Raw genomic sequence first — 55618 nt, forward strand, 5'->3', positions numbered from 1 at the left:
CTCGACCAGGTCCGCCGTGCCCGGGTCCCGCAGGACGCCGTCCTGGGGGAAGGCGACCACCGAGACGTCGACCCGCCCGCGGAACTCCTCCCGCGCCGCCATCACGGCCTGCACCCCCACCAGGCCGGCCGCCGTGTCGACGTCGGCGAAGGCCTGGACGTGCAGGACGCCGAAGCGCTGCCCGTCGGCGAGCACGGAGCGGATCGCGGGCAGGAGCGTCTCGACGCGGTAGTGCTGCTTGACCGCCCGGGCCAGGTCGATGCCCCGGGCGGAGTCCGCCATGCCGTCGGCCGTGTAGGCCTCCAGCGCGGCGTCGCCGATCAGCGGGAGGGTGTGGACCTTGTCGAGGTGCAGGTGCGCGTCGACGAAGGGCTCGGTGACCAGTCCGCCGTCGGCAGGCACGACCTGGGCGCCGGGCGCCCGCGTCAGCTGCCCGGACGACGCCAGCGCCGTGACGACGCCGCCGTCGCAGTGCACGTCGACGACGGCGCCGCTGCGCAGGCGGGCGTCGGTGACGAGGAGCTGTCCTCCGGGAGTCAGTGCGCTGCTCACGACCGGACTCAAGCAGACTCTCGTACCAGACGGGCGGCTCCGCGCATCCACGCGGCCCGAGCGGGTACCGCCGCCGAGGAACGTCGTGCTGACCGATCGGAAGGACTTCCCGTGGCGGGTGGACTCGTAGCCCTGTTCGACGACGTGGCGGTGCTGGCACGCGCCGCCGCAGCGTCGGTCGACGACATCGGGGCCGCAGCCGGCCGAGCCAGCGTGAAGGCGGCCGGCGTCGTCGTCGACGACACGGCCGTCACGCCGCAGTACGTGCACGGCCTGGCCGCGGAGCGCGAGCTGCCGATCATCCGCAAGATCGCGATGGGATCACTGCGGAACAAGCTGCTCATCATCCTGCCCGCGATCCTGCTGCTGAGTCAGTTCCTGCCCTTCCTCCTGACCCCGATCCTCATGATCGGCGGCGCCTACCTCTGCTACGAGGGCGCGGAGAAGATCTGGCACCGGATGACCGGGCACGACGACGCCCACGCCGCGGTCGAGGCCGTGCCGGACGAGAAGACCATCGTGTCCGGGGCGGTCCGCACCGACTTCATCCTGTCCGCCGAGATCATGGTCATCTCGCTCAACGAGGTCGCCTCCGAGGCGTTCGTGTCCCGGGCCGTGATCCTGGCGGTCGTCGCGGTCGGCATCACGGTGCTGGTGTACGGCGTCGTCGGCCTCATCGTGAAGATGGACGACGTCGGGCTGTCCCTGTCCCAGCGCTCGGGCAAGGGCGTCGCCCGGTTCGGCCACGGGCTGGTGAAGGCCATGCCGCGGTTGCTCAGTGCCCTCACCGTGATCGGCACCGTCGCGATGCTGTGGGTCGGTGGTCACATCCTGCTGGTCGGCACCGACGAACTGGGCCTGCACTTCCTGTACGAGACCGTGCACCACCTCAAGGAGGCGGCGCACGACGCCACCGGAGCCCTCGGCGGGGTCGTGGGCTGGCTGGTCAACACTCTCGGCAGCGCGCTCCTCGGGCTCGTCGTCGGCGCGTTGATCGTCGTCGTCATGGACCTCACGGTCCACCGGCGCAAGAAGGCCCGGTCCGAGAGCCACTGACCGCAGCGCGGCACGGGAGCGGGCCGATCAGGTCGCCGGGAGCGTGACCCCGAAGCCGTGCACGGCGAGGCGGAGCAGCACCGGCCCCGGGCGGAGCAGGTCGGCGACCCGGTCGGCGCTGGCCGCCTCGAGGTCCGCACGGCCCACGGCGAAGTCGCCCGCACCCCGCAGCCGGGCCCGGTGCAGCGCCTCGGTGTTGGCCCACACCTTGCGCCGCGACTCGCGCAGGAAGAGCCGGCTCGCCCGGTGGTTGAGCGGCGTGAGCGCGCGGTCGAGCGGCGTCCGGCGACCCCCGGCCAGGGCCAGGGCGATGTCCTCCGCGGCGATCCGGGACGCGAGGATGCCGTCGATCCGCTCGTGGTCGCGGTGCCGGAGCGCCAGCCGGCCGGGATCGGTGAAGTCCGCGGGCGGGATCATCGCGATCAGCGAGAGCGGCAGGTCGAAGTTGATGTGGGCGTTCATGCCCAGCAGCACGTGCCCCTCCGGACGCATCCCCGGGTCGGCCCCGAACGCCCGCTGCCACGGCCGCGGAGCCGAGGTGGGCTCGACGCCGTAGGCCTCGAGGGCCCCGAGGTAGCGGCCGGCGAAGTCGACGATCCAGTCGCCGACCCACTCGCGGTCCTCGAAGAGCCCGTCCAGCAGGGCCGTGCGCACCGCGCGGGTCGTCCGCAGGTACGTGCCGAGGAAGAACCGCGCCGGGTCGCGGCAGGACTCCATGTGCTCCAGCAGGCCCTCCATGCGCGTGACGAGCGCGTCCACGCCACCTAGCACGGCCTGCGGGTCCTCCCGGTTCGGACGGCGCTCAGAGGAGCGCGTCCAGCCCGTCGTCCTGAGGGAGGGCCAGCCCGGCCTCGACCGGCGGCCGGTGCGGCTGGTCGAGCCCCCGCATGCGGGCGGCGTGCAGCGCCAGCAGCAGGTTCAGCCGCAGTGTCGGGTCGGTCGTGAACGGGCCGAGCAGCCGCTCGAGCTTGCCGATCCGGTACCGCATGGTGTTGTAGTGGAAGTGCAGGCGGCGCGCGGACTCGGCGACGTTGAGGTTGGTCTCCAGGAGCACCCGGAGCGTGTCGCGGAGGTCCGCGGAGTCGGGGTCGGCGGCGTCGGCGAGCGGGCCGAGCACCTCGTCGACGTAGGTGCGCAGCTCGGTGCTGTCCGGGATGAGGGACAGCAGCCGGAAGACCCCCAGCTGGTCGAAGTGGGTGACCGACGCGGCGCCGTGGATCTCCTGCCCGACCCCGAGGGCGCGCTGCGCCTGCCGGTGCGCCTCCTGCAGCGCCGACAGCGAGTCCGCCGGCCGGCCGATGCCGGTGCCCAGCAGCCGTCCGACCCGCCGCAGGCGCCCGTTCACCCGGCCGGTCACCGCCGCCACGAGCCCGGACAGCTCCTCCATTGTGCGGCCGTCGAGCGGGAGGAGCGTGACGATCTCGGTGGCCAGGCCCGCGACAGCCGCCCCGGCGACCTCCGGCTCGAGCGCCGCCCGCCAGCCGTCGGCCAGCCGGTCCAGGACGTCGAGGGCCTTGGTGGGGTCGGCCTGCGCGTCGGCCACGGTCTCGGTGGCCGTGACGAGGACGGCGACCGGGCCGTCGAGCCGCCAGCCGAAGGACCGCGTGTAGGCCAGCGTCCGCTCGGTGTGGCCGACCGAGCCGCCGACCAGCCGCCGCACCAGGTCTCCCTGGAAGCGCAGCTCGACGGAGTGCACCGCCTGCAGCCGGATGACCGAGAGGGCGGCGATGACCGCGGCCCGCTCCAGCACACCGCCGGCGCCCAGCATCATGACCCCGGTCCGGTGCACGGCGACCAGCCAGCCGTGCCGCTGGTCGCCGGCCATGATCGGCGCGACCGCGTACTCCCCCACCCCGCCGGGCAGCTCGTGGTGCCCGGGGACGAGCAGGATGCCGTCGGCCGGCGAGAGGTCGGCGTCGGCCAGGACGTCGGCCGGCGTCACCACCGTCTGGTCGGCCCGGACACCGGAGAGCCGGCGGGACGGCGTCAGCTCGGCCAGGGCGTCGTCGGCCGCCGCGTCCAGCAGCCACAGCCAGTCGCTGATCTCGGCGACGTCGTCGGCCGGGCCGGCGCTGGTGACGACCTCGCGGTCGGGCCCGAGCCCGAGGACGGCGGTGCCCTCGAGCATCACCGCCAGCCGCTGGGCGACCTGCGCGAGGCCGCCACCGGTGAGCGCCACCTCCATGAACTCGTCGTCCATGCGGGAGGTCAGGGCCAGGGCCTGGCTCTGCTTGCTCACGACGGCGCCGAGGACGGCGGAGACGATCTCGTCCAGCCGGACGCCGGCCGGGAGCGCGAGGACCGGGAGACCGCGCCGGTCGGCCTCGGCGAGCACCTCGCCCGGCACGGGCGCCGGCCCCTCCGACCGGCGGTAGGCCAGCGCGGCCGTGCCCATCGAGTCCAGCCGCTCGACCAGGGCCCGGCAGTTGGCCGGATCGGCCGGCGGCAGCCGGGCCCCGAGGACGACGAGGACGTCGGGGCCGGCGGCCGCGAGCGGGTCCGCGGGGTCGTCGACCACCATGTGGCGGACGACGCGGCCGAGACCCGCGCTGCCGGCCGCCACCGAGGTGCCGGTGAGCCCGGGCAGCTGGAGCGCCTCCTCGACCGTCAGGCCCATGCGTTCCTGCCAGCTGGTCCGGTCGTCCCGGGGCAGTTCGGCGGGCGACTCGGCGACAGCCCAGTTCCGACGGAACGGAAGAGATCCGTTACGGTGAGTTGGGGCCACCAGCGAGGCATCACCCTGGGTCACGACGTATCCCCCTCTAAGTCGTCGTCCAGGTTGCCACAACACGGGATCCTGTCAGGAGTCCCCGGACGCGCCGACCCATTCTTGGCGACTTCCGCCATAAGACGGCGTGCGACGCGCCGCATAGGTTCGAGACCCGGTCCAACCCGCCCGCTCGGATGGTAGGCCGTCGTCGGATCCAGACGACCACCGCCCTCCTCGGCAGACGGACTGGAGCGGGCTCGAACGGGGGGTGCGGCGCCCCCCGTCGGACCTCCGGCGAAAGGCCGCCATGCGCACCATCGACCAGACCCCCGTCCCCAGCCCCCGGACGGCCACCGACGCGCTCCAGGCGCGCGGTCGAGCCGCACGGGCAGGCCTCCCGACGATCCCCCTCCCCCGCGCGTCCGCCCAGGCGACGGCCCGGACCGCACGACCGGCACGGGCGGCCACGGCCGTGCCGGCGTCGGCGAGCACCGGTGTGGCGGAACTCCTCCGCGGCCCCGTGCGCCCGGCGCGCGTGCTCATGAGCGTGCCCGCGGCCGTCTACCTCCACGTCCCCAACGAACGCGGCGGCGACGTCGTCGGCGTGCTCACCAGCGATGCCGCACGGCTGCCCCTGGGGTGCGTGCTCTTCCGGCCCAGCAACGGGCGGCCCCTGGTCGCCCTGCCCGCCGGGGCGCCGGCCGAGGTCGGGGGCGGCCGGATCGTCGTCGGCGACCTGGCCGTGAGCGCAGCAGCCTGGTGGAACCCGCGGCCGAAGCTGCCCAGCCTCCGGCCGGCGCTGCTGCCCGAGGGCGTCCGCCAGCTGCGGAACACCCTGTACGGCGAGGGCATGCCGCACAGCGCCTTCACGCTCCCCGGGCTGCCCACCGGTCCCGGTGGTCCGCTCGCCGCCCTCCGGGGTGCCGTGCGCCGCGCCGACCTCGACGCCGCCCTGCGGACCGCCACCCGGCTCGTCGGCCTCGGCCCCGGTCTCACCCCCGCCGGTGACGACGTCATGGCCGGCACCATCGCCGGGCTCGTCCTGCTGGGTCACCCCTCGGCGGAGCGTTTCGCGGCCGGCGTCTACTCGCTGGCCGCCGGTCGCACCACCGAGCTGTCCCGGGCGCTGCTGCGGCACGCGGCGTGCGGCCGGGTCAGTGCCGAGTACGCGGCGGTGCTGCACGGCCTGGTCGGCGAGCGTCCCCTCGGCCCGGCGGTGGCCGGGCTGCTCGCCACCGGCGCCACCAGCGGCCGGGCGATGGCCCTGGGCCTGTGCACCGCGATCGACCTGGTCGACCGCACCACGCGCCCGCGCTGAACTCACGCGACCGAGCCCCTGTCCGCCGATGGCGGCCGGGGGCTCCGTCGCGTCCGGGTCAGGCCGGCGGCAGGAGCGGGCCGAGCGCGTCCCACTGGGAGATGCGGCACCCGTCGACGCGGGACAGCTCGACGTCCACCGGATCGCCGCCCCACAGCCCGGCCACGTGCGCGGACTGCGGTCCGCCGTACTGCTCGGTGCACACCACGTCGGCCGGGAGCGACGCGAACGGGTCGTCCAGGCCGGCGAGGTGGGCACAGGCCGCCTCGGCGTCCGGATGACTGCCGCTCACCGTTCCGGCGCAGGTCAACGACCAGCTCTCCAGCGATGAGCCGTCTCCTGCGTCGTACTCGACGACCAGGTCGTTCTCCGCCTGCGAGGTGCCGCCGCCCGCCGCGGGGTCCGAGGTGCCACTCCCGTCGCCGCCCGCACCGTCGGCCCCCGGGGACGAGCCGGCGCAGGCGCCGAGCACGGCGGTCAGCAGAAGGACCGCGATGCCCCCCACCACTCGCACGCTCGCGGCGGGGCCCTGCATCGTGGCCGACGGTCGGCGGGACGTGCGCACGGTACTCAGATGCGGGACGCGTGGATGCTGGTGACCAGGATCGCCCGGGCGCCGAGCTCCCACAGCTCGTCCATCACGCGGTTGGTGTCGGTCTGCCGCACCATCGCCCGCACCGCCGACCACCCGGGGGTCTGCAACGGGCTGACGGTCGGCCCCTCGAGACCCGGCGTCACCGCCGTGGCCTGCTCGAGCAGGTCGTTCGGGCAGTCGTAGTCCAGCAGCACGTACTGGCGGGCGACCATCACGCCCTGGAGCCGCCGCCGCAGCTGAGCGACGGCGGGGATCTCCTCGGCGCCCGCCCGGCGCACCAGGATCGCCTCGCTGGTCAGCACCGGCTCGCCGATGATGTGCAGCCCGGCGGCGCGCAGCGTGGTCCCCGTCTCCACGACGTCGCACACCGCGTCGGCGACACCCAGCCGGCAGGCGGTCTCGACGGCGCCGTCGAGCTTGACGACCTCGGCCTTGATGCCGGAGTCCCCGAGGTAGTTCTGCAGCAGCACCGGGTAGGCGGTGGCGATCCGCTTGCCGGCCAGCTGGTCGACCCGCTCGATGCCGGACCCCAGCGGGCTGGCGAAGCGGAAGGACGACCGGCCGAAGCCGAGCGGCATGACCTCCACCGCGGCGTGGCCCTCGCCCGCGCCGGGGGCGGTCTCCAGCAGCATGTCCCGGCCGGTGATCCCGACGTCGAGGGTTCCGGCCGCGACGTAGACGGCGATGTCGCGGGGACGCAGGTAGAAGAACTCGGTGTCGTTGTCCGGGTCGTAGACGGCGAGGTCCTTCGTGCTGCGCCGCTGGCGGTAGCCGCTCTCGGCCAGCATCTCCGCCGCGGGTTCGCTCAGGACGCCCTTGTTGGGGACGGCGATGCGCAGCACGAGCGGAGAACCCTTCAGCAGACGGTCGAGATCAGAGGTGAGCGTAGACGTCGTCCAAGGTCAGGCCCCGGGTCAGCATGAGCACCTGCACCCGATAGAGGAGCTGGCTGATCTCCTCCGCCGTCCGCTCGTTGGTCTCGTGCTCGGCTGCCATCCAGGACTCCGAGGCCTCCTCCACCACCTTCTTGCCGGCCGCGTGCACGCCGTCGCGGACGGCCTGGACCGTCCCCGAGGCGGGGTCGGCGGCGGCCACCTTCGCCGACAGCTCGGCGAACAGCTCGTCGAAGGTCTTCACGCGTAGCCGCCCGGGGTGAAGCCGGTCTTGCGCTGCGGGGATCGCACGTCGCGAAGTGTGAGGGCCGTGGCCAGCGCGGCGATCGCCGCCTCCCAGCCCTTGTCCTCGGCCGAGCCGGGCAGTCCCGCCCGGTCGCGGGCCTGCTCCTCGGTGTCGCAGGTCAGGACGCCGTTGCCGACCGGCCTGCCGGCGTCGAGGGCGACGCGCGTGAGGCCGGCGGTGACCGCGTCGCAGACGTACTCGAAATGCGGGGTGCCGCCGCGGATCACCACGCCGAGGGCGACGACGGCGTCGTGCCGCTCGGCCAGCGCCTGTGCGACGACCGGCAGCTCGACGGCCCCCGGGGCGCGCACCACGGTGGCGTCGGGGATGCCACTGGCCTTCGCCGCCTCGACCGCCCGGGCCAGCAGCTGGTCGGTGATATCGGGGTGCCAGGTGGTCGCGACGATGCCCAGCGTCAGGCCCGCGGCGTCGACCGGCTCGACGACGGGTGCGCCCGTTCCACTCACGACGGCTGCTCGTCGACGCGCAGCGGCACGTGGGGCGGGATGGGGTCGGCGTGCGCCGGCAGCGACGCGTCGTCGGCCGGTCCGGCCTCGGTCTCCGGCTCGATGATGTCGAGCAGGTGGCCCATCCGGTCGCGCTTGGTGCGCAGGTAGCCGAGGTTCTGCTCGGTGACGTGGCTGGGCAGGGGCACCCGGCCGGTCACCCGCAGGCCGTAGCCCTCCAGCCCGGCGCGTTTGGCCGGGTTGTTGGTCAGCAGCCGCATCGTGTGGATGCCGAGGTCGACGAGGATCTGCGCCCCGGTGCCGTAGTCGCGGGCGTCGGCGGGCAGGCCGAGGTCGAGGTTGGCGTCCACGGTGTCCACGCCGAGATCCTGCAGCTGGTAGGCCTGCAGCTTGTGCAGCAGGCCGATCCCCCGGCCCTCGTGACCGCGGATGTAGAGGACGACGCCGCGCCCCTCCTGCGCCACGGCGGCGAGCGCGGCCTGCAACTGGGGGCCGCAGTCGCAGCGCAGCGAGCCGAAGACGTCGCCGGTGAGGCATTCGGAGTGGACGCGCACCAGCACGTCCTCGCCGTCCCCGATGTCGCCGTAGACGAAGGCGACGTGCTCCCGGTTGTCGTAGGAGCTGCGGTAGCCGACGGCCGTGAACGTCCCGGCGGCCAGCGGGACGGTGGCCTCCGCCTCGCGCTCGACCAGCTTGTCGAAGCGCTTGCGGTAGGCGATCAGGTCGGCGATGGAGATCATCACGAGGTCGTGCTCGTCGGCGAAGACCCGCAGCTCCTCGCCGCGCGCCATGCCGGTGGGGTCCTTCTCGCTGACGATCTCGCACAGCGTCCCGGACGGGCGCAGCCCGGCGAGCACGGCCAGGTCCACGGCGGCCTCGGTGTGGCCGGGCCGGCGCAGCACGCCGCCGTCCTTGGCCCGCAGCGGCACGATGTGACCCGGCCGCGCGAGGTCGGCCGAGGTGGTCTCGGCGGCCGCCAGCGTGCGGATCGTCGTCGCGCGATCGAAGGCGGAGATGCCGGTGGTGACGCCCTCGCGGGCGTCGACGGTGACGGTGTACGCCGTCCCGAGGCGGTCCTGGTTCACCCGGAACATCGGGGGCAGGTCGAGGCGCTCGGCGTCGGCCTCGGTCACCGCCACGCAGATGTACCCCGACGTGTAGCGGACCATGAAGGCCACGAGATCGGGCGTGGCCAGCTCGGAGGCGAAGATGAGGTCGCCCTCGTTCTCGCGGTCCTCGTCGTCGATCACGACGACCGGCCGGCCGTCCTTGATCGCGGCGATGGCGGTCTCGATGGAGTCCAGCCGGGCCAACGGGCTCTCGGTCACCGCCGACCTCCCAGCAGACGTTCCACGTACTTGGCGATCACGTCGACCTCCAGGTTGACGGGCTCCCCCGGGGCGCGCACACCGAGCGTGGTCTCGCGGAGGGTGGTCGGGATGAGGCTGACCTCGAACCAGGCGTCGGCGTCGGGGTGGCCGTCGGGCTCGGGAAGGGGGCTGACCGCGCTGACGGTGAGCGAGACGCCGTCGACGGCGATCGAGCCCTTCTCCACCACGTAGCGCGCCAGGTCGGACGGGATCGCGATGCGCACGACCTCCCACATGTCACCGGGCTTGCGGGTGACGACGTGCCCGACGCCGTCGACGTGGCCCTGCATCATGTGGCCGCCCAACCGCGTCTGCGGTGTGACCGCCCGCTCGAGGTTCACCGGCTGCCCGGCGACGGCGCCGCCCAGGCTGCTGCGGCTCAGGGTCTCGGCCATGACGTCGGTGCTCCAGACGCCTCCGGCGCCGTCGGGCTGCACGCCGGTGACGGTCAGGCAGACGCCGTTGACGGCGATGGAGTCACCGAGGGCCACGCCCTCCAGGACCCGCTCGGCCCGGATCCGCAGCACCGCGGAGTCGACGTGGTCCTCCCGGACCTCGACGGTGCCCACCTCTTCGACGATCCCGGTGAACACCTCAACTCCCTCCCTCAGCGTGCTGTCGTCCCCCAGTGTGCCGGGTGGGGCGCAGGCGGAGCTGCACGTCCCCGCCCAGAGGGATGACGTCGATGATCGTCATCGACAGCGCCCCGGCCATCGTCCTGATTCCCAGGTCCCCCACCAGGGAGGGACCGGCCCCCAGGAACGTCGGCGCCAGGTGCACCACCGCCTCGTCGACGAGGCACGCGCGGAGGAAGGCCGCAGCCAGGGTCGGACCGCCCTCGAGCAGCACCCGCCGGACGTCGCGGTCGAAGAGCTCGGCGAGCAGTGCAGCCGGGTCCGACGCGCGGCTGACGAGCGTGGGAGCGGCGTCGTCCAGGACCCGGGCGGTCGCCGGCAGCCGGCCCTGGCGGTCGACCACGACGCGGAGCGGCTGCCGTGCCGCCGGCCGGCCGTCGGCGTCCCGGACGGTGAGCTGCGGGTCGTCGGTCAGCGCGGTGCCGGAGCCGACGACGACTGCGTCACAGGTGGCCCGGAGCCGGTGGACGACGGCCCGCGCCGCCTCGCCGGTGATCCAGCGGCTGCTGCCGTCGGCGGCGGCCACCCGCCCGTCGAGCGTGGCGGCCACCTTCCACACGACGAACGGCCGGTGCTCGCGAACCCCGGTGAGCCACCCCGCCAGCGCGCCGGCCTCCGCCTCGGCCTGCTCCACCCCGAGCTCGACGTCGACACCGGCGGCCCGGAGCCGGTCGGCTCCCCCGACGGCGAGCTCCGTCGGCTCGGGGACGGCGACGACGACGCGCGCGACCCCCGCGGCGAGCAGCGCGTCCGCGCAGGGCCCGGTGCGGCCGGTGTGCGCGCACGGCTCGAGAGTGACCACGGCCGTGCCGCCCCGGGCCCGGTCGCCGGCCTGGGCGAGCGCCGTCACCTCGGCGTGCGGGCCGCCCGGCGGAGCCGTGGCGCCCTCCCCCACCGGTGTGCCGTCGGCATCGAGCACGACCGCGCCCACGGGCGGGTTGGGGCTGGTCGTGCCGAGGACGGCGGTCGCCAGGTCGCGAGCGCGCGCCATGGCCCGGCGCTCGGCGTCGGAGATGCTCATCCCGCCGTCGCCGCAGCGGCGCGGGACCGCAGCGCGGCGATCGCCTTCGCCGGGTCGTCGGCGCCGAACACGGCCGAGCCGGCCACGAAGACGTCGGCACCGGCCCCGGCGGCCCGCTCGATCGTGTCCGCGTTGATGCCGCCGTCGACCTCGACGAACAGCCTGAGATGGCCGGTGTCCACCAGCTCGCGCGCCCTCCGGACCTTCGGCAGCACCTCGGCGATGAACTCCTGGCCGCCGAAGCCGGGCTCGACGGTCATGACCAGCAGGGTGTCGAAGTCCGGCAGCACGTCGAGGTAGTCCTCGAGCGGCGTCCCCGGCTTGAGCGCGAGCCCCGCCAGGGCACCCGCCGCGCGCAGGTCGCGGGCGACGGCACGGGGGTCGTCGCAGGCCTCGGCGTGCACGGTGACGTTGCGCGCGCCCGCCTCGGCGTAGCCGGGCGCCCAGCGCTCCGGGTTCTCGATCATCAGGTGGCAGTCGAGCGGGACGGGGCTGACCGCCTGCACCGCCTTCATGACCGGCAGGCCGAACGTCAGGTTCGGCACGAAGTGCGCGTCCATGACGTCGAAGTGGAGCCAGTCGGCGTCGGCCACCCGGTGCGACTCATCCGCCAGGCGCGCGAAGTCCGCCGACAGGAGGCTCGGCGCGATCATCGGTTCCCGGGGCACGTCCGCCGAGTCTAGGTGCCGGCCGCGGAGCCCCTCCGGCGAGCGTGTGCGCTGGTGGGCAGGTCGGGCCGCCCTCCTGCCCGTCCGCGCACATCGTTCGCTCGTTCAGCGCCCCGGGAGCGCGTTCCACTCCGCCCAGGAGAGGTCGCGGCCGACGTACCGGGGCCGGTCCGTCGGCCAGCCCTCGAGCCAGCGGGGCACGAGCTCGTCCAGCACCCGCTCGATGTCGCTGCCGACGAGGCGGTCGACGACCCACCACGAGACCTCGGCGCCGGCGGCGCCCGTCTTCTCCGGCGGGTCGATGTAGACGCACCCCAGCAGCTCGGCCTCGTCGTCCTCGAACAGGCCGTAGAGGAAGCTCTCGTGGGCCGCGATCTCCCGTTCGTGGTGGGCGAGGTCGTTCCGGTCCTGCTCGGGGGTCATGTGCGCCGGCGGCCAGCCCCAGGCCTGGCCGTAGATCGACCACAGTCGCTCGCGCGAGCCCATGACCGCTGGGAAGTCGATCTCGGTGTCCGCTGCACCCATCGGCCGCAGGTGCTGCCCCGTCGGCAGCTCGACACGGACCGGGTGCTCGAAGTCGTCGGGAAGCCAGGCCACGCGCGGCACCGTAACGCCCCCAGAGGATGCCGTCGCGGGGCGTCCCGGCCTACGGTTCGGCCATGGATCTGTCCGGCGGGGTGGCGGTGCGGCTCGCCGCGCTGTGCCTGGACGAGAGCGGCAGGCTCGCGGGGCGCATGCTCTGCGGGGACGCCGTGCGCGGCGGCCTGCTGCTCGATCTCGCGCTCGCCCAGCGGGTGGAGTCGACCGACGACAGCATCGTCGTCGATCCCACGCCCACCGGCTTCCCCCCGGCTGACCGCCTCCTCGCCGCGATCGCCGTCGAGCCGGAGCGCTCCCTGGACGGCTGGCTCGGCGAACGGCGGCTCAAGCTGCGGGACGTCGCCGACGGGGCTGCGCTGGCCGGCCGCTGGGAACTGCGCGCCGGCCCCCTCGGGCTGGGCCGCCGGTACGCCGACCTGCGGCAGGACGAGACCCGGCGGGACGTCGACCGCCAGGCCTCGGCGCCGGAGCCCGGCTGGTCGCAGGCCGACGCCTGCGTGACCGCGGTGGCGGCCGCCGGCGGACTGCTCGACCGGGAGGGCTGGCACCCGGAGCGGCCCGGCGAGGAGGTCGTCGCCGCCACGGGATCGGTCGCCTGGCTCTGCACCGCCGTCGTCGACCACCTGCTGCTCGCCTTCGAGCGCTACACCCGGCAGGCCGGCGCCCTCGGGCAGGTCGGCCCCTTCTGACCCGCCTCAGCGGGTGCGGCGCAGGAGGGCCATGAACATGGCGTCCGTGCCGTGCCGGTGCGGCCACAGCTGGCCGTAGTCGCCGCGCGCGATGTCGGGCACCTCGGGGAACAGGGGCGCCACCGGCAGCACCTCGACGTCGTCCCGCGCCGCGGCGGCGTCCACCACGGCCACCGTCTCCGCGGTGTGCGGCGAGCAGGTCACGTAGGCCACGACACCGCCCACCCGCACGGACCCGACCGCGCTGTCCAGCAGGGCGGTCTGCAGCGCCACCAGGGGCGCGACGTCGTCCGCCGTCCGCCGCCAGCGCACCTCGGGCCGACGGCGCAGCGCCCCGAGACCGGTGCACGGCGCGTCGAGCAGCACCCGGTCGAACGATCCCGGTGCCCACGGCGGGGCGGTCCCGTCGGCGGCGAGGACCTCGACGTCGTCCTCGCCGGCGAGGGCCTTCCGCACCAGCTCGGCACGGTGCGGTGCGCGGTCCGCCGCCGTCAGCCGCACGCCACCGGGCCGGACGGCGGCCAACAGCCCGGACTTGCCGCCCGGACCGGCGCACATGTCCAGCCACGCGCCGTCCCTCCCCTCCAGGGGCGCGCGGGCGAGGAGCAGGGCGGCGAGCTGGCTGCCCTCGTCCTGCACGGCGGCGGCGCCCGAGCGCACCGACGGCAGCCGGCCGGGGTCACCCCCCGGCAGCCGGACGGCGAACGGCGACCAGGGGCCGGGCTCCCCGCCCGACTCCTCGATCAGCGCCGCACGGTCGACACGACGGGCGACGAGGTGCACCTCGGGCGCGGCGTCGTCGGCGAGCAGCGCGGGCTCGAGCTCGCCGTCTCCGCCGAGGGCGTCCCGCCATGCGTCGACGATCCACCGCGGGTGGTTGGTCGCCAGCGCGAGCCGTTCCTCGCCGTCGCCGCCGAGGGACGCCAGCCACCGGGCGCGGTCGCCGCCGGTGGCGACCTTGCGGAGCACCGCGTTGACGAGCCCGGACGCTCCCGTTCCCACGATGGCGCGGGTGAGGTCGACGGTGGTGTCCACGGCCGCGTGCGAGGGCACCCGGAGGTCGATGAGCTGGTAGGCGCCCAGCCGGAGCAGGTCCAGCACCCGCGGGTCCAGCTCAGCCAGCGGCCGGGACACGAGGCCGGTCAGGATCGCGTCGAGCGTCCCCTGGGCGCGCAGCGTCCCGTAGGCGAGCTGGGTCGCGAACGCGGCGTCGCGCTCCTCGAGCTGCCGCTCGCGCAGCAGCTGCGGGAGGAGCAGGTTCGCGTACGCGGCGCGCGAGGACACACCGTCGAGGACGTCGTAGGCGGTCAGCCGGGCGCCGTCGAGCACCGGACGCCGGGTCGCCGGGTGCCGTCGCCGTCCCGGGCCGGACCTGCCCGGCCGGCGGGGCGGGGGGCTCACGTGCCGACCCGCTCGCCCGGCTGCGGACGGGCGCCGCGGGCCCAGTCGGCGGCCGGGAGCATCCGCTTGCCCGCCGGCTGGACCGCGCCGAGCGCCACCACCCCGTTCCCGGTGCCCACGAGGACGGACCCGGAGTCGACCGCCAGCTCCCCGGGGGCCAGCGGCGACGGACCAGGGCGGGATTCGACAGGGCCGACACGCAGCCGGTCGCCGCGCCACGTCGTCCAGGCACCCGGAGCCGGGGTCACCCCGCGGATCCGCCGGTCGACGACGTGGCCCGGGAGCTGCCAGTCGACGCGGGCGTCGGCGGTCTCGATGCGCGGCGCCAGGCTGATCCCCTCGGCCGGCTGCGGTTCGGCGACCAGGCTGCCGTCGGCGATCCCGTCGAGCGTGGCGACCAGCAGCCCGGCACCGCTCACGGCGAGGCGGCCCAATAGGTCACCGGCGGTGTCCCGCGGGCTGATCACCTCGGTCACCGTGCCGAAGACGGGCCCGGTGTCGAGCCCGGCCTCCAGGCGGAACGTGGATGCGCCGGTGATCTCGTCGCCGGCCATGATCGCGTGCTGCACCGGGGCGGCTCCCCGCCAGGCCGGCAGCAGCGAGAAGTGCAGGTTCACCCACCCGTGCCGCGGCAGGTCGAGCGCGGCCTGCGGCACCAGCGCGCCGTAGGCGACGACGGGCGCGCAGTCCACGTCGAGGGCGGCCAGCTGCTCGAGGAACTCCGGGTCGCGGGGCGACCGCGGCTGCAGCACCGGGAGCCCGGCGGCGTCCGCCCGCTCGGCCACGGGCGACCGGCTGGCCGACCGGCCGCGACCGGAGCGGGCGTCGGGCCGGGTGAGGACGGCGACCACCTCGTGGCGCGAGGCCAGCAGCGCCTCCAGCGCGACGACCGCGGGTGCCGGCGTGCCGGCGAACAGGAGCCTCAGTGCGGGCTCGCCTTCACGACCGGGGCGGGCACCGGCAGGTACTCCGCCATCCCTGCCCACTCGGCCTCCTCCAGCGCGGCCAGGGCGGCGGCGCGCGCGTCGGCGTCCAACCGGTCGACGAACAGGACGCCGTCCAGGTGGTCGGTCTCGTGCTGGATCGCCCGCGCGAGCATCTCGGAGCCTTCGACCCGCACCGGGTCGCCGTGCATGTTCCAACCGCTGGCCACGACGTGCAGGTGGCGGCGGCAGTCCCAGCGGTAGCCGGGGATGGACAGGCAGCCCTCGGGCCCCTCCTCCGTCTCCTCGCCCGCCGGCGCGACGTCGGGGTTGATCAGGTGGCCGACCTCGCCGTCGACGTACCAGGTGAAGACACGCAGGCCGACGCCGATCTGCGGCGCCGCCAGGCCGGCGCCGCCCGCGGCGAACATCGTCTCGGTGAGGTCGCCGACCAGCCGGCGCAGCTCGGCGTCGAAGTCGACGACCGGAGCCGCGGGGGTGCGCAGCACCGGGTCGCCGAACAGCCGGATGGGGGTCACGCTCACCGGTCGATCGTAGAAGGCGCCCGGATCGGGCACCCGGCCCCCGCGTCGGCCCCGCTGCAGGACCCGTCGCGAGCGCGCGAGCGGCGGGAGCAGAGGGGCCCTTCATCAGACGAGGTCGAGCGGGTCGAGCTGCACGCGGACGTGCTCGGCCACCTTCTTGGCGCTGCGCACGCCCTGTACCTCGCCGAGCGCGGATGCCAGCGCGGCCCCCTGCGCCCGGGGCACCCGGACGAGGTAGCGCTCCCGCTCGCCGTCCTGGCCCGGCCGTGGCTGCTCGGGCACCGGGCCGAGCAGGTCGGCCCCGTCGGGCAGCCGCAGGGCGGCCAGGAAGTCCGCGAGGGCCGCGGGCGATCCGGACACCGCGGCGATGCGCGTGGCGGGCGGGAAGCCGAGTTCGCGCCGGTCGGCGAGCTCGCGCTCGGCCAGCCACGCGGGATCCCACCGGACCAGCGCCTGGACGACGGGGTGCGCGGCGTCGGCCGCCACGATCACGGAGCCGCCGGCCGCGGCGGGCCGCACGAGGGCCGCCGCGTTCATCCACCGGCGCAGCGTCTCCTCCCCCGCGCGCAGGTCGGCACGCCCGAGCAGCGCCCATGAGTCGAGGAGCAGCGCCGCCCCGTACCCGCCCTCGGCGACCGGCTCGGCCCCCGGCGTGGCGACGACCAGCGACGGGCCGCCGGGGACCGTGGCCAGCACCCCCGTCGTGCTGCCCGAGGTGCGGACGGTCGCCCCGGGGAAGGCGCGCGCCAGCTCCTCGGCCGTCCGCGACTCCCCGATCACGGCGGCGCGCAGCTTCGTCCCGTGGCAGTGCGGGCAGTCGAAGGTGGCCGCGGGACGCGCGCACCAGCGGCACGCGGGGATGCGCGCACCACCCGGACCGGGGCGCGGCGAGATGCCCAGCGGTCCCGAGCAGTGGGCGCACCGCGCCGGCGCGCGGCAGCGGGCACAGGACAGCGACGGCACGTAGCCGCGCCGGGGCACCTGCACCAGCACCGGCGCGCCACCGGCGAGCGCCTTCCGGGCGGTCTCGTGCGCCAGCGAGGGCAGCCGCGCCGACCGGGCGGCCGGGTCGCGGGCCAGCTCGAAGTCGTCGCCGAGCGCCTGCACCCGGGGCGCGGCCGAGCGGAGCACCGCGCGGTCGGCCACCAGCTCGTGCGCCCAGCCGGACTCGATCAGCAGCGCCGCCTCGGCCGTGCGGGCGGTCCCCGCGACGACGGCGGCGCAGTTGTCCAGCCAGGCGCGCTGGACCAGGACGTCGCGGACGTGCGGATAGGGCGCGTGCTCGTCGGAGTGCAGGTCGTCGCCGTCGTCCCAGACGGCCACCAGGCCGAGGTCGCGCACGGGCGCGAACATCGCCGAGCGGGTGCCCAGCACCACCTGGGCCGCTCCGCGTGAGGCGGCGAGGAACTGCCGGTAGCGCTTCTCGGGCGAGTCGTCGGCGCGCAGCACCGTGTACGAGTGCTCGGGCAGCAGCCGGGCGGCGGCTGCCGCCAGCCGGTCGAGGTCGCGGCCGTCGGGGACGACGACGAGCGATCCGCGGCGCCCGGAGAGGGTCGCGCGGCAGAGCTCGACGAGCCGCGCCGGCCAGTCCTCGCCCGGCAGCGCCGTCCAGACCGCGCGCGCCGGGCGCCCCTCGGCCAGGGCGGTCAGCAGTGCCGGACCGGCGACGTACCGGCCGAAACCGGTGGGGTCCGGCGGGTCGGGCAGCACCTCGGGCGTCGGCGTCGGCCGCTTCTCCGCGGCCGCCCGCCGCGGCGGCAGGGCCAGCCGGAGGACGTCGCCCATCGTTCCCGCGTACCGGTCGGCGACCACCCGGGCCAGCCGGGCCACCTGCGGGGTGAGGACGGGCTCCCCCGACGGGACGTGCGACAGCGGCAGGAGGGTGCCGCCGAAGTCGGTCGCGTCGTCCAGGGAGAGCACGAACCCGTCGAGCAGCTGGCCGCTGAACCGGACCCGGACCCGGCAGCCGGCCTGCACCGTGTCGGCGAACTTCTCCGGGACGGCGTAGTCGAACGGCCGGTCGAGGTGCGCCAGAGGCACATCGACGGCGACCCGGGCCACCCGCGGGCGGCTCGGGTCGCCGGGTGGAGCGGGGGTGGTCAGCGCGTCAGGCGCCGACAGCAGCGCGGAGCGCGTCGACCCGATCCAGGCGCTCCCAGGGCAGCTCGACGTCGGTCCGGCCGAAGTGGCCGTAGGCCGCCGTCGGTGCGTAGATCGGCCGCAGCAGGTCCAGGTCGCGCACGATCGCGCCGGGGCGCAGGTCGAACACGGTGCTGATGGCCTTCTCGAGGACGTCGTCGGCCACGGTGCCGGTGCCGAACGTCTCGACGAACAGGCCGACCGGGTGGGCGGCGCCGATCGCGTAGGCCACCTGCACCTCGCAGCGGCGGGCGAGCCCCGCAGCGACGACGTTCTTCGCCACCCAGCGCATCGCGTAGGCACCCGAGCGGTCGACCTTCGACGGGTCCTTGCCGGAGAACGCGCCGCCACCGTGGCGGGCCATGCCGCCGTAGGTGTCGACGATGATCTTGCGGCCGGTCAGGCCGGCGTCACCCATCGGGCCGCCGATCACGAACTTGCCGGTCGGGTTGACCAGCAGGCGGTAGCCCTCGGTCGGCAGGCCGAGGGCGGCCAGCTCCGGCTCGACGACGAGCTCCTGGATGTCGGGGGCGAGGAGCTGCTCGATCGAGATGTCCTCGGCGTGCTGGGAGGAGACGACCACGGTGTCGACGGCGACCGGCTGGTCGTCCTCGTAGACCACGGTGACCTGGGTCTTGCCGTCGGGCCGCAGGTACGGCACCGATCCGTCCTTGCGGACGGCGGACAGCCGGCGCGCGAGGCGGTGGGCCAGCGCGATCGGCAGCGGCATGAGCTCGGGCGTCTCGTCGGTCGCGTACCCGAACATCAGGCCCTGGTCACCGGCACCCTGGCGGGAGATCTCGTCCTCGTCGGTGTGCGTGCGCGCCTCGAAGGCGGTGTCGACGCCCTGGGCGATGTCGGGCGACTGGGCGCCGATCGACACGCTCACCCCGCACGAGGCGCCGTCGAAGCCCTTGCGCGAGGAGTCGTAGCCGATGCGCAGGACCGTGTCGCGGACGATCGTGGCGATGTCGACGTAGCCGGCTGTCGTGACCTCGCCCGCGATGTGCACCTGGCCGGTGGTGATCATCGTCTCCACGGCGACGCGGCTGCGCGGGTCCTGCGCGAGCATGGCGTCGAGGATCGAGTCGCTGATCTGGTCGGCGATCTTGTCCGGGTGGCCCTCGGTGACCGACTCGGAGGTGAAGAGACGGCGTGGCACTCGGTACTCCCTGGGATAGATCTTCGGTGGAGAGTCGCAGACCGGTGGTGCACGGCCTCGCGTGAACGCTACCGGCTGGGCCGACGGGGCCGCGGTGCCACCCGGTCCGGCGCCCTCACGGGAGCCGGGGGACGACGCTCGTCCAGATGCCCGCGGCGACGGCGTCCTTGCTGCCGTGGGGCACCTCGGTGGCCGGACCGTCGGCGGTGAGGACGACGACGGTGTTCTCCGCCCGGCCGAAGACCTGCCCGCCGGAGACGTCGTTGACGACGAGGACGTCGCATCCCTTGCGCGCGAGCTTCGCCCGCGCGTGGGTGAGCACGTCGGCGTCCTCGTCGCCGGTCTCGGCCGCGAAGCCGACGACCAGCTGACCCGGCGCCCGCTTCGTGACCAGCTCGGCCAGGACGTCGGGATTGCGGACGAGCGGCACCGAGCTGGGCTCCGACGTGGACCCCTTCTTCAGCTTCGACGCGGCCACGCTCTCGGGGCGGAAGTCGGCGACCGCAGCGGCCATGACCACTACGTCGGGAGCCACTCCCCCGCCCGTCCCGGCCTCGGCGACCATCGCGTCGCGCAGCTCCTCCGCCGTCCCGACCGGGAGGACGCGCACCCCGAACGGTGCCGGTGCGTCGACGTTCGCGGCGACCAGGGTGACGTCGGCGCCGCGGGCGGCGGCGACCCGGGCCAGCGCCCAGCCCTGCTTGCCCGAGGAGCGGTTGCCCAGGTAGCGGACCGGGTCCAGCGGCTCGCGGGTGCCACCGGCGCTGATGAGCACCCGGCGGCCGGCGAGGTCGGGCGCGAGGGCGGCGGCACCGGAGGAGAGGACGACCAGCGACAGCGCGGCGATGTCGGCGGGCTCGGGCAGCCGCCCCGGGCCGGAGTCGGGGCCGGTGAGGCGGCCGACGGCCGGCGGGAGGACGACGGCGCCGCGGCGGCGCAGCGTGGCCACGTTCTCCTGCGTCGCGGGGTGCAGCCACATCTCGGTGTGCATCGCGGGCACGAACACGACCGGGCAGGACGCCGTCAGCAGCGTCGCCGTGAGGAGGTCGTCCGCACGGCCCATGGCGGCCCGGGCGAGGAGGTCGGCGGTGGCCGGGGCGACGACGACCAGGTCGGCGGCCTGCCCGATGCGCACGTGCGCGACCTCGGGGACGTCGGACCACACGTCGGTGGTCACCGGGTTGCCGGAGAGCGCCTCGAAGGTGGCCGCGCCGACGAAGTGCAGCGCCCCGGGCGTCGGGACGACGCGGACGTCGTGCCCGGCCTCGGTGAACGCGCGCAGCACGAAGGCGGCCTTGTACGCGGCCACTCCCCCGCTCACGCCCAGCACGATCGACGACACGGTGCTCATCCTCCCAATACGAGAACGCACCCGGCAGCAGCTGCCGGGTGCGTTCTCATCAGTCTGGGTGCCCCCTGCCCGGGGCAGCCGGCTCAGTTCTCGCCGGCGGTGTGGGTCAGCAGGCCCTCGTTGATCTCGCGCAGCGCGATCGAGAGGGGCTTCTCCTGGGGGGCGGTGTCGACCAGCGGGCCGACGTACTCCAGCAGGCCCTCGGAGAGCTGGCTGTAGTAGGCGTTGATCTGGCGGGCGCGCTTGGCGGCGAAGATGACCAGGCCGTACTTGCTGCTGGTGCGCTCGAGCAGCTCGTCGATCGGCGGGTTGGTGATGCCCTCGGGGGCAGGTGCGACTCCGGACACGGGCGGGCGTGCTCCTCATTCGATGGTGGGAGTGAGCGGCCGGCGGCGGCCACCGGCGGTGCTCTCACTCGTGGGCGCGGCTCTCCCGGAACAGACCGGGCGAGGGCGCAGTCAGCAAGCCTACCAACTCATCGGCGGCCCGGGCCACGTCGTCGTTGACCACCACCACGTCGAACTCGCCCGCGGCGTCGAGCTCGGCCTGGGCGAGGGCCAGCCGGCGTTCCTGCACGGCGGGCGGTTCGGAGCCGCGACCGGCCAGCCGGCTCACCAGCGCCCCCCACGACGGAGGCGCGAGGAAGACCAGCTGCGCCTGGGGATCGCGGGTCCGCACCTGGCGCGCGCCCTGCAGCTCGATCTCCAGCAGCGCGGGCTCCCCGGTGGCCAGCCGGGCGCGGAGCGGGCCGAGCGGTGTCCCGTACCGGTTCCCCGCGTACTCGGCCCACTCCAGCAGCCCGTCGTTGGCGACGAGCCGGTCGAACTCGGCGTCGTCCACGAACCAGTAGTGCTCGCCGTCCCGTTCGCCCGGGCGGGGGCGACGAGTGGTCACCGACACCGACACCCACACGCCGGGGTGGCGTCGCCGGACCTCGGCCACGACCGTCCCCTTGCCGACCCCGGAGGGGCCGGAGAGCACGGTGAGCCGAGCCGGTGTTGCTGAGACCACTCGTCGTCCTCGTCCGCTCGATCGTGCCGAGCCGGCTCAGCTGACCTTGTCGCCGCTGAACTCGGCCTCCAGCGCCTTGCGCTGGTTGGCGCCCAGACCGCGCACCCGGCGGGTGGGCGAGATCTCCAGGCGCTCCATGATCTTCGCAGCACGGGCCTTGCCCACGCCGGGGAGGGACTCGAGCACCGCGGAGACGCGCATCTTCCCGATGACCTCGTCGGTCTCGCCCTGCTTGAGGACGTCGCCGACGGTGGCGCCCTTGCTCTTCAGGCGCTCGCGCAGTTCGGCGCGCGCCTTACGTGCAGCCGCGGCCTTCTCGAGGGCAGCGGCCCGTTGTTCCGGGGACAGGTCGGGCAGGGGCATGGCAGACCCAATCGTTCGTTCGCCGGCCGTGATTCGACCGGCGGCGTTGTTCTGGACTTGTCGGGAAGAGCTCACTTCTGAGCCTCACGGCCAACCTAGTTCCCGGCAAATCCGCTGGTCACGCGCCCTCTGCGCGGATTCACGTCGATTGTTCGATCCTGCCCCTCACCGCGCGTTCCCGCTACGCGGTGACGTTCCGTCATCACCCCAGGTCAGCATGCGTGGCGCGCCCGGCCGGGGAACTGAGGGGCGCGCAACCCGGTGGCGGACGTCTTTCACGACACGCCGGAGAGCCGTTGTCAGGGGACGCGCGGGGTGCCCGCCCGGCGTCCGAACAGCCAGCCGGCCAGACCGGCGAGGACCAGCAGGCCGAGCACCAGCAGGCCCGCTCCGAGGAGGTGGGTGCCGGTCCACAGCACCGCTCCGTCGAGGCCGAGCACCAGCTCGCTCCGGTACGCCTCGTCCCCAGCCGGCAGGGGCTGGTAGCTGCCGCTGTAGGCGGTCCAGCCGGCGTCGCCCGGCTGGTCGGCGACCCAGAACACCGTGCTGCCCGCCGCGACGAGCACCCAGCCGAGGGCGCCGACCAGGAGGGGCGCCCGCGTCATCCCGCCAGCTCCGCCGTCCACCGGTCCGCAGCGGCCCGCAGGGCGGCGACGTCGGGACCGGCGGCCAGCACATCCCGGGAGACCGTCGGGACGACGGCACGGTCCGTGCCGAAGAGCCGCCGGAGGTCGGCGACCGAGCCGCCCTGCGCACCGAGACCCGGCGCGAGGATCGGGCCGCCGAGGCCGTCCAGGTCGACGTCCAGGTCGCGCAGCGTCGCCCCGACCACCACCCCGAACGAGCCCGTCGTGGGGCCGAACCGGCTCGCGACGTCGCGGACGGCGGCGAGGTCGGGCAGGGGGTCGCCGATCACCCAGCCGGGGGTGTTCCAGCCCCGCACGGTGTCCACCACGACCTGGGCGACCGACCGCTCTCCCACGAGGGCGTGCTGGAGGGTGCCCGCGTCGGGGTTCGACGTCCGTGCGAGCACGAACAGCCCACCCCCGCAGAGCCGGGCGGTGTCGACGGCCGGCTGCAGCGAGCCCGGCCCGAGGTAGGGGCTCACCGTCATCGCGTCGACGGCGAGCGGGTGCTCGGGCCGGAGGTAGTCGGCGTAGGCGTCCATCGTCGAGCCGATGTCGCCGCGCTTGGCGTCGAGCAGGACCAGCGCACCGGCCGCACGGGCCCCGCCCACGGCGTCCTCGAGGACGGCCAGCCCCCGCGACCCGTGCCGCTCGTAGAACGCCAGCTGCGGCTTGAGGACGGCGACCGATCCGGCGAGTGCGTCGACCACGGCGTCGGTGAACCGGGCGAGACCGTCCGGGTCGTCGGACAGCCCCCACGTCGCCAGCAGCGGCGGGTGCGGGTCGATGCCGACGCACAGCCGGCCGCGGGCGGCGACGGCGTCGGCGAGGCGCTCTCCGAACGGTGTGATCATCGGTGCGCGTACCCCACGGCCTCGGTGAGGGAGGCGAAGCCCCGCTCCCCCAGCGCGAGGGCCAGCTCGCCGTGGATCCGGCCCGGCGCAGAGGGGTCGTTGAAGACCGCCGTCCCCACCGAGACGGCCGACGCGCCGGCCAGGACGAACTGGAGGGCGTCCAGCCCGCTGCGGATGCCACCCATCCCGAGGATGGGGACCTGCGGCAGGGCCTGGTGCGCCTGCCAGACGCAGCGCAGCGCCACCGGGCGGATCGCCGGGCCGGAGAGCCCGCCGGTCACCCCGCCGAGGACCGGCCGCATCGTGCCGGGATCGATGACCAGCCCGAGCAGGGTGTTGATCATCGACAGCCCGTCGGCGCCGGCGTCGGTCACCGCGCGGGCGATGCTCACGATGTCGGTGACGTCGGGGCTGAGCTTGGCGTAGACGGGGTGCGCCGGGTCCGCAGCGGCCCGGACGGCGCTGATGACGTCGGAGGCGGCGGCGGGGTCGCAGGCGAACACCTCGCCCCGGCTCTCCACGTTCGGGCAGCTGATGTTCACCTCGAGGCCGAGGACGCCCGGGACGCCGCGCAGGCGGGTGGCGAGCTCGGCGAAGTCCTCCACGCGGGTACCGGCGATGGAGACGAAGGTCCGGGCTCCCCGCTCGGCCAGCCAGGGCAGGTCCTCGGCCAGCAGCCCGTCGATCCCCGGGCCCTGCAGGCCGATCGAGTTGAGCATGCCGCTCGGCGTCTCGGCCATGCGCGGGGTCGGCCGTCCGGAGCGCGGCCGCAGCTGCACCGACTTGGTGACCACGGCGCCGAGCGCGGTGAGGTCGACGAACGGCTCGAGCTCCTGCCCGAACGCCGAGCAGCCGGAGGCGGTCAGGACCGGGCCGGGGATCTCGACGGACCCGAGCGACGTCCGCATGTCCACGGCGGTGTCGACGGCGGTCATGGCGCCACCACTCCCATCGCATCGGCGCCGACGACGTCCCAGGGCAGCATGCCGACGTCGTCGAAGCGCACCCGGTCGCCGCCGAAGACCGGCCCCTCGGTGCACGACCGGGAGAACCGGGTCCGGCCGTCGGCGCCGACGATCGGCAGCACGCAGGTCATGCAGACCCCGATGGCGCAGGCCATCGACTCCTCCACGGCGACGTAGGACGGGATCCCGCGCGCAGTGGCCGCGTCGGCCACCGCCCGCAGCATCGGCATCGGCCCGCACGCGTAGACCACGGCGGCGTCGGGCAGCAGCTCGTCGACGGCGAGGGTCACCAGCCCGCGGCGGCCGGAGCTGCCGTCGTCCGTCGTGACCTCGACCCGCGTGGCGATGCCGGTGAGCTCTTGGACCGAGCAGAGCCGGTCGGCCCCCGCGGCACCCGCGACGACGTCGACCTCGGAGCCGAGCGCCCGCAACTGCGCGGCGAGGCCGACGAGCGCCGCGGCCCCGTACCCGCCGCCGACGAGCAGCGCGCGGGCGCCGGGCGGGGCCGGGGGGAACGGCCGGCCGAGCGGGCCGACGACGTCCACGCTGTCGCCGGGCCGCCGTTCGGTGAGCCAGGTCGAGCCGGGGCCGGCGGCGGACACGACCACGGTGACCACGCCCTCGTCGGCCGTGCTGATCGCGATCGACCGGCGCAGGAGCAGTGCGGAGGTCCCGCCGCCGATCGCGAACGCCACGAACTGACCCGGTTCGGCCCGTTCCGCGATCTCCGGGGCGGCCAGTGAGAGCTCGACGTAGGCGTCCACCTCGCGGCGGCCGACGACCTCCACCACCCGCTGCACCGGCGGCCGCGCCGCGCGCGGGGCAGGCTCGGTCAGCAGCCCGCTCACGCGTCCCCCCGGGAGGCCGCCAGGGCGGCGTGCACCTCCTGCAGGCTGCGGACGCCGATGTCGCCCCGGCGCAGCGACTCGATGCCCTGGACCGCGGCGGCCATGCCCTGCACGGTGGTGATGCAGGGGATGCCGGCGGCGACGGCGGCCGTGCGGATCTCGTACCCGTCGAGGCGGGGCCCGCTGTTGCCCGGCGATCCGAAGGGCGTGTTGACCACGATGTCGACGTCCCCGGCCAGGATCTTCTCCACCACGTTGCCGGGCCCGTCGCTGAACTTGCCGACCACCTCGCAGTGCACCCCGTTCCGCCGCAGCACCTGGGCGGTGCCCACCGTCGCGAGCACCCGGAAGCCGAGGTCGGCCAGCCGCTTGATGGGGAAGACGGCCGAGCGCTTGTCGCGGTTGGCCAGCGACACGAAGACCGTGCCCTCGGTGGGCAGGGAGCCGTATGCGGCCGCCTGCGACTTGGCGAACGCCCGGCCGAACTCCGAGTCGAGGCCCATGACCTCACCCGTGGACTTCATCTCCGGCGAGAGCACCGTGTCGACGCCGTGGCCCTCCACGGTGCGGAACCGGTGGAAGGGCAGGACCGCCTCCTTCACCGCGATGGGGGCGTTCTCGGGCAGGTCCGTGCCGTCCCCCGTCGCTGGCAGGACGCCGGCCTTCCGCAGGTCGGCGACCGTCTCGCCGACCGCGATCCGGGCCGCGGCCTTGGCCAGTTGGACGGCGGTCGCTTTCGAGACGAACGGCACGGTGCGGCTGGCCCGCGGGTTGGCCTCGATCACGTAGAGGATGTCGTCCTTGATCGCGTACTGGACGTTCATCAGCCCGCGCACGCCGATGCGGGCGGCCAGCTTCTCCGTCGCCGCCCGGATCTTCAGCAGGTCGGCCGAGCCGAGCGTGATCGGCGGGAGGGCGCAGGCCGAGTCGCCGGAGTGGATCCCTGCCTCCTCGATGTGCTCCATGACGCCGCCGAGGTAGAGATCGGTGCCGTCGAAGAGCGCGTCGACGTCGATCTCGACGGCGTCCTCCAGGAACCGGTCGACCAGTACCGGATGGGCGGCGCTCAGTTCGGTCGCCTTGGCGATGTATGCCTCCAGGGTGGCCTCGTCGTAGACGATCTCCATCCCTCGGCCGCCGAGGACGTAGGACGGCCGGGCCAGGACCGGGTAGCCGATCGAGGTCGCGATCTGACGGGCCTCGGCGAACGTCGTCGCCGTGCCGTGCTTCGGCGCCGTCAGCCCTGTGTCGTGCAGGACCCGGGAGAACGCTCCGCGGTGCTCCGCGTCGTCGATGGCCTCGGGCGACGTGCCGAGCACCGGCACCCCTGCGTCCTTGAGCCGCTGCGCCAGGCCCAGCGGCGTCTGGCCGCCGAGGGTGCAGATGACCCCGGCGACCGGTCCGGCGGCACGCTCGGCCTCGACGACCTCCAGGACGTCCTCGAAGGTGAGCGGCTCGAAGTAGAGCCGGTCGGCGGTGTCGTAGTCGGTCGAGACGGTCTCGGGGTTGCAGTTGACCATCACCGCCTCGTAGCCGGCGTCCTGCAGGGCCATGACGGCGTGCACGCAGGAGTAGTCGAACTCGATGCCCTGCCCGATCCGGTTCGGCCCCGAGCCGAGGATCAGCACCGCTTCCTTCTCCCGCGGCTGCACCTCGTTCTCCTCGTCGTACGAGGAGTAGTGGTAGGGCGTGGTCGCGGCGAACTCGGCAGCGCAGGTGTCGACGGTCTTGTAGACCGGCCGGATCCCCAGCCGCCAGCGCAGCGCCCGGACGCCGTCCTCGCCGGCGAGCTCGGGCCGCAGGGCGGCGATCTGGCGGTCGGAGAGGCCGTGCCGCTTGCCACGGCGCAGCAGCTCCGGCGTGAGGGACGGGGCGTCGCGGATCTCGGCACCGACCTCGGCGATCAGCGCGATCTGGTCGACGAACCATGAGTCGAAACCACTTGCCGCCGCGACGTCCTCGACCGTGGCGCCGGCGGCCAGCGCCCGTTCGGCGAGGTAGAGCCGGCCGTCCACCGGGACGCGCAGCGCCTCGAGCAGTTCATCGGCCGAGCGCTCGTCCGCTGCACCGGTCCAGAAGCCGGCGACCTTGGTCTCGGTGGAGCGCATCGCCTTGCCGAGGGCCTCGGCGAAGTTCCTGCCCATCGACATGATCTCCCCGACGCTCTTCATCGTCGTCGTCAGCCGCGGGTCCGCGCCGGGGAACTTCTCGAAGGCGAACCGCGGGATCTTGACGACGACGTAGTCCAGCGTCGGCTCGAAGGCGGCCGGGGTGACGCCGGTGATGTCGTTGGTGATCTCGTCGAGGGTGTAGCCGATGGCCAGCTTCGCGGCGATCTTGGCGATCGGGAAGCCGGTGGCCTTGGACGCCAGCGCTGACGACCGGGAGACCCGCGGGTTCATCTCGATGACGACCAGCCGCCCGGTCTCCGGGTGGACGGCGAACTGGATGTTGCAGCCGCCCGTGTCCACGCCGACCGCCCGCAGCACCGCGATGCCGACGTCACGCATCTGCTGGTACTCGCGGTCGGTGAGGGTCATGGCCGGCGCGACGGTCACCGAGTCGCCGGTGTGCACACCCATCGCGTCGATGTTCTCGATCGAGCAGATGACGACCACGTTGTCACTGCGGTCCCGCATGAGCTCGAGCTCGTACTCCTTCCAGCCGAGGACCGACTCCTCGATCAGGACGGTGTGCACCGGGGAGTCGGCCAGGCCGTGGGCGGCCATGCGACGGAGCATCGGCTCGTCGGTCGCGATGCCCGAGCCGAGCCCGCCCATGGTGAAGCTGGGCCGGATGACGACGGGATAGCCGACCTCCTCGGTGCACACCGTCCTGATCGAGGAGTCGGTCCTCGGCTGGAAGGAGTACGAGCTCGAGCTCATGCGGGACCGCAGTGACAACGTGGTCGTCATCTGCTCGATCGAGAACATCGACGCGATGGGTGTGCACACCGGCGACTCGGTGACCGTCGCGCCGGCCATGACCCTCACCGACCGCGAGTACCAGCAGATGCGTGACGTCGGCATCGCGGTGCTGCGGGCGGTCGGCGTGGACACGGGCGGCTGCAACATCCAGTTCGCCGTCCACCCGGAGACCGGGCGGCTGGTCGTCATCGAGATGAACCCGCGGGTCTCCCGGTCGTCAGCGCTGGCGTCCAAGGCCACCGGCTTCCCGATCGCCAAGATCGCCGCGAAGCTGGCCATCGGCTACACCCTCGACGAGATCACCAACGACATCACCGGCGTCACCCCGGCCGCCTTCGAGCCGACGCTGGACTACGTCGTCGTCAAGATCCCGCGGTTCGCCTTCGAGAAGTTCCCCGGCGCGGACCCGCGGCTGACGACGACGATGAAGAGCGTCGGGGAGATCATGTCGATGGGCAGGAACTTCGCCGAGGCCCTCGGCAAGGCGATGCGCTCCACCGAGACCAAGGTCGCCGGCTTCTGGACCGGTGCAGCGGACGAGCGCTCGGCCGATGAACTGCTCGAGGCGCTGCGCGTCCCGGTGGACGGCCGGCTCTACCTCGCCGAACGGGCGCTGGCCGCCGGCGCCACGGTCGAGGACGTCGCGGCGGCAAGTGGTTTCGACTCATGGTTCGTCGACCAGATCGCGCTGATCGCCGAGGTCGGTGCCGAGATCCGCGACGCCCCGTCCCTCACGCCGGAGCTGCTGCGCCGTGGCAAGCGGCACGGCCTCTCCGACCGCCAGATCGCCGCCCTGCGGCCCGAGCTCGCCGGCGAGGACGGCGTCCGGGCGCTGCGCTGGCGGCTGGGGATCCGGCCGGTCTACAAGACCGTCGACACCTGCGCTGCCGAGTTCGCCGCGACCACGCCCTACCACTACTCCTCGTACGACGAGGAGAACGAGGTGCAGCCGCGGGAGAAGGAAGCGGTGCTGATCCTCGGCTCGGGGCCGAACCGGATCGGGCAGGGCATCGAGTTCGACTACTCCTGCGTGCACGCCGTCATGGCCCTGCAGGACGCCGGCTACGAGGCGGTGATGGTCAACTGCAACCCCGAGACCGTCTCGACCGACTACGACACCGCCGACCGGCTCTACTTCGAGCCGCTCACCTTCGAGGACGTCCTGGAGGTCGTCGAGGCCGAGCGTGCCGCCGGACCGGTCGCCGGGGTCATCTGCACCCTCGGCGGCCAGACGCCGCTGGGCCTGGCGCAGCGGCTCAAGGACGCAGGGGTGCCGGTGCTCGGCACGTCGCCCGAGGCCATCGACGACGCGGAGCACCGCGGAGCGTTCTCCCGGGTCCTGCACGACACAGGGCTGACGGCGCCGAAGCACGGCACGGCGACGACGTTCGCCGAGGCCCGTCAGATCGCGACCTCGATCGGCTACCCGGTCCTGGCCCGGCCGTCCTACGTCCTCGGCGGCCGAGGGATGGAGATCGTCTACGACGAGGCCACCCTGGAGGCATACATCGCCAAGGCGACCGAACTGAGCGCCGCCCATCCGGTACTGGTCGACCGGTTCCTGGAGGACGCCGTCGAGATCGACGTCGACGCGCTCTTCGACGGCACCGATCTCTACCTCGGCGGCGTCATGGAGCACATCGAGGAGGCAGGGATCCACTCCGGCGACTCGGCCTGCGCCCTCCCGCCGATCACGCTCGGCTCGGCCGACCTGCTGAAGATCCGGGCGGCGACGGAGAAGCTGGCCGCCCGCATCGGCGTGCGCGGGCTGATGAACGTCCAGTACGCGATCAAGGACGACATCCTCTACGTGATCGAGGCCAACCCGCGGGCCAGCCGCACCGTGCCGTTCGTCTCGAAAGCGACCGCCGTCCAACTGGCCAAGGCCGCGGCCCGGATCGCGGTCGGCGAGACGGTCGCCGACCTGCGGAAGGCCGGCGTCCTGCCAGCGACGGGGGACGGCACGGACCTGCCCGAGAACGCCCCCATCGCGGTGAAGGAGGCGGTCCTGCCCTTCCACCGGTTCCGCACCGTGGAGGGCCACGGCGTCGACACGGTGCTCTCGCCGGAGATGAAGTCCACGGGTGAGGTCATGGGCCTCGACTCGGAGTTCGGCCGGGCGTTCGCCAAGTCGCAGGCGGCCGCATACGGCTCCCTGCCCACCGAGGGCACGGTCTTCGTGTCGCTGGCCAACCGCGACAAGCGCTCGGCCGTCTTCCCCATCAAGCGGCTGGCCGACCTCGGCTTCCGGGTGCTCGCGACGGTGGGCACCGCCCAGGTGCTGCGGCGGAACGGGGTGCACTGCGAGGTGGTCGGCAAGTTCAGCGACGGGCCCGGCAACGTGGTGGAGAAGATCCTGGCCGGGGACGTCGACATCGTGGTCAACACGCCCTTCGGATCGCCGGGCAACAGCGGGCCCCGCCTCGACGGGTACGAGATCCGCACGGCCGCCGTCGCCGCCGGCATCCCCTGCATCACCACCGTGCAGGGCATGGCCGCCGCGGTCCAGGGCATCGAGTCGCTGCGCCGGGGCGACATCGGCGTCCGCAGCCTGCAGGAGGTGCACGCCGCCCTGGCGGCCTCCCGGGGGGACGCGTGAGCGGGCTGCTGACCGAGCCTGCCCCGCGCGCGGCGCGGCCGCCGGTGCAGCGGGTGGTGGAGGTCGTCGGCCGCCGCGAGGTGGACGCCTACGTCGAGCTCTCACTGGCCGCCCCGGAGATCGCGGAACGGGCCGAACCGGGTCAGTTCGTGGCGTTCGCGATCGGCGGCGGGACCTCCGCACTGCTCCTGCGCCGGTCGATCGCGATCAGCACGGCCGACGAGGGCGTGGTCACCGTGGTCGTGTCCGCCGCCGGCCCCGGCTCGACCTGGCTCACCGAACGGCGGCCCGGCGACAGCGTGGACGTCGTCGGCCCGCTCGGCCGGCCGTTCCCCCCGGCCCCGCCCGGCGCCCGCGCGCTGCTCGTCGGCGGCGGGTACGGGGCCGCGGCGCTCGTCGGCCTCGCCGCGCAGTTGCGGGCGCTCGGCTCCGAGGTCGACGTCGTCGCGGGTGCCGCGGGGGCCGACCGGCTCTGCTCGGTCCAAGAGCTCACCGGCATCGCCACGCGGGTCGAGGTCACGACGGACGACGGCAGCTCCGGCCGCCGCGGGCTGGTGACCCTCGCCGTCGACGAGCTGCTGCCCGACGCCGCCGTGGTCTACGCGTGCGGGCCGATGCCGATGCTGCGGGCGGTGGCCGACGCGGCCACTGCGCGCGGGATCCCGTCCTACGTCGCCGTGGAGGAGTCGATGGCCTGCGCCATCGGGGTCTGCATGACCTGCGTGCTGCCGATCGTCGGCGCCGACGGCCGGACCCGGTTCTCCCGGTCGTGCACCGAGGGGCCGGTCTTCGGCGGCGACCGGGTGCGCTTCGACGACGTCGGCATGCTGCCCTGGGACGTCGTCGGCGCCGATGCGATGGGAGTGGTGGCGCCATGACCGCCGTCGACACCGCCGTGGACATGCGGACGTCGCTCGGGTCCGTCGAGATCCCCGGCCCGGTCCTGACCGCCTCCGGCTGCTCGGCGTTCGGGCAGGAGCTCGAGCCGTTCGTCGACCTCACCGCGCTCGGCGCCGTGGTCACCAAGTCGGTGCAGCTGCGGCCGCGCTCCGGACGGCCGACCCCGCGCATGGCCGAGACGCCGAGCGGCATGCTCAACTCGATCGGCCTGCAGGGCCCGGGGATCGACGGGCTGCTGGCCGAGGACCTGCCCTGGCTGGCCGAGCGGGGAGCCCGGACCTTCGTCTCCATCGCCGGTACCCGCGTGGAGGACTTCGCCGAGCTCGCCACCCGCCTGCGCGGCGTCCCGGGCGTCCTCGGCCTCGAGGTGAACATCAGCTGCCCGAACGTGGAGAGCCGGGGCGAGGTGTTCGCCTGCGACCCCGCCGCCGCCTCCGACGTCATCAGCGCCGTCCGGGCCGCTGCGGACCCGGCGCACCCCGTCTACGCCAAGCTCAGCCCCGACGTCACCGACATCGTGAGCATCGCCCGCGCGGTGACCGACGCCGGCGCCGACGGGCTGTCGATGATCAACACCCTGCTCGGGCTGGTCATCGATCCCGGCACGATGCGGCCGGTCCTCGGCGGGGTGACCGGCGGGCTCTCCGGCCCGGCGATCCGCCCGGTGGCGCTGCGCTGCGTCTGGCAGGCGCACCAGGCCCTGCCGCAGGTCCCCATCCTCGGGATGGGTGGCATCCGCAGCGGGCTGGACGCCCTCCAGTTCGTCCTGGCCGGCGCGTCGGCCGTCTCGGTGGGGACGGCGGTCTTCAACGACCCCTCTGCGCCGGGCCGGATCCACGGCGAGCTGGCCCTCGCGCTGGGGGAGCGGGGCTTCGCCTCCCTCACCGAGGCCGTGGGGTACGCGCACCGATGATCACACCGTTCGGAGAGCGCCTCGCCGACGCCGTCGCCGCCCGCGGCCGGCTGTGCGTCGGCATCGACCCGCACCCGCCGCTGCTGGCGACGTGGGGGCTGTCCGACGACCCGGACGGTCTCGCCCGGTTCACCGACGCCGTGGTCGACGCACTCGCCGGATCGGTCGCCGTCCTCAAGCCGCAGCTGGCGTTCTACGAGCGGCACGGGTCGCGGGGGCTGGCCGTCCTCGAGGACGCCGTGGGCGGGGCCCGTGCGGCCGGTGCGCTGGTCCTGCTCGACGCCAAGCGCGGCGACATCGGCTCGACGATGGACGCCTACGCCGACTACCTCCGGCCCGAGCACCCGCTCGCCGTCGACGCGATGACGGTGAGCCCCTACCTCGGGCCGGGCTCGCTGCAGCCGGCCGTCGACACCGCCCGGCTCTGCGGGGGTGGGCTGTTCGTGCTCGCACGGACGTCGAACCCCGACGCGGGCACCCTCCAGCACGCCCTCGTGGGAGAGCGGTCGGTCGCCCAGGTCGTGGTGGACACCGTGCGGGGCTGGAACACCCCCGGCTGGGTGATCGGCGACCCCCTGCCCGACCTCGCCGCCGTCCGCGACGTCGCGAGCCGGTTCGGCCCCACGACGGGCTCGTTCGGGGTGGTGGTCGGGGCGACGCTGCGCGACCTGGACGTCGACCTGGACGGCCTCGGCGGCCCGATCCTCGCGCCGGGTCTCGGTGCGCAGGGCGGCTCGGTCGCCGACCTCCGGCGGCTCTTCGGCACGGACCGTGCCGTCGTCCCGACGGTCTCCCGGGATGTGCTGGCCGCCGGTCCCGACGTCGCCGCCCTGCGGGCCGCTGCGGACCGGTGGACGGCGGAGCTGGCGGGATGACGCGGGCGCCCCTCCTGGTCGGCGCCCTCGGCTGGGTGCTCGTCGCGGCGGGCAGCACGGTGTTCTGGGTCGCCGACCAGCCGGGCGACGCCGGCTGGACCGCCTACAGCGGCAGCTACCAGCCCCTGCCGGCTGGGGACGAGGCGTACCGGAGCGAGCTGGTGCTCGGCCTCGACGGAGCGGTGCTGTGGACCGGCACCCACCTCCTCGGAGCGGGCCTGCTGGTGCTCGGCCTGCTGGTCCTCGCCGGTCTGGCCGGCTGGCTGTTCGGACGCCGGGCGGGCACCCCGCGCGTCCCCTGACAACGGCTCTCCGGCGTGTCGTGAAAGACGTCCGCCACCGGGTTGCGCGCCCCTCAGTTCCCCGGCCGGGCGCGCCACGCATGCTGACCTGGGGTGATGACGGAACGTCACCGCGTAGCGGGAACGCGCGGTGAGGGGCAGGATCGAACAATCGACGTGAATCCGCGCAGAGGGCGCGTGACCAGCGGATTTGCCGGGAACTAGGTTGGCCGTGAGGCTCAGAAGTGAGCTCTTCCCGACAAGTCCAGAACAACGCCGCCGGTCGAATCACGGCCGGCGAACGAACGATTGGGTCTGCCATGCCCCTGCCCGACCTGTCCCCGGAACAACGGGCCGCTGCCCTCGAGAAGGCCGCGGCTGCACGTAAGGCGCGCGCCGAACTGCGCGAGCGCCTGAAGAGCAAGGGCGCCACCGTCGGCGACGTCCTCAAGCAGGGCGAGACCGACGAGGTCATCGGGAAGATGCGCGTCTCCGCGGTGCTCGAGTCCCTCCCCGGCGTGGGCAAGGCCCGTGCTGCGAAGATCATGGAGCGCCTGGAGATCTCGCCCACCCGCCGGGTGCGCGGTCTGGGCGCCAACCAGCGCAAGGCGCTGGAGGCCGAGTTCAGCGGCGACAAGGTCAGCTGAGCCGGCTCGGCACGATCGAGCGGACGAGGACGACGAGTGGTCTCAGCAACACCGGCTCGGCTCACCGTGCTCTCCGGCCCCTCCGGGGTCGGCAAGGGGACGGTCGTGGCCGAGGTCCGGCGACGCCACCCCGGCGTGTGGGTGTCGGTGTCGGTGACCACTCGTCGCCCCCGCCCGGGCGAACGGGACGGCGAGCACTACTGGTTCGTGGACGACGCCGAGTTCGACCGGCTCGTCGCCAACGACGGGCTGCTGGAGTGGGCCGAGTACGCGGGGAACCGGTACGGGACACCGCTCGGCCCGCTCCGCGCCCGGCTGGCCACCGGGGAGCCCGCGCTGCTGGAGATCGAGCTGCAGGGCGCGCGCCAGGTGCGGACCCGCGATCCCCAGGCGCAGCTGGTCTTCCTCGCGCCTCCGTCGTGGGGGGCGCTGGTGAGCCGGCTGGCCGGTCGCGGCTCCGAACCGCCCGCCGTGCAGGAACGCCGGCTGGCCCTCGCCCAGGCCGAGCTCGACGCCGCGGGCGAGTTCGACGTGGTGGTGGTCAACGACGACGTGGCCCGGGCCGCCGATGAGTTGGTAGGCTTGCTGACTGCGCCCTCGCCCGGTCTGTTCCGGGAGAGCCGCGCCCACGAGTGAGAGCACCGCCGGTGGCCGCCGCCGGCCGCTCACTCCCACCATCGAATGAGGAGCACGCCCGCCCGTGTCCGGAGTCGCACCTGCCCCCGAGGGCATCACCAACCCGCCGATCGACGAGCTGCTCGAGCGCACCAGCAGCAAGTACGGCCTGGTCATCTTCGCCGCCAAGCGCGCCCGCCAGATCAACGCCTACTACAGCCAGCTCTCCGAGGGCCTGCTGGAGTACGTCGGCCCGCTGGTCGACACCGCCCCCCAGGAGAAGCCCCTCTCGATCGCGCTGCGCGAGATCAACGAGGGCCTGCTGACCCACACCGCCGGCGAGAACTGAGCCGGCTGCCCCGGGCAGGGGGCACCCAGACTGATGAGAACGCACCCGGCAGCTGCTGCCGGGTGCGTTCTCGTATTGGGAGGATGAGCACCGTGTCGTCGATCGTGCTGGGCGTGAGCGGGGGAGTGGCCGCGTACAAGGCCGCCTTCGTGCTGCGCGCGTTCACCGAGGCCGGGCACGACGTCCGCGTCGTCCCGACGCCCGGGGCGCTGCACTTCGTCGGCGCGGCCACCTTCGAGGCGCTCTCCGGCAACCCGGTGACCACCGACGTGTGGTCCGACGTCCCCGAGGTCGCGCACGTGCGCATCGGGCAGGCCGCCGACCTGGTCGTCGTCGCCCCGGCCACCGCCGACCTCCTCGCCCGGGCCGCCATGGGCCGTGCGGACGACCTCCTCACGGCGACGCTGCTGACGGCGTCCTGCCCGGTCGTGTTCGTGCCCGCGATGCACACCGAGATGTGGCTGCACCCCGCGACGCAGGAGAACGTGGCCACGCTGCGCCGCCGCGGCGCCGTCGTCCTCCCGCCGGCCGTCGGCCGCCTCACCGGCCCCGACTCCGGCCCGGGGCGGCTGCCCGAGCCCGCCGACATCGCCGCGCTGTCGCTGGTCGTCCTCTCCTCCGGTGCCGCCGCCCTCGCGCCCGACCTCGCCGGCCGCCGGGTGCTCATCAGCGCCGGTGGCACCCGCGAGCCGCTGGACCCGGTCCGCTACCTGGGCAACCGCTCCTCGGGCAAGCAGGGCTGGGCGCTGGCCCGGGTCGCCGCCGCCCGCGGCGCCGACGTCACCCTGGTCGCCGCGAACGTCGACGCACCGGCACCGTTCGGGGTGCGCGTCCTCCCGGTCGGGACGGCGGAGGAGCTGCGCGACGCGATGGTCGCCGAGGCCGGGACGGGCGGGGGAGTGGCTCCCGACGTAGTGGTCATGGCCGCTGCGGTCGCCGACTTCCGCCCCGAGAGCGTGGCCGCGTCGAAGCTGAAGAAGGGGTCCACGTCGGAGCCCAGCTCGGTGCCGCTCGTCCGCAATCCCGACGTCCTGGCCGAGCTGGTCACGAAGCGGGCGCCGGGTCAGCTGGTCGTCGGCTTCGCGGCCGAGACCGGCGACGAGGACGCCGACGTGCTCACCCACGCGCGGGCGAAGCTCGCGCGCAAGGGATGCGACGTCCTCGTCGTCAACGACGTCTCCGGCGGGCAGGTCTTCGGCCGGGCGGAGAACACCGTCGTCGTCCTCACCGCCGACGGTCCGGCCACCGAGGTGCCCCACGGCAGCAAGGACGCCGTCGCCGCGGGCATCTGGACGAGCGTCGTCCCCCGGCTCCCGTGAGGGCGCCGGACCGGGTGGCACCGCGGCCCCGTCGGCCCAGCCGGTAGCGTTCACGCGAGGCCGTGCACCACCGGTCTGCGACTCTCCACCGAAGATCTATCCCAGGGAGTACCGAGTGCCACGCCGTCTCTTCACCTCCGAGTCGGTCACCGAGGGCCACCCGGACAAGATCGCCGACCAGATCAGCGACTCGATCCTCGACGCCATGCTCGCGCAGGACCCGCGCAGCCGCGTCGCCGTGGAGACGATGATCACCACCGGCCAGGTGCACATCGCGGGCGAGGTCACGACAGCCGGCTACGTCGACATCGCCACGATCGTCCGCGACACGGTCCTGCGCATCGGCTACGACTCCTCGCGCAAGGGCTTCGACGGCGCCTCGTGCGGGGTGAGCGTGTCGATCGGCGCCCAGTCGCCCGACATCGCCCAGGGCGTCGACACCGCCTTCGAGGCGCGCACGCACACCGACGAGGACGAGATCTCCCGCCAGGGTGCCGGTGACCAGGGCCTGATGTTCGGGTACGCGACCGACGAGACGCCCGAGCTCATGCCGCTGCCGATCGCGCTGGCCCACCGCCTCGCGCGCCGGCTGTCCGCCGTCCGCAAGGACGGATCGGTGCCGTACCTGCGGCCCGACGGCAAGACCCAGGTCACCGTGGTCTACGAGGACGACCAGCCGGTCGCCGTCGACACCGTGGTCGTCTCCTCCCAGCACGCCGAGGACATCTCGATCGAGCAGCTCCTCGCCCCCGACATCCAGGAGCTCGTCGTCGAGCCGGAGCTGGCCGCCCTCGGCCTGCCGACCGAGGGCTACCGCCTGCTGGTCAACCCGACCGGCAAGTTCGTGATCGGCGGCCCGATGGGTGACGCCGGCCTGACCGGCCGCAAGATCATCGTCGACACCTACGGCGGCATGGCCCGCCACGGTGGCGGCGCGTTCTCCGGCAAGGACCCGTCGAAGGTCGACCGCTCGGGTGCCTACGCGATGCGCTGGGTGGCGAAGAACGTCGTCGCTGCGGGGCTCGCCCGCCGCTGCGAGGTGCAGGTGGCCTACGCGATCGGCGCCGCCCACCCGGTCGGCCTGTTCGTCGAGACGTTCGGCACCGGCACCGTGGCCGACGACGTCCTCGAGAAGGCCATCAGCACCGTGTTCGACCTGCGCCCCGGCGCGATCGTGCGCGACCTGGACCTGCTGCGGCCGATCTACGCACCGACGGCGGCCTACGGCCACTTCGGCCGGACCGACGTCGAGCTGCCCTGGGAGCGCCTGGATCGGGTCGACGCGCTCCGCGCTGCTGTCGGCGCCTGACGCGCTGACCACCCCCGCTCCACCCGGCGACCCGAGCCGCCCGCGGGTGGCCCGGGTCGCCGTCGATGTGCCTCTGGCGCACCTCGACCGGCCGTTCGACTACGCCGTCCCGGAGAAGTTCGCCGACACGGTGCAGGCCGGCTGCCGGGTCCGGGTCCGGTTCAGCGGCCAGCTGCTCGACGGGTTCGTGCTCTCCCTGGACGACGCGACCGACTTCGGCGGCACCCTCCTGCCGCTGTCGCACGTCCCGTCGGGGGAGCCCGTCCTCACCCCGCAGGTGGCCCGGCTGGCCCGGGTGGTCGCCGACCGGTACGCGGGAACGATGGGCGACGTCCTCCGGCTGGCCCTGCCGCCGCGGCGGGCGGCCGCGGAGAAGCGGCCGACGCCGACGCCCGAGGTGCTGCCCGACCCGCCGGACCCCACCGGTTTCGGCCGGTACGTCGCCGGTCCGGCACTGCTGACCGCCCTGGCCGAGGGGCGCCCGGCGCGCGCGGTCTGGACGGCGCTGCCGGGCGAGGACTGGCCGGCGCGGCTCGTCGAGCTCTGCCGCGCGACCCTCTCCGGGCGCCGCGGATCGCTCGTCGTCGTCCCCGACGGCCGCGACCTCGACCGGCTGGCGGCAGCCGCCGCCCGGCTGCTGCCCGAGCACTCGTACACGGTGCTGCGCGCCGACGACTCGCCCGAGAAGCGCTACCGGCAGTTCCTCGCCGCCTCACGCGGAGCGGCCCAGGTGGTGCTGGGCACCCGCTCGGCGATGTTCGCGCCCGTGCGCGACCTCGGCCTGGTGGCCGTCTGGGACGACGGCGACGACCTGCACTCCGACGAGCACGCGCCCTATCCGCACGTCCGCGACGTCCTGGTCCAGCGCGCCTGGCTGGACAACTGCGCCGCCGTCGTCGCGGGGACCGCCCGCACGGCCGAGGCGGCGCTGCTGATCGAGTCCGGCTGGGCGCACGAGCTGGTGGCCGACCGCGCGGTGCTCCGCTCGGCCGCGCCCCGGGTGCAGGCGCTCGGCGACGACTTCGAGCTGGCCCGCGACCCGGCCGCCCGGTCGGCGCGGCTGCCCTCGCTGGCGCACGAGACCGCCCGGAAGGCGCTCGCCGGTGGCGCGCCGGTGCTGGTGCAGGTGCCCCGGCGCGGCTACGTGCCGTCGCTGTCCTGTGCCCGCTGCCGCGCGCCGGCGCGGTGCGCCCACTGCTCGGGACCGCTGGGCATCTCGCCGCGCCCCGGTCCGGGTGGTGCGCGCATCCCCGCGTGCCGCTGGTGCGCGCGTCCCGCGGCCACCTTCGACTGCCCGCACTGCCACGGGACGAAGCTGCGCGCCGCCGTGATCGGGGAGTCGCGGACGGCCGAGGAGCTGGCGCGCGCCTTCCCCGGGGCGACCGTCCGCACCTCGGGCAGCACGACGGGGGTGCTGGCCACGGTCCCCGGCGGCCCGTCGCTGGTCGTCGCCACGCCGGGGGCCGAGCCGGTCGCCGAGGGCGGGTACGGGGCGGCGCTGCTCCTCGACTCATGGGCGCTGCTCGGGCGTGCCGACCTGCGCGCGGGGGAGGAGACGCTGCGCCGGTGGATGAACGCGGCGGCCCTCGTGCGGCCCGCCGCGGCCGGCGGCTCCGTGATCGTGGCGGCCGACGCCGCGCACCCCGTCGTCCAGGCGCTGGTCCGGTGGGATCCCGCGTGGCTGGCCGAGCGCGAGCTCGCCGACCGGCGCGAACTCGGCTTCCCGCCCGCCACGCGCATCGCCGCGGTGTCCGGATCGCCCGCGGCCCTCGCGGACTTCCTGGCCGCCCTGCGGCTGCCCGACGGGGCCGACCTGCTCGGCCCGGTGCCCGAGCAGCCACGGCCGGGCCAGGACGGCGAGCGGGAGCGCTACCTCGTCCGGGTGCCCCGGGCGCAGGGGGCCGCGCTGGCATCCGCGCTCGGCGAGGTACAGGGCGTGCGCAGCGCCAAGAAGGTGGCCGAGCACGTCCGCGTGCAGCTCGACCCGCTCGACCTCGTCTGATGAAGGGCCCCTCTGCTCCCGCCGCTCGCGCGCTCGCGACGGGTCCTGCAGCGGGGCCGACGCGGGGGCCGGGTGCCCGATCCGGGCGCCTTCTACGATCGACCGGTGAGCGTGACCCCCATCCGGCTGTTCGGCGACCCGGTGCTGCGCACCCCCGCGGCTCCGGTCGTCGACTTCGACGCCGAGCTGCGCCGGCTGGTCGGCGACCTCACCGAGACGATGTTCGCCGCGGGCGGCGCCGGCCTGGCGGCGCCGCAGATCGGCGTCGGCCTGCGTGTCTTCACCTGGTACGTCGACGGCGAGGTCGGCCACCTGATCAACCCCGACGTCGCGCCGGCGGGCGAGGAGACGGAGGAGGGGCCCGAGGGCTGCCTGTCCATCCCCGGCTACCGCTGGGACTGCCGCCGCCACCTGCACGTCGTGGCCAGCGGTTGGAACATGCACGGCGACCCGGTGCGGGTCGAAGGCTCCGAGATGCTCGCGCGGGCGATCCAGCACGAGACCGACCACCTGGACGGCGTCCTGTTCGTCGACCGGTTGGACGCCGACGCGCGCGCCGCCGCCCTGGCCGCGCTGGAGGAGGCCGAGTGGGCAGGGATGGCGGAGTACCTGCCGGTGCCCGCCCCGGTCGTGAAGGCGAGCCCGCACTGAGGCTCCTGTTCGCCGGCACGCCGGCACCCGCGGTCGTCGCGCTGGAGGCGCTGCTGGCCTCGCGCCACGAGGTGGTCGCCGTCCTCACCCGGCCCGACGCCCGCTCCGGTCGCGGCCGGTCGGCCAGCCGGTCGCCCGTGGCCGAGCGGGCGGACGCCGCCGGGCTCCCGGTGCTGCAGCCGCGGTCGCCCCGCGACCCGGAGTTCCTCGAGCAGCTGGCCGCCCTCGACGTGGACTGCGCGCCCGTCGTCGCCTACGGCGCGCTGGTGCCGCAGGCCGCGCTCGACCTGCCGCGGCACGGGTGGGTGAACCTGCACTTCTCGCTGCTGCCGGCCTGGCGGGGAGCCGCCCCGGTGCAGCACGCGATCATGGCCGGCGACGAGATCACCGGCGCATCCACGTTCCGCCTGGAGGCCGGGCTCGACACCGGGCCCGTCTTCGGCACGGTGACCGAGGTGATCAGCCCGCGGGACACCGCCGGTGACCTATTGGGCCGCCTCGCCGTGAGCGGTGCCGGGCTGCTGGTCGCCACGCTCGACGGGATCGCCGACGGCAGCCTGGTCGCCGAACCGCAGCCGGCCGAGGGGATCAGCCTGGCGCCGCGCATCGAGACCGCCGACGCCCGCGTCGACTGGCAGCTCCCGGGCCACGTCGTCGACCGGCGGATCCGCGGGGTGACCCCGGCTCCGGGTGCCTGGACGACGTGGCGCGGCGACCGGCTGCGTGTCGGCCCTGTCGAATCCCGCCCTGGTCCGTCGCCGCTGGCCCCCGGGGAGCTGGCGGTCGACTCCGGGTCCGTCCTCGTGGGCACCGGGAACGGGGTGGTGGCGCTCGGCGCGGTCCAGCCGGCGGGCAAGCGGATGCTCCCGGCCGCCGACTGGGCCCGCGGCGCCCGTCCGCAGCCGGGCGAGCGGGTCGGCACGTGAGCCCCCCGCCCCGCCGGCCGGGCAGGTCCGGCCCGGGACGGCGACGGCACCCGGCGACCCGGCGTCCGGTGCTCGACGGCGCCCGGCTGACCGCCTACGACGTCCTCGACGGTGTGTCCTCGCGCGCCGCGTACGCGAACCTGCTCCTCCCGCAGCTGCTGCGCGAGCGGCAGCTCGAGGAGCGCGACGCCGCGTTCGCGACCCAGCTCGCCTACGGGACGCTGCGCGCCCAGGGGACGCTCGACGCGATCCTGACCGGCCTCGTGTCCCGGCCGCTGGCTGAGCTGGACCCGCGGGTGCTGGACCTGCTCCGGCTGGGCGCCTACCAGCTCATCGACCTCCGGGTGCCCTCGCACGCGGCCGTGGACACCACCGTCGACCTCACCCGCGCCATCGTGGGAACGGGAGCGTCCGGGCTCGTCAACGCGGTGCTCCGCAAGGTCGCCACCGGCGGCGACCGCGCCCGGTGGCTGGCGTCCCTCGGCGGCGACGGCGAGGAACGGCTCGCGCTGGCGACCAACCACCCGCGGTGGATCGTCGACGCATGGCGGGACGCCCTCGGCGGAGACGGCGAGCTCGAGCCCGCGCTGCTCGCCGACGACGCCGCGCCCGAGGTGCACCTCGTCGCCCGTCGTGTCGACCGTGCGGCGCTGATCGAGGAGTCGGGCGGGGAGCCCGGCCCCTGGTCGCCGTTCGCCGTCCGGCTGCCGGGGGGTGACCCCGGCCGGCTGCCGTCGGTGCGCTCGGGCGCCGCCGCCGTGCAGGACGAGGGCAGCCAGCTCGCCGCCCTGCTCCTCGCCCGCGCGCCCCTGGAGGGGAGGGACGGCGCGTGGCTGGACATGTGCGCCGGTCCGGGCGGCAAGTCCGGGCTGTTGGCCGCCGTCCGGCCCGGTGGCGTGCGGCTGACGGCGGCGGACCGCGCACCGCACCGTGCCGAGCTGGTGCGGAAGGCCCTCGCCGGCGAGGACGACGTCGAGGTCCTCGCCGCCGACGGGACCGCCCCGCCGTGGGCACCGGGATCGTTCGACCGGGTGCTGCTCGACGCGCCGTGCACCGGTCTCGGGGCGCTGCGCCGTCGGCCCGAGGTGCGCTGGCGGCGGACGGCGGACGACGTCGCGCCCCTGGTGGCGCTGCAGACCGCCCTGCTGGACAGCGCGGTCGGGTCCGTGCGGGTGGGCGGTGTCGTGGCCTACGTGACCTGCTCGCCGCACACCGCGGAGACGGTGGCCGTGGTGGACGCCGCCGCGGCGCGGGACGACGTCGAGGTGCTGCCGGTGGCGCCCCTGTTCCCCGAGGTGCCCGACATCGCGCGCGGCGACTACGGCCAGCTGTGGCCGCACCGGCACGGCACGGACGCCATGTTCATGGCCCTCCTGCGCCGCACCCGCTGAGGCGGGTCAGAAGGGGCCGACCTGCCCGAGGGCGCCGGCCTGCCGGGTGTAGCGCTCGAAGGCGAGCAGCAGGTGGTCGACGACGGCGGTGCAGAGCCAGGCGACCGATCCCGTGGCGGCGACGACCTCCTCGCCGGGCCGCTCCGGGTGCCAGCCCTCCCGGTCGAGCAGTCCGCCGGCGGCCGCCACCGCGGTCACGCAGGCGTCGGCCTGCGACCAGCCGGGCTCCGGCGCCGAGGCCTGGCGGTCGACGTCCCGCCGGGTCTCGTCCTGCCGCAGGTCGGCGTACCGGCGGCCCAGCCCGAGGGGGCCGGCGCGCAGTTCCCAGCGGCCGGCCAGCGCAGCCCCGTCGGCGACGTCCCGCAGCTTGAGCCGCCGTTCGCCGAGCCAGCCGTCCAGGGAGCGCTCCGGCTCGACGGCGATCGCGGCGAGGAGGCGGTCAGCCGGGGGGAAGCCGGTGGGCGTGGGATCGACGACGATGCTGTCGTCGGTCGACTCCACCCGCTGGGCGAGCGCGAGATCGAGCAGCAGGCCGCCGCGCACGGCGTCCCCGCAGAGCATGCGCCCCGCGAGCCTGCCGCTCTCGTCCAGGCACAGCGCGGCGAGCCGCACCGCCACCCCGCCGGACAGATCCATGGCCGAACCGTAGGCCGGGACGCCCCGCGACGGCATCCTCTGGGGGCGTTACGGTGCCGCGCGTGGCCTGGCTTCCCGACGACTTCGAGCACCCGGTCCGTGTCGAGCTGCCGACGGGGCAGCACCTGCGGCCGATGGGTGCAGCGGACACCGAGATCGACTTCCCAGCGGTCATGGGCTCGCGCGAGCGACTGTGGTCGATCTACGGCCAGGCCTGGGGCTGGCCGCCGGCGCACATGACCCCCGAGCAGGACCGGAACGACCTCGCCCACCACGAACGGGAGATCGCGGCCCACGAGAGCTTCCTCTACGGCCTGTTCGAGGACGACGAGGCCGAGCTGCTGGGGTGCGTCTACATCGACCCGCCGGAGAAGACGGGCGCCGCCGGCGCCGAGGTCTCGTGGTGGGTCGTCGACCGCCTCGTCGGCAGCGACATCGAGCGGGTGCTGGACGAGCTCGTGCCCCGCTGGCTCGAGGGCTGGCCGACGGACCGGCCCCGGTACGTCGGCCGCGACCTCTCCTGGGCGGAGTGGAACGCGCTCCCGGGGCGCTGAACGAGCGAACGATGTGCGCGGACGGGCAGGAGGGCGGCCCGACCTGCCCACCAGCGCACACGCTCGCCGGAGGGGCTCCGCGGCCGGCACCTAGACTCGGCGGACGTGCCCCGGGAACCGATGATCGCGCCGAGCCTCCTGTCGGCGGACTTCGCGCGCCTGGCGGATGAGTCGCACCGGGTGGCCGACGCCGACTGGCTCCACTTCGACGTCATGGACGCGCACTTCGTGCCGAACCTGACGTTCGGCCTGCCGGTCATGAAGGCGGTGCAGGCGGTCAGCCCCGTCCCGCTCGACTGCCACCTGATGATCGAGAACCCGGAGCGCTGGGCGCCCGGCTACGCCGAGGCGGGCGCGCGCAACGTCACCGTGCACGCCGAGGCCTGCGACGACCCCCGTGCCGTCGCCCGCGACCTGCGCGCGGCGGGTGCCCTGGCGGGGCTCGCGCTCAAGCCGGGGACGCCGCTCGAGGACTACCTCGACGTGCTGCCGGACTTCGACACCCTGCTGGTCATGACCGTCGAGCCCGGCTTCGGCGGCCAGGAGTTCATCGCCGAGGTGCTGCCGAAGGTCCGGAGGGCGCGCGAGCTGGTGGACACCGGCCATCTCAGGCTGTTCGTCGAGGTCGACGGCGGCATCAACGCGGACACGATCGAGCGGGCCGCCGGGGCCGGTGCCGACGTCTTCGTGGCCGGCTCGGCCGTGTTCGGCGCCGACGACCCGGCGAAGGCGATCGCCGCGCTGCGGTCCCGCGCCGCTGCGGCGACGGCGGGATGAGCATCTCCGACGCCGAGCGCCGGGCCATGGCGCGCGCTCGCGACCTGGCGACCGCCGTCCTCGGCACGACCAGCCCCAACCCGCCCGTGGGCGCGGTCGTGCTCGATGCCGACGGCACACCGGTGGGGGAGGGCGCCACGGCTCCGCCGGGCGGCCCGCACGCCGAGGTGACGGCGCTCGCCCAGGCCGGCGACCGGGCCCGGGGCGGCACGGCCGTGGTCACTCTCGAGCCGTGCGCGCACACCGGCCGCACCGGGCCCTGCGCGGACGCGCTGCTCGCCGCGGGGGTCGCGCGCGTCGTCGTCGCCGTCCCCGAGCCGACGGAGCTCGCCGTCGGGGGAGCCGACCGGCTCCGGGCCGCCGGTGTCGACGTCGAGCTCGGGGTGGAGCAGGCCGAGGCGGAGGCCGGCGCGCTGGCGGGGTGGCTCACCGGGGTTCGCGAGCACCGGCCGTTCGTCGTGTGGAAGGTGGCCGCCACGCTCGACGGGCGGGTGGCCGCCGCCGACGGCAGCAGCCGCTGGATCACCGGCGAGGCGGCGCGGGCCGTCGTCCACCGGCTCCGGGCCACCTGTGACGCAGTCGTCGTCGGCTCCGGCACCGCGCTGACCGACGACCCGCAGCTCACCGTCCGGGACGCCGACGGCCGGCCGGCGGCACGGCAGCCGCTCCGCGTCGTGGTCGACCGCCAGGGCCGGCTGCCGGCGACCGCCCGGGTCCTGGACGACGCCGCTCCCACGCTCGTCAGCCGCGCGTCGGACCCGGCTGCACTGCTCGCCGAGCTCTTCGACCGCGACGTCCGGCGGGTGCTGCTCGAGGGCGGTCCGACCCTGGCTGCGGCCTTCCTCCGCGCGTGCCTCGTCGACGAGGCGGTGGTGCACCTGGCGCCGACGTTCCTGGGGGCCGGTCCCTCCCTGGTGGGGGACCTGGGAATCAGGACGATGGCCGGGGCGCTGTCGATGACGATCATCGACGTCATCCCTCTGGGCGGGGACGTGCAGCTCCGCCTGCGCCCCACCCGGCACACTGGGGGACGACAGCACGCTGAGGGAGGGAGTTGAGGTGTTCACCGGGATCGTCGAAGAGGTGGGCACCGTCGAGGTCCGGGAGGACCACGTCGACTCCGCGGTGCTGCGGATCCGGGCCGAGCGGGTCCTGGAGGGCGTGGCCCTCGGTGACTCCATCGCCGTCAACGGCGTCTGCCTGACCGTCACCGGCGTGCAGCCCGACGGCGCCGGAGGCGTCTGGAGCACCGACGTCATGGCCGAGACCCTGAGCCGCAGCAGCCTGGGCGGCGCCGTCGCCGGGCAGCCGGTGAACCTCGAGCGGGCGGTCACACCGCAGACGCGGTTGGGCGGCCACATGATGCAGGGCCACGTCGACGGCGTCGGGCACGTCGTCACCCGCAAGCCCGGTGACATGTGGGAGGTCGTGCGCATCGCGATCCCGTCCGACCTGGCGCGCTACGTGGTGGAGAAGGGCTCGATCGCCGTCGACGGCGTCTCGCTCACCGTCAGCGCGGTCAGCCCCCTTCCCGAGCCCGACGGCCACCCCGACGCCGACGCCTGGTTCGAGGTCAGCCTCATCCCGACCACCCTCCGCGAGACCACGCTCGGTGTGCGCGCCCCGGGGGAGCCCGTCAACCTGGAGGTCGACGTGATCGCCAAGTACGTGGAACGTCTGCTGGGAGGTCGGCGGTGACCGAGAGCCCGTTGGCCCGGCTGGACTCCATCGAGACCGCCATCGCCGCGATCAAGGACGGCCGGCCGGTCGTCGTGATCGACGACGAGGACCGCGAGAACGAGGGCGACCTCATCTTCGCCTCCGAGCTGGCCACGCCCGATCTCGTGGCCTTCATGGTCCGCTACACGTCGGGGTACATCTGCGTGGCGGTGACCGAGGCCGACGCCGAGCGCCTCGACCTGCCCCCGATGTTCCGGGTGAACCAGGACCGCCTCGGGACGGCGTACACCGTCACCGTCGACGCCCGCGAGGGCGTCACCACCGGCATCTCCGCCTTCGATCGCGCGACGACGATCCGCACGCTGGCGGCCGCCGAGACCACCTCGGCCGACCTCGCGCGGCCGGGTCACATCGTGCCGCTGCGGGCCAAGGACGGCGGCGTGCTGCGCCGGCCCGGCCACACCGAGGCCGCCGTGGACCTGGCCGTGCTCGCCGGGCTGCGCCCGTCCGGGACGCTGTGCGAGATCGTCAGCGAGAAGGACCCCACCGGCATGGCGCGCGGCGAGGAGCTGCGGGTCTTCGCCGACGAGCACGACCTCGTGATGATCTCCATCGCCGACCTGATCGCCTACCGCAAGCGCTTCGACAAGCTGGTCGAGCGCGAGGCGGAGGCCACCGTCCCGCTGGCCGCCGGGACGTTCACGGCCGTCGGCTACCGCAGCTCCTACGACAACCGGGAGCACGTCGCCTTCGTCTACGGCGACATCGGGGACGGCGAGGACGTGCTGGTGCGCGTCCACTCCGAATGCCTCACCGGCGACGTCTTCGGCTCGCTGCGCTGCGACTGCGGCCCCCAGTTGCAGGCCGCGCTCGCCGCCGTGGCGCAGGAGGGGCGCGGCGTCGTCCTCTACATCCGCGGTCACGAGGGCCGGGGGATCGGCCTGCTGCACAAGCTGCAGGCCTACCAGCTGCAGGATCTCGGCGTGGACACCGTGGACGCCAACCTCGACCTCGGCCTGCCCGCCGACGCCCGCGACTACGGCACCGGGGCGCAGATCCTCGTCGACCTCGGCATCCACACGATGCGGCTGCTGACCAACAACCCGGCCAAACGCGCCGGGCTGGAGGGCTACGGCCTGCGGGTGACCGGCCGGGTGCCCCTGCCCAGCCACGTCACCGAGCAGAACCTCGGCTACCTGCGCACCAAGCGCGACCGGATGGGCCACCTGCTCGACATCATCGAGCCGGAGACCGAGGCCGGACCGGCCGACGACGCGTCGCTGCCGGCGCACGCCGACCCCATCCCGCCCCACGTGCCGCTGCGCGTCGACGAGCAGCCGTCGTGAGTGGAACGGGCGCACCCGTCGTCGAGCCGGTCGACGCCGCGGGCCTGACGCTGGGCATCGTCGCGACCACCTGGCACCCCGATATCACCGACCAGCTGCTGGCCCGGGCGGTCGAGGCGGCGAAGGCCAGTGGCATCCCCGACGCCACCGTGGTGCGCGCCCCGGGGGCCGTCGAGCTGCCGGTCGTCGCACAGGCGCTGGCCGAGCGGCACGACGCCGTCGTCGCCCTCGGCGTGGTGATCCGCGGCGGCACCCCGCATTTCGAGTACGTCTGCGACGCGGTCACCGCCGGCCTCACGCGCGTCGCCCTCGACGCCGGCAGGCCGGTCGGCAACGGCGTCCTGACCTGCGACACCGAGGAGCAGGCCCGCGACCGGGCGGGACTGCCCGGCTCGGCCGAGGACAAGGGCTGGGAGGCGGCGATCGCCGCGCTGGCCACGGCCCTCACACTTCGCGACGTGCGATCCCCGCAGCGCAAGACCGGCTTCACCCCGGGCGGCTACGCGTGAAGACCTTCGACGAGCTGTTCGCCGAGCTGTCGGCGAAGGTGGCCGCCGCCGACCCCGCCTCGGGGACGGTCCAGGCCGTCCGCGACGGCGTGCACGCGGCCGGCAAGAAGGTGGTGGAGGAGGCCTCGGAGTCCTGGATGGCAGCCGAGCACGAGACCAACGAGCGGACGGCGGAGGAGATCAGCCAGCTCCTCTATCGGGTGCAGGTGCTCATGCTGACCCGGGGCCTGACCTTGGACGACGTCTACGCTCACCTCTGATCTCGACCGTCTGCTGAAGGGTTCTCCGCTCGTGCTGCGCATCGCCGTCCCCAACAAGGGCGTCCTGAGCGAACCCGCGGCGGAGATGCTGGCCGAGAGCGGCTACCGCCAGCGGCGCAGCACGAAGGACCTCGCCGTCTACGACCCGGACAACGACACCGAGTTCTTCTACCTGCGTCCCCGCGACATCGCCGTCTACGTCGCGGCCGGAACCCTCGACGTCGGGATCACCGGCCGGGACATGCTGCTGGAGACCGCCCCCGGCGCGGGCGAGGGCCACGCCGCGGTGGAGGTCATGCCGCTCGGCTTCGGCCGGTCGTCCTTCCGCTTCGCCAGCCCGCTGGGGTCCGGCATCGAGCGGGTCGACCAGCTGGCCGGCAAGCGGATCGCCACCGCCTACCCGGTGCTGCTGCAGAACTACCTCGGGGACTCCGGCATCAAGGCCGAGGTCGTCAAGCTCGACGGCGCCGTCGAGACCGCCTGCCGGCTGGGTGTCGCCGACGCGGTGTGCGACGTCGTGGAGACGGGGACCACGCTGCGCGCCGCCGGGCTGCACATCATCGGCGAGCCGGTGCTGACCAGCGAGGCGATCCTGGTGCGCCGGGCGGGCGCCGAGGAGATCCCCGCCGTCGCTCAGCTGCGGCGGCGGCTCCAGGGCGTGATGGTCGCCCGCCAGTACGTGCTGCTGGACTACGACTGCCCGAACGACCTGCTCGAGCAGGCCACGGCGGTGACGCCGGGTCTCGAGGGGCCGACCGTCAGCCCGTTGCAGACCCCCGGGTGGTCGGCGGTGCGGGCGATGGTGCGGCAGACCGACACCAACCGCGTGATGGACGAGCTGTGGGAGCTCGGCGCCCGGGCGATCCTGGTCACCAGCATCCACGCGTCCCGCATCTGAGTACCGTGCGCACGTCCCGCCGACCGTCGGCCACGATGCAGGGCCCCGCCGCGAGCGTGCGAGTGGTGGGGGGCATCGCGGTCCTTCTGCTGACCGCCGTGCTCGGCGCCTGCGCCGGCTCGTCCCCGGGGGCCGACGGTGCGGGCGGCGACGGGAGTGGCACCTCGGACCCCGCGGCGGGCGGCGGCACCTCGCAGGCGGAGAACGACCTGGTCGTCGAGTACGACGCAGGAGACGGCTCATCGCTGGAGAGCTGGTCGTTGACCTGCGCCGGAACGGTGAGCGGCAGTCATCCGGACGCCGAGGCGGCCTGTGCCCACCTCGCCGGCCTGGACGACCCGTTCGCGTCGCTCCCGGCCGACGTGGTGTGCACCGAGCAGTACGGCGGACCGCAGTCCGCGCACGTGGCCGGGCTGTGGGGCGGCGATCCGGTGGACGTCGAGCTGTCCCGCGTCGACGGGTGCCGCATCTCCCAGTGGGACGCGCTCGGCCCGCTCCTGCCGCCGGCCTGACCCGGACGCGACGGAGCCCCCGGCCGCCATCGGCGGACAGGGGCTCGGTCGCGTGAGTTCAGCGCGGGCGCGTGGTGCGGTCGACCAGGTCGATCGCGGTGCACAGGCCCAGGGCCATCGCCCGGCCGCTGGTGGCGCCGGTGGCGAGCAGCCCGGCCACCGCCGGGCCGAGGGGACGCTCGCCGACCAGGCCGTGCAGCACCGCCGCGTACTCGGCACTGACCCGGCCGCACGCCGCGTGCCGCAGCAGCGCCCGGGACAGCTCGGTGGTGCGACCGGCGGCCAGCGAGTAGACGCCGGCCGCGAAACGCTCCGCCGAGGGGTGACCCAGCAGGACGAGCCCGGCGATGGTGCCGGCCATGACGTCGTCACCGGCGGGGGTGAGACCGGGGCCGAGGCCGACGAGCCGGGTGGCGGTCCGCAGGGCGGCGTCGAGGTCGGCGCGGCGCACGGCACCCCGGAGGGCGGCGAGCGGACCACCGGGACCGGTGGGCAGCCCGGGGAGCGTGAAGGCGCTGTGCGGCATGCCCTCGCCGTACAGGGTGTTCCGCAGCTGGCGGACGCCCTCGGGCAGCAGCGCCGGCCGGAGGCTGGGCAGCTTCGGCCGCGGGTTCCACCAGGCTGCTGCGCTCACGGCCAGGTCGCCGACGACGATCCGGCCGCCCCCGACCTCGGCCGGCGCCCCGGCGGGCAGGGCGACCAGGGGCCGCCCGTTGCTGGGCCGGAAGAGCACGCACCCCAGGGGCAGCCGTGCGGCATCGCTGGTGAGCACGCCGACGACGTCGCCGCCGCGTTCGTTGGGGACGTGGAGGTAGACGGCCGCGGGCACGCTCATGAGCACGCGCGCCGGGCGCACGGGGCCGCGGAGGAGTTCCGCCACACCGGTGCTCGCCGACGCCGGCACGGCCGTGGCCGCCCGTGCCGGTCGTGCGGTCCGGGCCGTCGCCTGGGCGGACGCGCGGGGGAGGGGGATCGTCGGGAGGCCTGCCCGTGCGGCTCGACCGCGCGCCTGGAGCGCGTCGGTGGCCGTCCGGGGGCTGGGGACGGGGGTCTGGTCGATGGTGCGCATGGCGGCCTTTCGCCGGAGGTCCGACGGGGGGCGCCGCACCCCCCGTTCGAGCCCGCTCCAGTCCGTCTGCCGAGGAGGGCGGTGGTCGTCTGGATCCGACGACGGCCTACCATCCGAGCGGGCGGGTTGGACCGGGTCTCGAACCTATGCGGCGCGTCGCACGCCGTCTTATGGCGGAAGTCGCCAAGAATGGGTCGGCGCGTCCGGGGACTCCTGACAGGATCCCGTGTTGTGGCAACCTGGACGACGACTTAGAGGGGGATACGTCGTGACCCAGGGTGATGCCTCGCTGGTGGCCCCAACTCACCGTAACGGATCTCTTCCGTTCCGTCGGAACTGGGCTGTCGCCGAGTCGCCCGCCGAACTGCCCCGGGACGACCGGACCAGCTGGCAGGAACGCATGGGCCTGACGGTCGAGGAGGCGCTCCAGCTGCCCGGGCTCACCGGCACCTCGGTGGCGGCCGGCAGCGCGGGTCTCGGCCGCGTCGTCCGCCACATGGTGGTCGACGACCCCGCGGACCCGCTCGCGGCCGCCGGCCCCGACGTCCTCGTCGTCCTCGGGGCCCGGCTGCCGCCGGCCGATCCGGCCAACTGCCGGGCCCTGGTCGAGCGGCTGGACTCGATGGGCACGGCCGCGCTGGCCTACCGCCGGTCGGAGGGGCCGGCGCCCGTGCCGGGCGAGGTGCTCGCCGAGGCCGACCGGCGCGGTCTCCCGGTCCTCGCGCTCCCGGCCGGCGTCCGGCTGGACGAGATCGTCTCCGCCGTCCTCGGCGCCGTCGTGAGCAAGCAGAGCCAGGCCCTGGCCCTGACCTCCCGCATGGACGACGAGTTCATGGAGGTGGCGCTCACCGGTGGCGGCCTCGCGCAGGTCGCCCAGCGGCTGGCGGTGATGCTCGAGGGCACCGCCGTCCTCGGGCTCGGGCCCGACCGCGAGGTCGTCACCAGCGCCGGCCCGGCCGACGACGTCGCCGAGATCAGCGACTGGCTGTGGCTGCTGGACGCGGCGGCCGACGACGCCCTGGCCGAGCTGACGCCGTCCCGCCGGCTCTCCGGTGTCCGGGCCGACCAGACGGTGGTGACGCCGGCCGACGTCCTGGCCGACGCCGACCTCTCGCCGGCCGACGGCATCCTGCTCGTCCCCGGGCACCACGAGCTGCCCGGCGGGGTGGGGGAGTACGCGGTCGCGCCGATCATGGCCGGCGACCAGCGGCACGGCTGGCTGGTCGCCGTGCACCGGACCGGGGTCATGATGCTGGGCGCCGGCGGTGTGCTGGAGCGGGCCGCGGTCATCGCCGCCCTCTCGGTCATCCGGCTGCAGGCGGTGCACTCCGTCGAGCTGCGCTTCCAGGGAGACCTGGTGCGGCGGCTGGTCGGCGGCTCGGTCGGCCACACCGAGCGGACGCTGGCCTACACGCGGTCCTTCGGCTGGCGGCTCGACGGCCCGGTCGCCGTCCTCGTCACGGCCACCGAGACCGTGGCCGACGCGCAGGCCGACCCCACCAAGGCCCTCGACGTCCTGGACCGGCTGGCCGACGGCTGGCGGGCGGCGCTCGAGCCGGAGGTCGCCGGGGCGGCTGTCGCGGGCCTGGCCACCGAGATCGTCACGCTCCTCCCGCTCGACGGCCGCACAATGGAGGAGCTGTCCGGGCTCGTGGCGGCGGTGACCGGCCGGGTGAACGGGCGCCTGCGGCGGGTCGGACGGCTGCTGGGCACCGGCATCGGCCGGCCGGCGGACTCGCTGTCGGCGCTGCAGGAGGCGCACCGGCAGGCGCAGCGCGCCCTCGGGGTCGGGCAGGAGATCCACGGCGCCGCGTCGGTCACCCACTTCGACCAGCTGGGGGTCTTCCGGCTGCTGTCCCTCATCCCGGACAGCACCGAGCTGCGCACCTACGTCGACGAGGTGCTCGGCCCGCTCGCCGACGCCGCCGACCCCGACTCCGCGGACCTCCGCGACACGCTCCGGGTGCTCCTGGAGACCAACCTCAACGTCGCCGAGTCCGCGCGCCGCCTGCACTTCCACTACAACACCATGCGGTACCGGATCGGCAAGCTCGAGCGGCTGCTCGGCCCGTTCACGACCGACCCGACACTGCGGCTGAACCTGCTGCTGGCGCTGCACGCCGCCCGCATGCGGGGGCTCGACCAGCCGCACCGGCCGCCGGTCGAGGCCGGGCTGGCCCTCCCTCAGGACGACGGGCTGGACGCGCTCCTCTGAGCGCCGTCCGAACCGGGAGGACCCGCAGGCCGTGCTAGGTGGCGTGGACGCGCTCGTCACGCGCATGGAGGGCCTGCTGGAGCACATGGAGTCCTGCCGCGACCCGGCGCGGTTCTTCCTCGGCACGTACCTGCGGACGACCCGCGCGGTGCGCACGGCCCTGCTGGACGGGCTCTTCGAGGACCGCGAGTGGGTCGGCGACTGGATCGTCGACTTCGCCGGCCGCTACCTCGGGGCCCTCGAGGCCTACGGCGTCGAGCCCACCTCGGCTCCGCGGCCGTGGCAGCGGGCGTTCGGGGCCGACCCGGGGATGCGTCCGGAGGGGCACGTGCTGCTGGGCATGAACGCCCACATCAACTTCGACCTGCCGCTCTCGCTGATCGCGATGATCCCGCCCGCGGACTTCACCGATCCCGGCCGGCTGGCGCTCCGGCACCGCGACCACGAGCGGATCGACGGCATCCTCGCGTCCCGGATCGCCGCGGAGGACATCGCCCTGGCCCTGGCCGGGGGTCGCCGGACGCCGCTCGACCGCGCGCTCACGCCGCTCAACCACCGGGCGAGCCGGCTCTTCCTGCGCGAGTCGCGGCGCAAGGTGTGGGCCAACACCGAGGCGCTGCACCGGGCCCGGCTGCGGGGTGCGGGCGACTTCGCCGTGGGCCGTGCGGACCTCGAGGCGGCCAGCGCCGACCGGGTCGCCGACCTGCTCCGCCCGGGGCCGGTGCTGCTCCGCCTCGCCGTGCACGGCTTCGGGGTCACGCTCCCGGCGACCTGATCGGCCCGCTCCCGTGCCGCGCTGCGGTCAGTGGCTCTCGGACCGGGCCTTCTTGCGCCGGTGGACCGTGAGGTCCATGACGACGACGATCAACGCGCCGACGACGAGCCCGAGGAGCGCGCTGCCGAGAGTGTTGACCAGCCAGCCCACGACCCCGCCGAGGGCTCCGGTGGCGTCGTGCGCCGCCTCCTTGAGGTGGTGCACGGTCTCGTACAGGAAGTGCAGGCCCAGTTCGTCGGTGCCGACCAGCAGGATGTGACCACCGACCCACAGCATCGCGACGGTGCCGATCACGGTGAGGGCACTGAGCAACCGCGGCATGGCCTTCACCAGCCCGTGGCCGAACCGGGCGACGCCCTTGCCCGAGCGCTGGGACAGGGACAGCCCGACGTCGTCCATCTTCACGATGAGGCCGACGACGCCGTACACCAGCACCGTGATGCCGACCGCGACGACCGCCAGGATCACGGCCCGGGACACGAACGCCTCGGAGGCGACCTCGTTGAGCGAGATGACCATGATCTCGGCGGACAGGATGAAGTCGGTGCGGACCGCCCCGGACACGATGGTCTTCTCGTCCGGCACGGCCTCGACCGCGGCGTGGGCGTCGTCGTGCCCGGTCATCCGGTGCCAGATCTTCTCCGCGCCCTCGTAGCAGAGGTAGGCGCCGCCGATCATGAGGATCGGGGTCAGGAGGAAGGGCAGGAACTGACTCAGCAGCAGGATCGCGGGCAGGATGATGAGCAGCTTGTTCCGCAGTGATCCCATCGCGATCTTGCGGATGATCGGCAGCTCGCGCTCCGCGGCCAGGCCGTGCACGTACTGCGGCGTGACGGCCGTGTCGTCGACGACGACGCCGGCCGCCTTCACGCTGGCTCGGCCGGCTGCGGCCCCGATGTCGTCGACCGACGCTGCGGCGGCGCGTGCCAGCACCGCCACGTCGTCGAACAGGGCTACGAGTCCACCCGCCACGGGAAGTCCTTCCGATCGGTCAGCACGACGTTCCTCGGCGGCGGTACCCGCTCGGGCCGCGTGGATGCGCGGAGCCGCCCGTCTGGTACGAGAGTCTGCTTGAGTCCGGTCGTGAGCAGCGCACTGACTCCCGGAGGACAGCTCCTCGTCACCGACGCCCGCCTGCGCAGCGGCGCCGTCGTCGACGTGCACTGCGACGGCGGCGTCGTCACGGCGCTGGCGTCGTCCGGGCAGCTGACGCGGGCGCCCGGCGCCCAGGTCGTGCCTGCCGACGGCGGACTGGTCACCGAGCCCTTCGTCGACGCGCACCTGCACCTCGACAAGGTCCACACCCTCCCGCTGATCGGCGACGCCGCGCTGGAGGCCTACACGGCCGACGGCATGGCGGACTCCGCCCGGGGCATCGACCTGGCCCGGGCGGTCAAGCAGCACTACCGCGTCGAGACGCTCCTGCCCGCGATCCGCTCCGTGCTCGCCGACGGGCAGCGCTTCGGCGTCCTGCACGTCCAGGCCTTCGCCGACGTCGACACGGCGGCCGGCCTGGTGGGGGTGCAGGCCGTGATGGCGGCGCGGGAGGAGTTCCGCGGGCGGGTCGACGTCTCGGTGGTCGCCTTCCCCCAGGACGGCGTCCTGCGGGACCCGGGCACGGCGGACCTGGTCGAG

The 55618-nt window shown here is 74.6% G+C and carries 56 protein-coding genes and 2 pseudogenes; 29 read left to right on the forward strand and 29 right to left on the reverse strand.

Features of this window, described 5'->3' with window-relative positions; genetic code table 11:
* Positions 1-552, reverse strand: a pseudogene (locus E4P40_RS06640) (cytosine deaminase); the annotation flags it as partial.
* A gap of 111 nt (positions 553-663) precedes the next feature.
* Here E4P40_RS06640 and E4P40_RS06645 point away from each other — a divergent pair.
* Entirely contained in the window at positions 664-1608 is a 945-nt protein-coding gene (locus E4P40_RS06645) for a DUF808 domain-containing protein (protein WP_135158075.1), read from the forward strand.
* Positions 1609-1635: 27 nt separating this feature from the next.
* Here E4P40_RS06645 and E4P40_RS06650 read toward each other — a convergent pair whose 3' ends face one another.
* Both E4P40_RS06650 and E4P40_RS06655 read right to left on the reverse strand, forming a co-directional pair.
* Entirely contained in the window at positions 1636-2367 is a 732-nt protein-coding gene (locus E4P40_RS06650) for a DUF5995 family protein (RefSeq protein WP_245160173.1), read from the reverse strand.
* Between the two features lie 43 nt (positions 2368-2410).
* Positions 2411-4225 (reverse strand): PucR family transcriptional regulator ligand-binding domain-containing protein, encoded by a 1815-nt coding sequence (locus E4P40_RS06655; protein ID WP_135158077.1) that lies wholly within the window; start codon positions 4223-4225, stop codon positions 2411-2413.
* Positions 4226-4625: 400 nt separating this feature from the next.
* Here E4P40_RS06655 and E4P40_RS06660 point away from each other — a divergent pair, with 400 nt between their 5' ends.
* Positions 4626-5636 carry a DUF2877 domain-containing protein gene (locus E4P40_RS06660; protein WP_135158078.1) on the forward strand — a complete coding sequence of 337 codons (1011 nt, stop codon included), beginning with the start codon at positions 4626-4628 and terminating at the stop codon, positions 5634-5636.
* A gap of 58 nt (positions 5637-5694) precedes the next feature.
* On the opposite strand, the gene E4P40_RS06665 is transcribed toward E4P40_RS06660, so the two are convergent.
* The 9 genes from E4P40_RS06665 to E4P40_RS06705 form a co-directional block, all read right to left on the reverse strand.
* Entirely contained in the window at positions 5695-6171 is a 477-nt protein-coding gene (locus tag E4P40_RS06665) for an SSI family serine proteinase inhibitor (RefSeq protein WP_135158079.1), read from the reverse strand.
* 35 nt (positions 6172-6206) lie between these two features.
* The gene (gene hisG / locus E4P40_RS06670; RefSeq protein WP_135158080.1) at positions 6207-7073 is read right to left on the reverse strand and encodes an ATP phosphoribosyltransferase; all 867 of its coding nucleotides are present in this window, start codon (positions 7071-7073) and stop codon (positions 6207-6209) included.
* Positions 7074-7104: 31 nt separating this feature from the next.
* Positions 7105-7410, reverse strand: coding sequence for a phosphoribosyl-ATP diphosphatase (locus E4P40_RS06675; protein ID WP_209305214.1), 306 nt, complete (start codon positions 7408-7410; stop codon positions 7105-7107).
* Positions 7365-7877, reverse strand: coding sequence for a 6,7-dimethyl-8-ribityllumazine synthase (ribH, locus tag E4P40_RS06680; RefSeq protein ID WP_135158082.1), 513 nt, complete (start codon positions 7875-7877; stop codon positions 7365-7367). Before ribH (E4P40_RS06680) ends, E4P40_RS06675 begins: the two co-directional genes overlap by 46 nt.
* On the reverse strand, positions 7874-9205 hold the full coding sequence (locus E4P40_RS06685) for a bifunctional 3,4-dihydroxy-2-butanone-4-phosphate synthase/GTP cyclohydrolase II (protein ID WP_245160174.1): 1332 nt from the start codon (positions 9203-9205) through the stop codon (positions 7874-7876). Before E4P40_RS06685 ends, ribH (E4P40_RS06680) begins: the two co-directional genes overlap by 4 nt.
* Positions 9202-9840, reverse strand: a complete 639-nt coding sequence (locus E4P40_RS06690; RefSeq protein ID WP_135158083.1) for a riboflavin synthase — start codon at positions 9838-9840, stop codon at positions 9202-9204. Before E4P40_RS06690 ends, E4P40_RS06685 begins: the two co-directional genes overlap by 4 nt.
* Before the next feature lies 1 nt (position 9841).
* Positions 9842-10903, reverse strand: coding sequence for a bifunctional diaminohydroxyphosphoribosylaminopyrimidine deaminase/5-amino-6-(5-phosphoribosylamino)uracil reductase RibD (ribD, locus tag E4P40_RS06695; protein WP_135158084.1), 1062 nt, complete (start codon positions 10901-10903; stop codon positions 9842-9844).
* On the reverse strand, positions 10900-11571 hold the full coding sequence (gene rpe, locus E4P40_RS06700; RefSeq protein ID WP_135158085.1) for a ribulose-phosphate 3-epimerase: 672 nt from the start codon (positions 11569-11571) through the stop codon (positions 10900-10902). The genes ribD (E4P40_RS06695) and rpe (E4P40_RS06700) overlap by 4 nt, the downstream gene beginning before the upstream one ends.
* A 105-nt stretch (positions 11572-11676) precedes the next feature.
* Complete coding sequence (locus E4P40_RS06705; RefSeq protein WP_135158086.1) at positions 11677-12168, reverse strand: N-acetyltransferase; 492 nt, start codon at positions 12166-12168, stop codon at positions 11677-11679.
* A 62-nt stretch (positions 12169-12230) separates the two neighbouring features.
* Here E4P40_RS06705 and E4P40_RS06710 point away from each other — a divergent pair, with 62 nt between their 5' ends.
* A complete protein-coding gene (locus E4P40_RS06710) occupies positions 12231-12860 on the forward strand; it encodes a GPP34 family phosphoprotein (RefSeq protein ID WP_167762133.1) in 630 nt (209 codons plus the stop codon).
* A gap of 6 nt (positions 12861-12866) precedes the next feature.
* On the opposite strand, the gene E4P40_RS06715 is transcribed toward E4P40_RS06710, so the two are convergent.
* The 14 genes from E4P40_RS06715 to carB (E4P40_RS06780) form a co-directional block, all read right to left on the reverse strand.
* On the reverse strand, positions 12867-14261 hold the full coding sequence (locus tag E4P40_RS06715) for a transcription antitermination factor NusB (protein WP_135158088.1): 1395 nt from the start codon (positions 14259-14261) through the stop codon (positions 12867-12869).
* Positions 14258-15247, reverse strand: coding sequence for a methionyl-tRNA formyltransferase (fmt, locus tag E4P40_RS06720; RefSeq protein WP_245160175.1), 990 nt, complete (start codon positions 15245-15247; stop codon positions 14258-14260). Before fmt (E4P40_RS06720) ends, E4P40_RS06715 begins: the two co-directional genes overlap by 4 nt.
* Positions 15184-15729: a peptide deformylase gene (def, locus tag E4P40_RS06725; protein ID WP_135158089.1), complete on the reverse strand. Its 546-nt coding sequence runs from the start codon at positions 15727-15729 to the stop codon at positions 15184-15186. The genes fmt (E4P40_RS06720) and def (E4P40_RS06725) overlap by 64 nt, the downstream gene beginning before the upstream one ends.
* A gap of 105 nt (positions 15730-15834) precedes the next feature.
* On the reverse strand, positions 15835-17790 hold the full coding sequence (locus E4P40_RS06730) for a primosomal protein N' (protein ID WP_135158090.1): 1956 nt from the start codon (positions 17788-17790) through the stop codon (positions 15835-15837).
* Between the two features lie 46 nt (positions 17791-17836).
* Positions 17837-19030, reverse strand: a complete 1194-nt coding sequence (metK, locus tag E4P40_RS06735; RefSeq protein ID WP_135158091.1) for a methionine adenosyltransferase — start codon at positions 19028-19030, stop codon at positions 17837-17839.
* Between the two features lie 115 nt (positions 19031-19145).
* Positions 19146-20381: a bifunctional phosphopantothenoylcysteine decarboxylase/phosphopantothenate--cysteine ligase CoaBC gene (gene coaBC / locus E4P40_RS06740; protein WP_135158092.1), complete on the reverse strand. Its 1236-nt coding sequence runs from the start codon at positions 20379-20381 to the stop codon at positions 19146-19148.
* A gap of 83 nt (positions 20382-20464) precedes the next feature.
* A complete protein-coding gene (gene rpoZ / locus E4P40_RS06745) occupies positions 20465-20728 on the reverse strand; it encodes a DNA-directed RNA polymerase subunit omega (RefSeq protein ID WP_012949163.1) in 264 nt (87 codons plus the stop codon).
* A 64-nt stretch (positions 20729-20792) separates the two neighbouring features.
* Positions 20793-21392 (reverse strand): guanylate kinase, encoded by a 600-nt coding sequence (gene gmk / locus E4P40_RS06750; protein WP_135158093.1) that lies wholly within the window; start codon positions 21390-21392, stop codon positions 20793-20795.
* 36 nt (positions 21393-21428) lie between these two features.
* Positions 21429-21755 (reverse strand): integration host factor, actinobacterial type, encoded by a 327-nt coding sequence (gene mihF, locus E4P40_RS06755; protein ID WP_135158094.1) that lies wholly within the window; start codon positions 21753-21755, stop codon positions 21429-21431.
* A gap of 299 nt (positions 21756-22054) precedes the next feature.
* Positions 22055-22360: a hypothetical protein gene (locus tag E4P40_RS06760; protein WP_135158095.1), complete on the reverse strand. Its 306-nt coding sequence runs from the start codon at positions 22358-22360 to the stop codon at positions 22055-22057.
* On the reverse strand, positions 22357-23235 hold the full coding sequence (gene pyrF / locus E4P40_RS06765) for an orotidine-5'-phosphate decarboxylase (protein WP_209305213.1): 879 nt from the start codon (positions 23233-23235) through the stop codon (positions 22357-22359). The genes E4P40_RS06760 and pyrF (E4P40_RS06765) overlap by 4 nt, the downstream gene beginning before the upstream one ends.
* Positions 23232-24170: a dihydroorotate dehydrogenase gene (locus tag E4P40_RS06770; RefSeq protein WP_135158096.1), complete on the reverse strand. Its 939-nt coding sequence runs from the start codon at positions 24168-24170 to the stop codon at positions 23232-23234. The genes pyrF (E4P40_RS06765) and E4P40_RS06770 overlap by 4 nt, the downstream gene beginning before the upstream one ends.
* Positions 24167-25048, reverse strand: a complete 882-nt coding sequence (locus tag E4P40_RS06775) for a dihydroorotate dehydrogenase electron transfer subunit (RefSeq protein ID WP_135158097.1) — start codon at positions 25046-25048, stop codon at positions 24167-24169. Before E4P40_RS06775 ends, E4P40_RS06770 begins: the two co-directional genes overlap by 4 nt.
* A complete protein-coding gene (gene carB, locus E4P40_RS06780; RefSeq protein WP_245160176.1) occupies positions 25045-27933 on the reverse strand; it encodes a carbamoyl-phosphate synthase large subunit in 2889 nt (962 codons plus the stop codon). The genes E4P40_RS06775 and carB (E4P40_RS06780) overlap by 4 nt, the downstream gene beginning before the upstream one ends.
* Here carB (E4P40_RS06780) and carB (E4P40_RS06785) point away from each other — a divergent pair.
* From carB (E4P40_RS06785) to E4P40_RS06850, 14 genes are all read left to right on the forward strand, one after another.
* On the forward strand, positions 27872-30574 hold the full coding sequence (gene carB, locus E4P40_RS06785) for a carbamoyl-phosphate synthase large subunit (protein WP_245160177.1): 2703 nt from the start codon (positions 27872-27874) through the stop codon (positions 30572-30574). The genes carB (E4P40_RS06780) and carB (E4P40_RS06785) overlap by 62 nt on opposite strands.
* The gene (locus tag E4P40_RS06790; protein ID WP_135158097.1) at positions 30571-31452 is read left to right on the forward strand and encodes a dihydroorotate dehydrogenase electron transfer subunit; all 882 of its coding nucleotides are present in this window, start codon (positions 30571-30573) and stop codon (positions 31450-31452) included. Before carB (E4P40_RS06785) ends, E4P40_RS06790 begins: the two co-directional genes overlap by 4 nt.
* Positions 31449-32387: a dihydroorotate dehydrogenase gene (locus E4P40_RS06795; RefSeq protein ID WP_135158096.1), complete on the forward strand. Its 939-nt coding sequence runs from the start codon at positions 31449-31451 to the stop codon at positions 32385-32387. The genes E4P40_RS06790 and E4P40_RS06795 overlap by 4 nt, the downstream gene beginning before the upstream one ends.
* Positions 32384-33262, forward strand: a complete 879-nt coding sequence (gene pyrF, locus E4P40_RS06800; protein ID WP_209305213.1) for an orotidine-5'-phosphate decarboxylase — start codon at positions 32384-32386, stop codon at positions 33260-33262. Before E4P40_RS06795 ends, pyrF (E4P40_RS06800) begins: the two co-directional genes overlap by 4 nt.
* Positions 33259-33564, forward strand: a complete 306-nt coding sequence (locus E4P40_RS06805) for a hypothetical protein (RefSeq protein ID WP_135158095.1) — start codon at positions 33259-33261, stop codon at positions 33562-33564. Before pyrF (E4P40_RS06800) ends, E4P40_RS06805 begins: the two co-directional genes overlap by 4 nt.
* A gap of 299 nt (positions 33565-33863) precedes the next feature.
* Entirely contained in the window at positions 33864-34190 is a 327-nt protein-coding gene (gene mihF, locus E4P40_RS06810) for an integration host factor, actinobacterial type (RefSeq protein ID WP_135158094.1), read from the forward strand.
* A gap of 36 nt (positions 34191-34226) precedes the next feature.
* Entirely contained in the window at positions 34227-34826 is a 600-nt protein-coding gene (gene gmk, locus E4P40_RS06815) for a guanylate kinase (protein ID WP_135158093.1), read from the forward strand.
* A gap of 64 nt (positions 34827-34890) precedes the next feature.
* On the forward strand, positions 34891-35154 hold the full coding sequence (gene rpoZ / locus E4P40_RS06820) for a DNA-directed RNA polymerase subunit omega (RefSeq protein WP_012949163.1): 264 nt from the start codon (positions 34891-34893) through the stop codon (positions 35152-35154).
* Between the two features lie 83 nt (positions 35155-35237).
* Positions 35238-36473, forward strand: coding sequence for a bifunctional phosphopantothenoylcysteine decarboxylase/phosphopantothenate--cysteine ligase CoaBC (gene coaBC / locus E4P40_RS06825; RefSeq protein ID WP_135158092.1), 1236 nt, complete (start codon positions 35238-35240; stop codon positions 36471-36473).
* 115 nt (positions 36474-36588) lie between these two features.
* On the forward strand, positions 36589-37782 hold the full coding sequence (gene metK / locus E4P40_RS06830; RefSeq protein ID WP_135158091.1) for a methionine adenosyltransferase: 1194 nt from the start codon (positions 36589-36591) through the stop codon (positions 37780-37782).
* A 46-nt stretch (positions 37783-37828) separates the two neighbouring features.
* Positions 37829-39784: a primosomal protein N' gene (locus tag E4P40_RS06835; protein WP_135158090.1), complete on the forward strand. Its 1956-nt coding sequence runs from the start codon at positions 37829-37831 to the stop codon at positions 39782-39784.
* A gap of 105 nt (positions 39785-39889) precedes the next feature.
* Positions 39890-40435: a peptide deformylase gene (gene def, locus E4P40_RS06840; RefSeq protein WP_135158089.1), complete on the forward strand. Its 546-nt coding sequence runs from the start codon at positions 39890-39892 to the stop codon at positions 40433-40435.
* On the forward strand, positions 40372-41361 hold the full coding sequence (gene fmt / locus E4P40_RS06845; RefSeq protein WP_245160175.1) for a methionyl-tRNA formyltransferase: 990 nt from the start codon (positions 40372-40374) through the stop codon (positions 41359-41361). The genes def (E4P40_RS06840) and fmt (E4P40_RS06845) overlap by 64 nt, the downstream gene beginning before the upstream one ends.
* Positions 41358-42752 (forward strand): transcription antitermination factor NusB, encoded by a 1395-nt coding sequence (locus E4P40_RS06850; protein ID WP_135158088.1) that lies wholly within the window; start codon positions 41358-41360, stop codon positions 42750-42752. Before fmt (E4P40_RS06845) ends, E4P40_RS06850 begins: the two co-directional genes overlap by 4 nt.
* 6 nt (positions 42753-42758) lie before the next feature.
* Here E4P40_RS06850 and E4P40_RS06855 read toward each other — a convergent pair whose 3' ends face one another.
* Positions 42759-43388 carry a GPP34 family phosphoprotein gene (locus E4P40_RS06855; RefSeq protein WP_167762133.1) on the reverse strand — a complete coding sequence of 210 codons (630 nt, stop codon included), beginning with the start codon at positions 43386-43388 and terminating at the stop codon, positions 42759-42761.
* Between the two features lie 62 nt (positions 43389-43450).
* On the opposite strand from E4P40_RS06855, the gene E4P40_RS06860 reads away from it, so the two are divergent.
* The 9 genes from E4P40_RS06860 to E4P40_RS06900 all read left to right on the forward strand — a co-directional run bounded on the left by E4P40_RS06860 (position 43451) and on the right by E4P40_RS06900 (position 49924).
* Positions 43451-43942, forward strand: a complete 492-nt coding sequence (locus E4P40_RS06860) for an N-acetyltransferase (RefSeq protein ID WP_135158086.1) — start codon at positions 43451-43453, stop codon at positions 43940-43942.
* Between the two features lie 105 nt (positions 43943-44047).
* The gene (gene rpe, locus E4P40_RS06865; protein ID WP_135158085.1) at positions 44048-44719 is read left to right on the forward strand and encodes a ribulose-phosphate 3-epimerase; all 672 of its coding nucleotides are present in this window, start codon (positions 44048-44050) and stop codon (positions 44717-44719) included.
* Positions 44716-45777, forward strand: a complete 1062-nt coding sequence (ribD, locus tag E4P40_RS06870; RefSeq protein WP_135158084.1) for a bifunctional diaminohydroxyphosphoribosylaminopyrimidine deaminase/5-amino-6-(5-phosphoribosylamino)uracil reductase RibD — start codon at positions 44716-44718, stop codon at positions 45775-45777. Before rpe (E4P40_RS06865) ends, ribD (E4P40_RS06870) begins: the two co-directional genes overlap by 4 nt.
* Before the next feature lies 1 nt (position 45778).
* Positions 45779-46417 (forward strand): riboflavin synthase, encoded by a 639-nt coding sequence (locus E4P40_RS06875; RefSeq protein WP_135158083.1) that lies wholly within the window; start codon positions 45779-45781, stop codon positions 46415-46417.
* A complete protein-coding gene (locus tag E4P40_RS06880) occupies positions 46414-47745 on the forward strand; it encodes a bifunctional 3,4-dihydroxy-2-butanone-4-phosphate synthase/GTP cyclohydrolase II (protein ID WP_245160174.1) in 1332 nt (443 codons plus the stop codon). Before E4P40_RS06875 ends, E4P40_RS06880 begins: the two co-directional genes overlap by 4 nt.
* Positions 47742-48254, forward strand: a complete 513-nt coding sequence (gene ribH / locus E4P40_RS06885; RefSeq protein WP_135158082.1) for a 6,7-dimethyl-8-ribityllumazine synthase — start codon at positions 47742-47744, stop codon at positions 48252-48254. The genes E4P40_RS06880 and ribH (E4P40_RS06885) overlap by 4 nt, the downstream gene beginning before the upstream one ends.
* Positions 48209-48514: a phosphoribosyl-ATP diphosphatase gene (locus tag E4P40_RS06890; RefSeq protein ID WP_209305214.1), complete on the forward strand. Its 306-nt coding sequence runs from the start codon at positions 48209-48211 to the stop codon at positions 48512-48514. Before ribH (E4P40_RS06885) ends, E4P40_RS06890 begins: the two co-directional genes overlap by 46 nt.
* Positions 48515-48545: 31 nt before the next feature.
* Entirely contained in the window at positions 48546-49412 is an 867-nt protein-coding gene (hisG, locus tag E4P40_RS06895; protein ID WP_135158080.1) for an ATP phosphoribosyltransferase, read from the forward strand.
* 35 nt (positions 49413-49447) lie between these two features.
* On the forward strand, positions 49448-49924 hold the full coding sequence (locus E4P40_RS06900; protein WP_135158079.1) for an SSI family serine proteinase inhibitor: 477 nt from the start codon (positions 49448-49450) through the stop codon (positions 49922-49924).
* Positions 49925-49982: 58 nt separating this feature from the next.
* On the opposite strand, the gene E4P40_RS06905 is transcribed toward E4P40_RS06900, so the two are convergent.
* Positions 49983-50993 carry a DUF2877 domain-containing protein gene (locus tag E4P40_RS06905; protein ID WP_135158078.1) on the reverse strand — a complete coding sequence of 337 codons (1011 nt, stop codon included), beginning with the start codon at positions 50991-50993 and terminating at the stop codon, positions 49983-49985.
* A 400-nt stretch (positions 50994-51393) separates the two neighbouring features.
* On the opposite strand from E4P40_RS06905, the gene E4P40_RS06910 reads away from it, so the two are divergent.
* Both E4P40_RS06910 and E4P40_RS06915 read left to right on the forward strand, forming a co-directional pair.
* Positions 51394-53208 carry a PucR family transcriptional regulator ligand-binding domain-containing protein gene (locus tag E4P40_RS06910; protein WP_135158077.1) on the forward strand — a complete coding sequence of 605 codons (1815 nt, stop codon included), beginning with the start codon at positions 51394-51396 and terminating at the stop codon, positions 53206-53208.
* 43 nt (positions 53209-53251) lie between these two features.
* Positions 53252-53983 carry a DUF5995 family protein gene (locus E4P40_RS06915; RefSeq protein ID WP_245160173.1) on the forward strand — a complete coding sequence of 244 codons (732 nt, stop codon included), beginning with the start codon at positions 53252-53254 and terminating at the stop codon, positions 53981-53983.
* A 27-nt stretch (positions 53984-54010) separates the two neighbouring features.
* Here E4P40_RS06915 and E4P40_RS06920 read toward each other — a convergent pair whose 3' ends face one another.
* Positions 54011-54955, reverse strand: a complete 945-nt coding sequence (locus E4P40_RS06920) for a DUF808 domain-containing protein (protein ID WP_135158075.1) — start codon at positions 54953-54955, stop codon at positions 54011-54013.
* Between the two features lie 111 nt (positions 54956-55066).
* Here E4P40_RS06920 and E4P40_RS06925 point away from each other — a divergent pair.
* Positions 55067-55618, forward strand: a pseudogene (locus E4P40_RS06925) (cytosine deaminase); the annotation flags it as partial.

The organism is Blastococcus sp. CT_GayMR20, assembly GCF_004570345.1.

Excerpts from the sequence above, each read along its gene's own strand:
- carB (WP_245160176.1), bottom strand. The coding sequence starts at position 27,933 with ATGAGCTCGAGCTCGTACTCCTTCCAGCCGAGGACCGACTCCTCGATC.
- E4P40_RS06795 (WP_135158096.1), top strand. The coding sequence starts at position 31,449 with ATGACCGCCGTCGACACCGCCGTGGACATGCGGACGTCGCTCGGGTCC.
- coaBC (WP_135158092.1), bottom strand. The coding sequence starts at position 20,381 with ATGAGCACCGTGTCGTCGATCGTGCTGGGCGTGAGCGGGGGAGTGGCC.
- E4P40_RS06905 (WP_135158078.1), bottom strand. The coding sequence starts at position 50,993 with ATGCGCACCATCGACCAGACCCCCGTCCCCAGCCCCCGGACGGCCACC.
- E4P40_RS06805 (WP_135158095.1), top strand. The coding sequence starts at position 33,259 with ATGACGCGGGCGCCCCTCCTGGTCGGCGCCCTCGGCTGGGTGCTCGTC.
- pyrF (WP_209305213.1), bottom strand. The coding sequence starts at position 23,235 with ATGATCACACCGTTCGGAGAGCGCCTCGCCGACGCCGTCGCCGCCCGC.
- E4P40_RS06855 (WP_167762133.1), bottom strand. The coding sequence starts at position 43,388 with ATGGATCTGTCCGGCGGGGTGGCGGTGCGGCTCGCCGCGCTGTGCCTG.
- E4P40_RS06760 (WP_135158095.1), bottom strand. The coding sequence starts at position 22,360 with ATGACGCGGGCGCCCCTCCTGGTCGGCGCCCTCGGCTGGGTGCTCGTC.
- mihF (WP_135158094.1), bottom strand. The coding sequence starts at position 21,755 with ATGCCCCTGCCCGACCTGTCCCCGGAACAACGGGCCGCTGCCCTCGAG.
- mihF (WP_135158094.1), top strand. The coding sequence starts at position 33,864 with ATGCCCCTGCCCGACCTGTCCCCGGAACAACGGGCCGCTGCCCTCGAG.
- E4P40_RS06900 (WP_135158079.1), top strand. The coding sequence starts at position 49,448 with ATGCAGGGCCCCGCCGCGAGCGTGCGAGTGGTGGGGGGCATCGCGGTC.
- coaBC (WP_135158092.1), top strand. The coding sequence starts at position 35,238 with ATGAGCACCGTGTCGTCGATCGTGCTGGGCGTGAGCGGGGGAGTGGCC.
- E4P40_RS06710 (WP_167762133.1), top strand. The coding sequence starts at position 12,231 with ATGGATCTGTCCGGCGGGGTGGCGGTGCGGCTCGCCGCGCTGTGCCTG.
- E4P40_RS06665 (WP_135158079.1), bottom strand. The coding sequence starts at position 6,171 with ATGCAGGGCCCCGCCGCGAGCGTGCGAGTGGTGGGGGGCATCGCGGTC.
- ribD (WP_135158084.1), bottom strand. The coding sequence starts at position 10,903 with ATGAGCATCTCCGACGCCGAGCGCCGGGCCATGGCGCGCGCTCGCGAC.
- E4P40_RS06910 (WP_135158077.1), top strand. The coding sequence starts at position 51,394 with ATGGGCCTGACGGTCGAGGAGGCGCTCCAGCTGCCCGGGCTCACCGGC.
- pyrF (WP_209305213.1), top strand. The coding sequence starts at position 32,384 with ATGATCACACCGTTCGGAGAGCGCCTCGCCGACGCCGTCGCCGCCCGC.
- E4P40_RS06655 (WP_135158077.1), bottom strand. The coding sequence starts at position 4,225 with ATGGGCCTGACGGTCGAGGAGGCGCTCCAGCTGCCCGGGCTCACCGGC.
- ribD (WP_135158084.1), top strand. The coding sequence starts at position 44,716 with ATGAGCATCTCCGACGCCGAGCGCCGGGCCATGGCGCGCGCTCGCGAC.
- E4P40_RS06770 (WP_135158096.1), bottom strand. The coding sequence starts at position 24,170 with ATGACCGCCGTCGACACCGCCGTGGACATGCGGACGTCGCTCGGGTCC.
- E4P40_RS06660 (WP_135158078.1), top strand. The coding sequence starts at position 4,626 with ATGCGCACCATCGACCAGACCCCCGTCCCCAGCCCCCGGACGGCCACC.